Genomic DNA, 57671 nt, shown 5'->3' with positions numbered 1-57671 from the left:
AGACTAGGTATTTAAAAAGTGTTCACTACACTTCAAATTTCAATTGTGCTAAAATGAAATATAGTTCTTACGCTCACATTAAAATGGGTAAGGGTACATATAAAAAGAGCGAAGATGCTCTCATATATAATCTTCAGCAGCTACTGAAAAGCGCTTTTTATAGTGAGATGTGCTAAGGCTAGTTTGCGAATACGATATAGACCGTTGCCTTACTTGCATCACAGGGCGGTCTTTTTATTTTCTTACCTCAAGTAAATCATGAAGAGCGGAGGGAGCCAGATGAAATATGTAGTTATTTTGCTTGTCTTGCTAGCGCTGGGTGTTGGGTATTATATCGTTCAGAAAAAGAAAACAAGCAGCTCAAGCAATCCTTTGCGCACGACTAGCAGTAATGTGATCTCAATGGATAGTCATCGCAAAGCCAAACAGAGTCCAGGGGAGCAACCTTGCTCTTCTTGTAAGAAGAAGAATGGGAAGTTGATCTTCTATGCTCAAGACAATGGAACCGTGGTCGGCTTGTGTAAAGACTGCCAGTCTAAGGCAAAAAAAAGAGATATGTTACCGTTATAAAATAGAAAAATAAGTTGTATTAGCCCGTCCTTTATGATATTATTAACTCTGTTGTGTGGAATACGGTGGTCCGCTGCGGATAATGAGGGAGAGCTCAGATCTCTCCGGAAGAGGCAAGAACACCTGTACGGAAGGAGGAAGTCCTTAATGAATATCCTACAAGCTATTACGCAAGAGCAACTTCGTAAAGATATCCCTAGTTTTCGTCCGGGTGACACTTTGAAGGTGCATGTAAAAGTTATCGAGGGAACTCGTGAGCGTATCCAGTTGTTCGAAGGCGTTGTAATCAAACGTCGTGGCGGTGGAATCAGTGAGACTTTTACGGTTCGTAAAATTTCTTACGGTGTTGGTGTGGAAAGAACATTCCCAATCAACTCGCCTAAACTCGAAAAAATCGAAGTGGCTCGTCGTGGTAAAGTGCGTCGTGCTAAGCTTTATTACCTTCGTGAACTACGTGGTAAAGCAGCGAGAATTAAAGAAATTCGTCGCTAGAATAGTGACAGAGGAGAGGGGCTTGAGTTCAAGCCCCTTTCGCTTTATTTTTTTTTGAAAATATAAGAAAAGCATAAGTTTTACGTTATACATTATTCTTATATTTCTCGCATAAACGCATACCGTCCTTAAAAGGACGCTGAGGGCGTTTTAGCTTGGTATACAATGCGTGTGACATATACGCTTGGGGATAAGCTTCTCCGAAAAGGCCTCCTGAAGGAGTATCTGTGGAGGGGTTTTTGGCAGGAGTTTTTTTGTGTTGTATAGTAAGAGTAGTATTAAGAGAGGACGGTGAACTATGCAGCAGGAACAAAGCGAAACTTTGGAATCAAGCGAGCAGAACCCACGTAAACAGAAAAATGAAGTGCTGGAATGGGTCAAGGCCATTGCGATTGCTTTAGTTCTGGTTATACTGATTCGCTGGCTTTTATTCAAGCCTTTTATTGTAGATGGACCTTCCATGCAGCCTAATTTCCATACGGGAGAACGTGTTATCGTTAATGAAATTTTATACGATATAAGATCTCCGCAGCGGGGTGAGGTTATTGTATTCCACGTGCCATCTGAAGGCAGAGATTTTATTAAACGTGTAATTGGTGTGGCTGGAGATACTGTGAAAGTAGAAGGAGATGTAGTTACAGTTAACGGTGAGGTTGTTAACGAGACTTACATCCAAGGCGCTATTGATACTGCGCATAGTAACAACGCTCTGTATAATAATAAAGATTTCCCAAATGAAAAATTCACGGATGGTACTGTACCAGAAGGACATATTTTCGTTATGGGGGATAATCGCTCGGATAGTACAGACAGCCGGATGATTGGCTATGTGCCGCTGGGTGATATTGTGGGTCGTGCAGATTTAATCTTCTGGCCGATAAAAGATATTACACTGATTAACCATTAAGTTGACAGAAGTCAAAGGAGGTGACGGCAATGGCCATTCATTGGTTTCCTGGTCATATGACGAAGGCTAGGCGGCAAATCGAGGATAAGCTGAAGCTGATTGATGTTGTTATAGAGTTGCTCGATTCCCGTCTGCCGCTTTCCAGCCGCAATCCGATGATTGACGATATTTTGCGGGACAAGCCGAGATTAATTATTTTGAACAAAGCGGATCTGGCGGATCCGGAAATTACTCGGAAGTGGCTGGCGTACTTTAAGGAACAAGGGCATGTTGCCCATCCTGTGGACGCATCTACTGGAACAGGCGTTAAGGAGATTCCGGAGCAGGTCAAGCTGCTGTTGAAGGAAAAAATTGATCGGCAGATCGCAAGGGGAATGAACCCACGGGCTATGCGCGCATTGATCGTCGGTATTCCTAACGTCGGTAAATCAACGCTGATTAATCGAATGGCTGGTAAGAGTATCGCTGCTACGGGTGATCGCCCGGGGGTTACTAAGGGCCAGCAGTGGATTAAAACAGGAGGTAATCTGGAGCTTCTGGATACTCCTGGTATCTTATGGCCGAAGTTTGAGGATCAAGACGTGGGTTACCGCTTGGCCGTGACGGGTGCGATCAAAGAAGAAATCCTGAACATTGAGGACATTGCTTTTTATGCAGTGAAGTATTTGGTCAAGGATTATGGTTCCAGATTTCAAGAACGCTTTGGTATTGAGAAGCTTCCTGAGGATCTTGAGAACCCTGATGAGATCGTTGCAGTTATGGAAGCCGTGGGCCGCAAACGCGGTTGTCTGATTAGCGGTGGACGTGTTGATCTGGAAAAAGCTTCACGTGCTTTGCTGCATGAGCTGCGGGCAGGTAAGCTTGGTCGTTTTACGCTGGAAACACCTTAAAGGCGTTTAAATGAATGGGTATGGAAGAGCCATCCGGAAATTTTCGGGGGCTCTTTTTTTTTGCCGATTTGGATCAAATTGGAGTGGTTATTTGTACATGACCATGTGAGCTTTACTATGGTAAGCTGACTTATGTAGTTTATAGAATAATTTATAATTGGCGGTGACAGATCGTGAGTACGATAGATATGTTGAGTTATGAAAAAGAGGGCTGGGAACAGTCTTATCGCCGTATAGCCGGCGTAGATGAAGTAGGCAGAGGTTGTTTGTTTGGGGATGTTGTTGCAGCAGCGGTGATTTTGCCGGAAGGGCTTATTATTGATGGCGTCAACGACTCTAAGAAGCTTACAGCGAAAAAAAGAGATGCCTTATTCGAGATTATTATGGAGCAGGCGATAGCTATTGGTGTAGGTTATGTGGATTCCCGCATGATTGATGAAATTAATATTAAACAGGCTTCTCGTCTGGCGATGAAAAAAGCGGTAGAAGGTCTTAGTCATACCCCGGACTATATGTTAATCGATGCTGAAAAAGTTGATCTTCCGTTGCAGCAGCAGGCGATCATAAAAGGGGATGCTAACAGCCAGTCTATTGCGGCAGCTTCGATTATAGCTAAAGTAACAAGAGATAGACTGTGTGAAGGGGTGTGGGAGGAATTATACCCTGATTATGGGATTGCGATACATAAAGGTTATGCGACCAAGCTTCACAGGGAACAAATTACGGCGTTAGGTCCGACACCTATGCATCGGCGCAGCTTTATTGGGAAGATTCTTGCTGAACAGCAAACCCTTTTTTAGAAATATCAGAATATAAAAGACGCCAAAGGCGTTTAAGCTTGGATAAATTCACCGCTCAAAAAAGTCGGATTAATACCGATATAGTAAGAAGAGAGAAAATGGAGGGAGGAGAAACGGTATGAATATCGGAACATTGATCCGTGGATTGCTCGGGGATAATAAACCGGGAGCAGCCAAGTCTTTGGAATTGAAGGAAGGGCAGGTTGTACGTGGTGTTGTATTGTCTGTATCGGATTCGGGAAAAGAAGCCGTTGTGCAGATTCAAGGCACACCTGTTCGTGCGGAGTTGGAAACACCACTACTGCCAGGAGAGACCCTGAACTTACAGGTTGGAGCACCCGGAGAAGGCGGATTGCCCGTATTGAAGCCGGTCTCCCTCGGCGAAACGGTGTTAGCCACCCCGCAAAACATGGGCGAGGCATTGGAATCGCTTGGGCTTACTGACTCCAAAGCGGGTCGGGAAATTGTGTTGGCGATGCAGTCGGGTGGTATTCCGCTTACCAAAGAGACAGCGGCGATTCTGGATGCTGTAATGAGTGCGAAACCTGCGGGCGTGCCGACCTCAGAATGGCTTGATGCAGCTGTCATTTCTGTAAAGCGGGGCTTGCCGGTTACCCCTGAAAGTGTGAAAGGATTGCAGCAGGCGGTTTTTGGTCCGCAGCTTCATCAGCTTTTGTCAGCGCTCGAAGAACAGATTACGATTTGGGCAGGTCAAGTCGCCGGTGAAGAAACAACAACAGCCGAAGCTAAACCTGGAATGGGTACCCCGACCGGAAAGCTGAATGCTCCTGTAACGACAGGTACGGGCGCTGTGATTAACGGGGAAGTGGTATCAGCAGGTGATGCTGATGCGGAAATGGACCAGGTTTCGATTAAAGGAACTGGACAACCTGTAAGTAAACCTGCTGAAGGTAGTGCTGGTGTTACTACTACAAGCGGAAGTGCTGCTGCAACAGGAGGGGCAACGGGAGCCGGAGTTATTTCTGATGAACCAATAATTCCTTTGAATTCAGTGAAATCAGAAATATCAGGAAGTGCAGCTGCAAGTACAGCTGAAACTCCTGAGAATGAAACCGGTATTGTAACTGCCAAGCCAGTGGTCCCCGAAGAGGCTGGTGAGGTAGTTCAGCTCTCGAAGAGTGGAAATACTGGTGAACCTTTGACTGGGAAAATAACTTCTACGCTTGCTTCAGGAACTCAGAGTAGTGCTGCTAACACGCAAGGGGACGGAATTGTAAGCAATCAAAATAGTTCTAATCAGAGCGAAACTCATGGCAATGAAATGAGTCTAAATAAAGATAGAGCGCAGGGTAGTATCAGTGGCGCGAATACAAGCGCCACTGGATCAGCTAGTGCAGATAGCCAAGCTGCTGCGGGAAGCCAAGCTGGTGCAGCAAGCCAAGCTGCTGCGCCTAGCGGGGCTGCCCTGCTCGCGAAGCTGCAGGGCGTGCTCACCGAGTTGCGCGGCAGCATGCCGCAGCTCGCGAACGTCCCGCCCGCTGAGGCGGCGGGACAAGAACCTGCCCCCGCGCCGGCAGCGCCGCGCGGGGAGACCACGGCTGCTGCGGCTTCGCCGGTGCAGCCAGACACCGCCCCACCCGCGGATGCGGAGTCGTGGGTGGGGCGGGTGTTGAAGCTGCTCGGTGCGGAGCACGAGCAGCAGGCCGTGCGCGGCGGCGCTTTGCCGGCCGCGGAGACGGCGCGAGCGGCAGCGGGGACAGCTGCAGCCGCGCTAGGCAGTGTCGGCGGGGAGCAAGCTGCCGACACGTTGAAGGGCGTGCTGCTGCAGCTTATGAGCAGCAGCGAGGTGCCGCCCGCGGTAAAAGATGCCGCGAGCGGGCTAGTGCAGCAGCTGACAGGCCAACAGCTGCTGCTGAATACAGATCGGACTGCTCCCTTCGCGCAGGTTACATTGTTCTTGCCGCTGCAAGGTCCAGATGGGCAGGAAACTGCATCGGTTCATATCCAGTCCAGGCGGGGCCGCAAAGGGGAGTTGGATGCAGCTAACTGTCGATTATGGTTCGATTTGGACATGAAGCAGCTAGGGCAGACATTGGTAGATGTGCAGGTTGTCGATCGAATCGTTAGTCTTAAGCTTCATAATGATCATCCGTGGGTGCTTGAGCTGCTGGAGACGCGGCGTGAAGAAATAAAAACTGCAGTAGAATCCATCGGTTATCAATTATCAGGTTTAAGAACCGAACCCTTGCCAGAATTGAATTTGCCTAAAGAGCTTGCTGGCTCCAATACTAATAAGTTTGTTGATTATGTTCCTGAGGCTTACAAAGGAGTGGATTACCGTATATGAATGAGCCTGTACAGCCAATTTCACAAGGGCTCAAAAAAGCGGTCGCTCTCAAATATAGTCCCGGACAAAACGAGGCTCCTGTCGTAGTAGCCAAGGGACAAGGCGCGATAGCAGACCTTATTCTGCAAAAGGCTAAGGAGAGCGGGGTTGCTGTTCAGGAAGATGCAGCCCTCGTGGAGGTTCTTTCAAAGCTTGATCTGGACCAACAGATTCCGTCTGAGCTCTATCAGCTGGTGGCGGAAATCCTCAGCTTTGTGTATCAGAGCGATCGTTCCGCTGGTGAACGGGGACAAGAATGAAAGAGCCCTATGTAAGAAAGCACTATAACCGCAAAGAGAAAGGAACTGCTGCAGAGAACGGAGCTGTGCAGTACCTATCTTCTAGCGGGTATATGATATTGGAACGGAATTGGCGTTGTCGTACTGGAGAGCTTGATATCATTGCGGAGCGTGAAGACTGTATTGTTGTTGTCGAAGTTCGTAGCCGCAGTGGAGAGCTGCTTCAGGGAACTCCAGAAGAATCGGTGAATGCTCGCAAAATAAACCAGGTTCGGAGTACAACACAGGTTTATTTGCATATGAAGGGTTATGAGGAACGGCGGGTTTCTTTTGATGTAATTAGCGTCTTGTTAAATGACGATCTTAGCCTAGCTTCACTTAGTCATATTCGCGAGGCGTTTTAAGAGTAACTCTATTTTCTCATGCGATTCTTTATGAATTTGCTGCTGTTCTGATAAAAAAGTCTTTACATACCTTCCGCACTGTGGGTCATTTCTCAAAAGAAATGGGTAAACATTAGGAGTAACTTTTTAATGTCATCATGAGGAGGGCTGTCTAGTGAAGAATAAACCTTCTGAAATGCAGGTTAGTTTTACATGCCAATATTGCCAGCAGAAGATTGAAGTGAAATTTAAAGCAGAGCCAATATCTGTCGTCTGTTGCGATAATTGCAATAAGACCTTCACGGTAATGCGGCCCACTATAGCGGAGGAAATATTAATAGATTGGGAAAATGAAGCGTTATTTCAAAAAATCCGGGCTGAAAAGTCGCAAAACAGCAATAGCAGTCTCTTAGCGCTTGTAATTAGAGTTATTGAACTGCTTACATGGCGTGACAAAGGCAATGGACAGGTGGAAGCGATCAAGGAGATGCGTGGCTGGCTCATTGACAATGAGGAGGCGCCTCCTTTAGCTGAACTGATTCAGAGTGATGTTAATAAACGTTCGAGTAAGCGGCGCGACTGGGAAAAGTAACATTAACAATAAAGAGGTATTCCGTCATCGCCTCATGACATAGAATGATACGTATAATTTCGTGAGAAATTAGGCGGAAAAGTCCTCGGGGCTCCGAATTTCCTAGGGTTTATGGGTAGTCGGAGCTTTTTTCATACATACTGTCATTAGAATAGGAACAAAAGGAGGGTGCACATGGCTAAGGTTTTTTTCACATCAGATCATCATTTTGGGCATAAGTTGATCATTGATTTTGAATCCAGACCCTTCAACGATGTAGAGCAAATGAATGAAGTTATGATTGAAAGTTGGAATTCGGTAGTGAATCCGGACGACAAAGTATTTCATTTGGGAGACTTTTCTTTTCTGAATAAGGAGGCAACTCGTGCGATTGTGGCCAGACTGCATGGATACAAAATCCTGATCCTTGGCAATCATGATCGCGGCCGCAGCCGAAGTTGGTGGCTTGAGGCAGGTTTTGATGAGGTTAGTGAATATCCTTTGATTTATAAGGATTTCTTTTTCCTCTCACATGAGCCTATGTACATGAATAAACATATGCCTTACGTAAATGTGCACGGCCATATTCATGGGCAAAAATATGAGGGAAACAATCATTTTAACATTTGTGTAGAGCATTGGAACTATAAACCGTTGACTTTTGAGCAGATTAGGGACTCGGTCGTAGTTAAAGAAGGGGATTGATGTAGGTCTTTAGAGATGTGCTTTCGCTTTTATGTAAAACTTGAATTTCTTATTCTAAAGATAAATTGCTCACAGATTGCGTTAGGACACAACTTCTATAATGTACTTAACAGCTAATATATATATTTGGAAAATAAGGAAGCACCTTTTTTCTTGAAGCTATGACACCCCAAATTAGGGTGTAATTCAGGAGATGAGGTGTTTTTATTATGTATGGGAAAATGTTTAGCGCGTGTCTGTATGGGATTGAAGGGGTAATGATCGGTGTGGAAATCGATCTTGCAAATGGACTGCCGCAGACGAATATCATTGGCTTACCAGATTCAGCGATTCGCGAGGCTGTTGAACGAGTTAGGGCTGCCGTTAAAAATTGCGGTTACCGCTATCCACAGCAGCGTATTACGATCAATCTTGCTCCAGCTGACCTGCGTAAAGAAGGTTCCGCTTTTGATCTAGCGATTGCTTTAGGGATACTGATAACTAGTGGCCAGTTGATTATGCCTTCAGCTCAAGAGATGCTTTTGATTGGAGAGCTTGCGCTCGACGGCAGTCTGCGTCCGGTTTCGGGTGTGCTGCCGATGGTTGAAGCAGCGCGTAAAAGCGGGTTTAAAGCCGTTCTGCTCCCGCAAGGCAATGCGGCAGAAGCCGCTTTAATCAGTGGCATGAATGTTTATACCATCGACCATTTGCAAGCGTTAGCGAATGCTGCTGAATCTGTGGCTAGCTTTGGTCCGATTATAGATAAGCTAGTTCCTCTAGTAGAATCTGAAGGATCACCACTTCCTTTTCCTGTATCCGTGAGTATGGGGACGGGGGCAAAAGAACAACCTCCGGTGCTTGTTCTTTCTGTAGAGCATCTCAAATATAACCCTAAATATTCTGATTCTGAGGCTGCTTCTTCCGAAGCGAATGAAATAATGGATGATTACAGTGATGTGCTTGGACAGCAACATGTGAAAAGAGCACTAACTATCGCGGCTGCAGGGATGCATAATATTATGCTCATCGGCCCACCTGGCACAGGCAAAACGATGCTGATCAAACGCCTTCCCAGTATCCTTCCACAATTGTCGGACAGTGAGGCACTTGAGGTAACCAAAATTTTTAGTGCGGCTGGAAATTTGAAGGATGCACACAACGGTTTGCTGCGAAGTCGTCCATTTCGTTCTCCACACCACACGATATCTTCTGCCGGATTAATTGGAGGGGGCGGTATTCCCAAGCCAGGTGAGGTAAGTCTTGCGCATCGAGGTATTCTGTTTCTGGATGAATTGCCTGAATTCTCCCGGAATGTGCTTGAAGTGCTGCGACAGCCACTCGAAGATGGGGTGGTTACTATAAGTCGTGCCCGGGCTTCCTTTACTTTTCCTGCCAAATTCATGCTCGCTGCATCGATGAATCCGTGCAGCTGCGGCTTTTTTGGAAGCGGTATCTCCCAGCAAAATTGTACCTGTAGTCCATCAAGGATTGCCCAATATCGAGCCAAAATATCCGGTCCATTATTGGATCGGATCGACTTACAGGTTGATGTTCCCCGCCCGAAGGAATGGAATCGGCAGGGGCATGTTTTATCGTCAGCAGATATGCGTGCGGAGGTGTTGGCTGCTCAGGCCATCCAAGCTAAACGTTACAAACGACTGGCGATTTCATGGAACAGTGAACTTTCCGGTGCTTCCCTTCGGAAATATGCAAGCCTAAACCGAGAGAGTGCTCAAATGCTGTATGATATTTTGGAGAATTTAGGTCTAAGCATGCGAGCGCATGATCGGATTATTAAGCTATCCCGTACCATAGCTGATCTGGAGGGTGCACAGGATATTTCTTCTGCACATCTCGCGGAAGCTGTGCAATACCGTAATCTGGATCGACAGGTATTAGCGGAGGAATAAAGATAAAAGAGCAGCGATTCCCGTTAATGAGAATCGCTGCTCTATACTATGGACCGGTAGTGACGAGCACCGCCGAACCATTATTATGCTCTGATGCTTATGGAACGGACCTAGAGGACGTTGTTTGCAAGTTTTTAGCCCTTGGAGCGTAGATTCGGACGCTGGAGACGCTATTCCTTCGGAAGAAGGTTATATTGGGTGGTTTTCCTTCCAATAGCTGCTATGAGGTCCGATAACATCCCAAATATGGGATTAAGTTGCGTTTAAGATCAACTGTGTCCGTTAGCGACTTCGAATGTGAAATGCCACGTATTCAAACGAAGGTTAGATCGTTTAGCAAATTTCACATACATTTTTCTCTATAATTTCTTACAGTACATTCAGTTCTACTTCGATATTGCCACGAGTGGCACGGGAGTAAGGACATGCGCCATGGGCAGCTTCTACCAAAGATGCTGCGGTTTCTCTGTCAACGCCTTTAACCAGCACGTCAAGCTTAACCGCAATGCCGAATCCGCCATCTTCAACTTTACCAAAGCTTACAGTAGCCGTAACTTCACTGCCTTCAATCTTCACTTTTCCAAGACGAGCAACCATGTTCAGAGCACTGTCAAAACAAGCGGAGTAACCAGCTGCGAATAATTGTTCAGGATTAGTGCCTTCACCTCCGGCACCCCCCATTTCACGTGGTGTACTGATCGTAAGGTTGAGTTTAGGGCTTTCTGATTCTATATAACCGTTTCTTCCCCCAACGGCTTTAACTGTGGTTTCATACATCTTTTGTTGAATTGTCATCATAATAAATCTCTCCTATTCACTAATTAGTTTGTGTACATTCTAATTTATCACAATTAATATAAAAGTCAAATTAATTTTTTGCTATTATTATGATATATGAGGGAATTATGATAAAATAAAGAGATAAGGCGGGTGAATAAATATGAAAATGAGTGAAGAAGATATGCAGAAAATGACTACAACCCCAGAGCTGCTGATCGAGAATCAGCTCTGTTTTACCATTTATGCTTGCTCGCGTGAGATTACAAAGCTGTACCAACCGTATTTGGATAAGATCGGTTTAACTTACTCCCAATACTTAGTAATGCTTGTGTTATGGGAACGGCAGCAATGTACAGTGAAAGAGATTGGTGAGGCGTTATTTTTGGATTCAGGAACGCTGACTCCGTTATTGAAACGCTTGCAAGCTGCAGGCCTAATTATACGTGAACGCTCGATGCAGGATGAGCGAAAAGTATTAATCTCACTAACGAAACAAGGCTGGGCACTCCAAAGTGATGCCGTGTGTATTCCCGGCAAAATGATGGAAGAAACGACACTGACAAATAATGAATCCATAGAGCTACTTGATCAGTTTAAAGACTTACTGAATCGTGTTCACGAAGCTAATATCCAAGATAGTAAAAAGTAAGCGTAGTAAGGAGTCAATGCGATCGTTCGCATTCCGGCATGAAATCAAGCGAAAAAATGTGTACAAATCATGAATATATTTAAGGTAAGCGTTTTAAAAACATGTTACACTATTCTGGGTTCCTTTGTATGGCATATAGGTAAATATAAGCTTAGTCTTATAGATTTACACAATGTCTCTTGCAGAAATAATGCCATTCTTTTTACGAGTGGTAGATCAGTTTCTGCTGGTTCCGGAATAGTGCTGCATGTATAACATCAGCCTATCCCTAACCCCGCGGCAATCAAAACGGAAAGCGAGATGACAACAGGCTGCCTGTTTAGTCACCACGCTACTTTAGGAGGCTACCGCTATGAATATCCACGAGTATCAGGGAAAAGAAGTGCTTAAGAAGTACGGTGTAGCCGTACCGAATGGAAAAGTAGCTTATACAGTGGAGGAAGCGGTAGAAGCCGCAGAGTCACTGAGCACACCAGTTGTTGTAGTTAAAGCTCAGATTCACGCAGGTGGACGCGGTAAAGCTGGAGGAGTAAAGGTTGCTAAGAATATCGATGAGGTGCGTAGTTACGCAACTGAGATTCTGGGCAAGACTCTAGTAACTCACCAGACTGGACCGGAGGGTAAGGTAGTAAAAAGACTGCTCATTGAAGAGGGTTGTCAAATTGTTAAGGAGTATTACATTGGTATCGTAGTTGACAGAGGTACTGGCCGAGTGGTCATGATGGCTTCTGAAGAAGGCGGTACTGAGATTGAAGAAGTAGCTGCAACACATCCGGAGAAAATTTTTAAAGAGATCATTGATCCGGCAGTGGGTTTGCAGACTTTCCAGGCGCGTAAGCTGGCTTATAGTATCTCTATTCCTAATGAGCTGGTAGGCAAAACTGTGAAATTCATGCAAGCGCTATATTTAGCTTTCATGGATAAAGATTGCTCTATTGCCGAAATTAACCCATTGGTAGTGACTGCGGATGGGAATGTGATGGCACTGGATGCCAAACTGAATTTTGATTCCAACGCCTTGTTCCGTCATAAAGATATTCTAGAGCTGCGGGATTTGGATGAAGAGGATTTAAAGGAAATCGAAGCCTCGAAGTATGACCTTAGTTACATTGCACTTGATGGCAATATTGGGTGCATGGTAAACGGCGCAGGTCTCGCGATGGCCACTATGGATATTATTAAGTATTATGGAGGCGAACCCGCCAACTTCCTGGATGTAGGGGGCGGTGCAACGACCGAGAAAGTAACAGAAGCCTTTAAAATCATTTTATCGGATGAAAAGGTGAACGGAATTTTTGTTAACATTTTCGGTGGTATTATGCGCTGTGATGTTATCGCTAACGGTGTTGTAGAAGCGGCTAGTCAACTGGGTTTGACTAAACCGCTGGTTGTGCGTCTTGAGGGAACAAATGTTGGATTGGGCAAGCAGATTTTGGCTGGATCGGGACTTAATATTGTTGCTGCTGATTCTATGGCGGACGGTGCCCGTAAGATTGTGTCTCTTGTGCAATAATGGCCTGATTTAGGAAGCCAGTTATCGTATTTGACAATATAAGTAGGGATGTGACTTAAGGCATGAGCATTCTTGTAGATAAAAATACGAAAGTTATCACGCAGGGAATTACAGGATCAACGGGTTTGTTCCATACTAAAGGTGCGCTGGATTATGGAACACAGATGGTTGGAGGAGTAACACCGGGTAAAGGTGGAACATCTGTCAACATCACGCTTGAAAATGGCAGTGAGGTTAGCCTTCCGGTATTCGATACTGTTGTAGCTGCTAAGGCGGCTACAGGCGCAACCGCTAGTGTAATCTATGTACCGCCAGCATTTGCAGCAGACTCCATAATGGAAGCCGTGGACGCAGAACTCGACCTGGTGATTTGTATTACCGAAGGGATTCCAGTGCTTGATATGGTAAAAGTGTCCCGTTATATGGAGGGGCGCTCTACTGTATTGATCGGACCCAACTGTCCGGGAGTTATCACTCCTGGTGAGTGCAAAATAGGAATTATGCCGGGTTATATTCATATGCCAGGGTATGTAGGTGTTGTCTCGCGCAGCGGAACTCTAACCTATGAGGCTGTTCATCAGCTGACCACGCGTGGAATCGGGCAATCTTCAGCTGTAGGTATTGGCGGAGACCCTGTTAAAGGCTCAGAGTTTATTGATATTCTGAAGCTTTTTAATGAGGATCCGGGTACAAAGGCAGTCATTATGATTGGTGAAATTGGCGGAACCGCAGAGGAAGAAGCAGCAGAGTGGATTCGTGAGCATATGACTAAGCCTGTTGTAGGGTTTATTGGCGGTGCTACTGCCCCTCCTGGCAAACGTATGGGGCATGCGGGTGCTATTATTTCCGGAGGCAAGGGCACAGCGAGTGAGAAAATTGCCGTACTTGAATCGTGCGGAATCAAGGTTGCTCCTACACCTGCCGAAATGGGCTCAACGCTAGTAAGTGTGCTCGAAGAACGCGGTATTCTTAGCGCTTTTACAACGCATTAATTATTTTATTTAATTGAAGGAATTCACTCTACGCGAGTGGGCTTCTTTCGTGTATAATTATTTCAGAGGTAAGCAACCTTTTGTTCCTATCCAAGGGATAAAAGGTTGCTTTTTTGTTTTTTAACATAGAAAAATATTGAATTAAAAGAAAATATTGCATTCCTCTAATTCATGTTACAAAATAGGGAAGGCTAACCCTTCCATTAAAGGAGAGTAAGCTTATATGGAAGAAAAAGATCTGCTGTTTGGTTTTAATGAAGTGGAGGGGATTGGCTGGAAGAGTATCGACAAGATTCGCAGAGCCGGCTTAATGTCAGAACGAGCATTTTCCTGTAGTGCAAAAGATTGGGAAACGATCGGATTGAACGGAAAGCTGTCGAATTATCTTGCTTCCATATATACATTAGAATGGATCGCCAAAAGGCGCTTATTAATGGAAGAATGTGCAGTGAAGATGGTCACTGTGTTTGATGCGGCTTATCCTGTTTTGTTGAAGGAGACGGCACAGCCACCGTGGATCCTTTATTATCGAGGTCGTTTGGAACTGTTATCAACTCCTAGTGTGGCGATGGTTGGCACCCGTGTGCCAACAGCATATGGACGAAAGGTAGGGGAGATTCTCGCGGAGGAGCTTAGTGCAGCAGGTCTAACGGTGGTTAGCGGACTTGCGAGGGGGATCGATAGCATTTGTCATGAAGCGGCGCTAAGAAGCGGTGGAGGGACCATAGCGGTAGTGGCAACAGGGTTGGACAAAGTCTATCCAACTGAGAATATTGAACTGGAGCGGCGTATTTCTCAGGAAGGGCTTGTCATTACAGAGTATCCTCTTGGAACTAAAAGTCATCCTGGATTATTTCCACAGCGTAATCGGATCATAGCAGGTTTATCACGGGGGACAGTGGTCGTGGAGGCTGACAGTCGCAGTGGATCACTTATTACAGCCGATGCTGCCTTGGAAGCTGGGAGGGATGTCTTCGCAGTTCCCGGACCTATTACATCACCTAAGAGCAGAGGGGCGTTAGAGCTTATCAAGCAGGGGGCAAAGCTGGTAACCAGTGGATTAGATATTATAGAAGAATATACTTCTTATTTGCCGACAAACGTAATAAAAACAGGGAATAATAGCACTACCGAACAGACAGCAGACGACTTTATGATTGAAAAGAAATTGACAAATGAGGAGTCTCACCTATACCATATACTGCATCAAGGCCCTTTTATATTGGACGATCTGCTTGTAAGAACAGGATGGGATTTTGGACATTTGCATTCAGTTCTGTTATCTTTAATCATAAAAAAAGCGGTAACACAATTACCAGGAGCTATTTATAAGGTAATTTAATATAGAGGTGCGAGTGTTAACGAGGAGGAAGAGTCTATGGCAGATGCATTAGTTATTGTCGAGTCGCCTGCAAAAGCGAAGACAATTGGCAAATATCTAGGTAGTAAATATATTGTAAAGGCATCAATGGGACACATTAGAGATCTACCGAAGAGTCAAATTGGTGTTGAGGTGGAGAATGATTTCAGTCCCAAATATATTACTATCCGCGGTAAGGGATCTATATTGAAGGAATTGAAAGACGCTAGTAAAAAAGTTAAAAAAGTTTATCTCGCAGCTGACCCCGACCGCGAAGGGGAAGCAATTGCTTGGCATTTGGCGCATGCGCTGGATTTAGATAATACACAAGAATGCAGAGTTGTTTTTAATGAGATCACCAAACAAGCGGTAAAAGATGCTTTTAAGACACCGCGTAAGATTAATATGGATCTCGTGAATGCACAGCAGGCTAGACGTATTTTGGATCGACTGGTAGGGTACAAGATTAGCCCTCTATTATGGAAGAAAGTCAAAAAAGGTTTATCTGCTGGACGTGTACAATCCGTTGCCGTGAAGATCATTATGGATCGTGAGAATGAAATCTCCGCTTTTGTACCCACCGAATATTGGAGCATAACAGCGAAGCTTGGAATCCGGGATTCCGTCTTTGAAGCTAAGTTTCATAAGCTGAATGGTGTGAAAAAAGAACTGAACCAGGAAAGTGATGTTCAGGAAGTTCTTGAAGCCATTAAGAACGCATCTTTTAAGGTGAGTGATGTGAAGGAGAAGGAAAGACAACGTCATCCTTCGGCTCCTTTTACCACCAGCTCCCTACAACAGGAAGCAGCCCGTAAGCTTGGATTCCGTGCCGCTAAGACAATGTCTGTTGCACAGCAGCTATACGAAGGTGTGGAACTCGGTAAAGAAGGTACCGTAGGTTTGATCACTTATATGCGTACTGACTCCACGCGTCTCTCTGTCACCGCTCAGGATGAAGCTAAAGAGCTTATAACAGCTAAGTATGGTGAGAAGTTCTTGCCAGAATCCCCACGGCAGTATTCTAAAAAGGCAGCTGGAGCACAGGAAGCGCATGAAGCGATTCGTCCTACCTCGGCATTACGCGAACCAGAAATGGTCAAAGAGTTCTTGAGCCGTGATCAATTCCGTCTCTACAAGCTAGTGTGGGAGCGATTCGTATCAAGTCAGATGTCTTCTGCCCTGCTGGATACGCTTTCGGTCGATATTGCTGCAGGTACTGCTACATTCAGAGCTGTTGGTTCGAAGGTTTCATTCCCCGGGTTCATGAAGGTTTACGTAGAAGGCAACGATGACGGAACTACAGATGAAGACAAGTATTTGCCGCCGCTTCAAGCGGGAGATGCTTTAAATAAGCAGGAGATCGAGCCTAAACAGCACTTTACACAACCACCTCCACGATATACGGAAGCAAGACTTGTAAAGACGCTTGAGGAGCTGGGTATAGGCCGTCCAAGTACATATGCCCCAACGCTGGAAACCATCCAGAAGCGTGGTTATGTGGCTATTGAAGAGAAAAAATTCATGCCAACCGAACTTGGCGAGCTTGTTATAGAGCAGATGGAGCAATTTTTTCCGGAAATCCTAAACGTTGAATTCACCGCGAACATGGAAGGGGATCTTGACCATGTGGAAGAGGGCTCAGAAGACTGGGTAAAGGTTCTTGCAGAGTTTTACGAATCGTTTGAGAAGCGTTTGGTATTCGCGGAAGAAGAGATGAAAGAAATTGAGATTGAAGATGAAGTCTCTGATGAGATCTGTGAGAAATGCGGTAAACCTCTCGTGTATAAGCTGGGTCGCTTTGGGAAATTCCTAGCATGCTCTGGCTTTCCGGATTGCCGAAACACGAAACCGATTATCAAGGATATTGGCGTAACTTGCCCTAAATGTCATGAAGGTAAGGTTGTGGAGCGACGCAGCAAAAAAGGGCGTGTTTTCTATGGCTGCGATCAGTACCCTGGTTGTGATTTCGTTTCATGGGATAGACCTTCTATAAAACCATGTCCATCATGTGGATCTTGGATGATTGAGAAACGTAATAAGCAAGGAACCAAGCTACAATGTACATCTTGTGATCATACAGAGGCGGTTCTAGACAACGAAGAAGAATTAGCAGATTAATAGTCTCTATGGGAGGAAAAAAGACAGTGTCAGATACAGCAAAAGTAACAGTAATTGGAGCGGGTCTCGCAGGAAGCGAAGCCGCTTGGCAAATAGCATCACTAGGAGTTCCGGTAAGATTATATGAGATGAGACCTGTAGTAAAGACGCCAGCCCATCACACGAATCAATTTGCTGAACTGGTATGCAGTAACTCCTTGCGTGCGAATGGATTAGGAAATGCTGTAGGTGTATTGAAGGAAGAAATGCGACGTTTGAACTCTCTTGTATTAGGTGCTGCTGACCGACACGCGGTACCCGCAGGAGGAGCACTTGCCGTAGATCGGGACGGATTCTCAGGTGAGATCACCCATACTTTGCATAATCATCCGCTCGTGGAAGTCATAAATGAAGAACTTACGCATATACCGGAGGAAGGGATTGTTGTTATTGCAACGGGCCCACTAACTTCACCGGCATTATCTGCTGAAATAAAAGGGCTGCTGGGTGAAGAGTATTTCTACTTCTATGATGCAGCAGCACCGATTGTTGAGAAAGACACCATTGATATGAACAAGGTGTATTTGGCTTCCCGTTATGATAAAGGTGAAGCGGCTTATCTGAACTGTCCGATGACAGAAGAGGAGTTCGACGTGTTTTATGATGCGTTGATTTCTGCTGAGACAGCAGCACTCAAGGATTTTGAGAAAGAAATATACTTTGAGGGCTGTATGCCTATCGAAATCATGATGAAACGCGGCAAGCAAACAGCGTTATTTGGCCCAATGAAGCCAGTAGGACTTATCAATCCGCATACAGGTAAACTTCCTTACGCGGTTGTGCAACTCCGTCAGGATAACGCTGCCGGCACACTTTACAATCTTGTTGGTTTTCAGACCCATTTGAAATGGGGCGAGCAAAAGCGTGTATTCTCGCTGATCCCAGGTCTTGAGAATGCTGAATATGTTCGTTATGGTGTGATGCACAGAAATACATTTATTAATTCTCCTAAACTTCTGCACCCTACCTATCAGATGAAAGGCAAGGAAAGACTCTTTTTTGCTGGACAGATGACAGGTGTAGAAGGTTATGTTGAATCAGCTGCTTCCGGGCTCATAGCTGGTATTAATGCTGCACGGGCAGCACTCGGTCAGGAAGGACTGATCTTCCCGCAGGATACTGTTCTAGGCAGCATGCCAGCTTATATTACTTCTGCCGATCCAGAGCATTTTCAGCCTATGAATGCCAATTTCGGTCTGTTGCCGAAGGTAGAGAAGAAGATCCGCAATAAGAAGGAAAAGAATGAAATGTTAGCTCATCGCGCTCTGGACAGTCTTGCCGAGTATGCCAACCGTACAGGACTCGCTTATTCGGAGCCGGAGGTTGTCGATAGCGAACAAAGCCCATCTTAAGGAGGTAACTTACAATCATGGTACCCAGCTTTCATGCGACTACAATTTGTGCTGTAAGACATAACGGACAGGCAGCTATAGCAGGTGATGGACAGGTTACATTCGGAGAGAGTGTTATTATGAAGACGACGGCCAGAAAAGTCCGTCGCCTGTACAGAGGACAAGTAATAGCAGGCTTTGCGGGGTCCGTTGCGGATGCTATAACCCTATTCGAAAAATTCGAGGGCAAGCTGGAGGAGCATCATGGGAACCTGCAGCGGGCTGCAGTTGAATTAGCGAAGGACTGGCGTCAAGATCGTATTCTTCGGAAGCTTGAAGCTTTGATGATTGTTATGGATAAGGAAGGAATGCTCCTGATCTCCGGAAATGGTGAAATTATCGAACCGGATGATGACGTTCTTGCGATTGGTTCCGGGGGTAACTTTGCGCTGGCTTCAGGTCGAGCACTCAAACGTCATGCACCCAATCTTTCCGCTGCGGATATTGCTAGAGAATCGCTTCAGGTAGCATCTGAAATTTGTGTGTACACTAATTCCAACATTATTGTTGAACAATTATAGACTCAGTGCCATAGAGACAAGGAGGAATTCACGATGGTGAATCAATCGCTTACACCCCGTCAAATTGTAGCCGAATTGGATAAATATATCGTAGGTCAGAAGCAAGCCAAGAAATCGGTAGCTGTTGCGCTCCGTAATCGGTATCGGCGCAGTCTGCTAGCAGAGGAACTGCGTGATGAAGTCGTTCCTAAGAACATCTTGATGATCGGACCTACAGGTGTGGGTAAGACAGAGATCGCCCGGCGTCTAGCAAAGCTTGTTAATGCACCGTTCATCAAAGTGGAGGCCACTAAATTCACTGAGGTCGGTTATGTAGGTCGAGATGTGGAATCTATGGTTCGTGATTTGGTAGAGACTTCTATTCGTATGGTCAAGCTTGAGCGTACGGAGAAGGTTAAGGATCGTGCGGAAGAACTGGCTAATGAGCGGATCGTTTCTATATTGGTCCCTTCCTCTTCCAAAAATAAATCACAAAAGAATCCTTTCGAGATGATTTTTGGAGGGAATTCTGCCCAAGAGGACTCTAAAGAAGACACTGAGCAGGATGGAAGCCTAAGTGAACGCCGCCGTGGGGTTAGATTTAAGCTGTTAGCTGGTCAGCTGGAAGATGACATCATTGAAATTGATGTTGAGGATACAGCGCCAACTATGCTGGATATGTTTGCAGGTCAAGGAAACGACCAGATGGGTATGAATATGCAAGAGATGTTCGGCAGTTTACTGCCTAAGCGGACGAAGAAACGTAAGCTTCCTATTCGGGAAGCGCGCAAGGTACTCATTCAGGATGAGGCGGCCAAGCTGATAGATATGGATGATGTGATCCAGGAATCCGTGACTCGGGCTGAACAATCAGGCATTATTTTTATTGATGAAATCGATAAAGTAGCAAGTCAGGGAAAAGGGTCTGGACCGGATGTGTCGCGTGAAGGCGTGCAACGGGATATTTTGCCGATTGTAGAGGGCTCGACCATTATGACGAAATACGGTCCTGTGAAGACTGACTATGTACTCTTTATGGCTGCCGGAGCTTTCCATATTGCTAAGCCTTCAGATTTGATTCCAGAACTTCAAGGTCGTTTTCCGATTCGCGTAGAGCTGAGTAGTCTAACGTTAGAGGATTTCGTTTCTATTTTGACGGAACCAGAGAATGCTTTAACTAAACAATATGTGAATCTGCTTAAAACAGAAAATTTAGAAGTGGAATTCCAGAAGGATGCTATACATGAGATCGCCAAAATAGCGGCTTCAGTGAATCAAAATATGGAGAATATAGGTGCACGGCGTCTTCATACTATTTTGGAGAAGCTGTTAGAGGATCTTTCTTTTGAAGCACCTGAGCTGACTTTAGAAAAAATGGTTATTACCCCGGAGTATGTGCGCGAGAAATTGGCAAGTATAGCTCAGGATCGTGATTTAAGTCAGTATATTCTTTAAAGCGACAAAAAAACAAAAAATCTATGTATTTTGAATTTGGGCATAACGGATTAGATAAATTACAAATTGGTGTCGTGAAAACGTAAAATTATGTCAAAACATGCAATTAAAAAGAAAAAAATGAGTTGAAAATGTAAATAAATAGTAATAAAGTGCTAAAAGCCCTGTCTTTTCTAAAAAGATAGGGCTTATTTCTTATTGTAATAATATACAAATTAAATGAAAATCAATGTATGTGAAAATGCTAAGTGTTATTCATTGCGACAGCGTTCGACGGAATACCGTAAATTTAGAGTATTTTTTTCTTTATTTGTCGAAAGCAAGCAGGTTTTTTGATGGAAGTTGTGGAATTCTTTTCATTATGATAGCTTTGAAAGGAGGAATTGTCTTGGGATTGCTGAATAGTGTCAGTTTTCAACGATTGCAGGGAGGCATTGATGCTGCCTATAAACGACAAAATGCTCTAGCAAATAATGTGGCTAATCAAGATACGCCCAATTTCAAACGTTCTGATGTTTCATTCGAAAGTATCCTGCAACAACAGGAAAGTGGAATCCAATCTACACTTAGAGCGAAAGTTTCGAATACCCGGCATTATCAATTTGGCAGCAACACAATTGTTCCCGCTGCTGTTGAAAATACTGATGAAACTACCTCTATGAACAATAACGACAACAATGTGGATGTAGATCGCGAAATGGCGTTAAGCGCAGAGAACCAGCTTAGGTATAGTTCTTATGTTGAACAGATTAACAGTCAGATTTCGATGATGCGAGCCGTAATTCAAGGAGGATAAGAGAGTATGAACTTTGGTAGTAGTTTTGGGATCAGCGCATCTGCATTAACGGCTCAACGGTTGCGGATGGATGTAATTTCTTCCAACGTAGCCAATGCTGAAACTACAAGAGCATCCGTGGTGGATGGCAAGGCTGTTCCTTACCGACGTAAGTTGGTTGTTTTGGAAACGAACGAAAGTAATAAATTCTCGAATATACTAAATTCGAAAATGAATAATAGCAATGAAGGGGTTAAGGTGCAGTCGATCATAGAAGACACTTCACCATTGAAGCCGGTATACAATCCGAGCCATCCCGATGCGGATGCTGAAGGATATGTCTATATGCCAAACGTAGACATTACCAAAGAAATGGTTGATATGTTATCTGCATCTCGCTCTTATGATGCCAATGTTACGATGCTTAATGCATCCAAAGCTATGGTAAGCAAGGCACTCGAAATTGGTAGATAAATGAATGTTAATTAACTTAAGGGGGGGAAACAGTTGATACAGAATATATCTAATGGGGTTCAGGCTGTACAGCAGCTTGCAATGAAACCGACATCTTCCGAAGTTTCATCCACTCCTGCTAATTCGATGGAGAGCTTTGGCTCTTATCTTGAGGATGCGCTCAATAAAGTGGCTGATCAGGAACAACAAGCTAAGGATATGAGTAATAAATTTGTATTGGGAGAAGTGAACATTGACGAAGTGATGATTTCTTCCCAACAGGCTCTACTGAGTTTACAGTTGACTACACAAGTCCGGAACAAAGTGATTGAAGCCTATCAAGAAATTATGAGAACTCAAATATAATAAATCCTAGCTTAGTTTCGGATGGGGTGACACTGTGAATGAAAGATTTGCCCAATATCGGGAGAAGGTTCTCTTGTATTGGAACAGATTTAGTGGTAAACAGAAGATTTTATTCTTTTCAACATTGTTTATCATTCTAATAATAATCGTAGTTATGACCATGCAGCTTTCAAAAACAGAATATGAAGTAGCATTTCAAGATTTGGACAGTACGGATTCGGCTGGAGTAATGAAAGCCTTAGATTCAGCAGGTGTTTCATACCGATTAAGTCAAGATGGAAAGAGTATTTCTGTACCAAGTACAGAAGCAGCTCGGGTCAAGGTGGATATCGGTTCTCAGGGGATTGTTCAAGGTGGCTCTATCGGATATAAAGTCTTTGACGAAAATTCGTCAATGATAGGTACAACAGATAGCGAGTTTAACGTGAAGTACAATAATGCATTAAACGGTGAAGTTGAACAGTTAATGAGACGTATGCAAGGGATTAAAGATGCAAAAGTGCTGATTAATTTGCCTAAAGAGACAGTTTTTGCCTCACAGGCTGATCAGGAGCAGGCGTCTGCATCCGTTGTGCTTTCATTTGATCCAGGATTTAGACCTACCCAAGACAATATTGACGGGTATTTCAATCTTGTGAAAACTGCTGTGCCTAATTTACCAATTGACAACATTACTATTGCAAATAATGAAATTGAATTAATGCCAACAGCTAAAGGTGGACAGGCTGGTGTCACAAACCAAGTTGAAGAAAACTTCGCTCTTCAGAAGAAATTCGAAGAAGAAGTAAAGAAAAATGTGAAACAATTCCTTAGCACTCTTACCGGTCCTGATAAAGTGGATGTTCTTGTGTTCTCAAAGTTGAACTTTGACAAGGAAAACCGGAAGGAAGATCTTGTTACCCCTGTGGATACAGAGAACATGAAGGGGATTGAGATCAGTTCACAAATAATTAGTAATTCGTATTCGGGTCAAGGTAACACGACTGGCGGAGTGGCTGGCACTGGTTCTCAAGATGTTACGGGCTATCCTTCTAATGCGGGTGCGGATACTTCTACCTCGGAGGAATCTTCGGAAACGAGGAACTTCGAAGTTAACCGAATTACTAAAGATGTTATTGCTAGTCCGTATACTGTTAAAGACTTAACCATAAATGTTGCAGTTGAACCACCTTCAGGAGAAAAAAGTTTAGATGATGCAACATCAGCTGCAATTCAAAATATTTTGGTGAATATTGTTCGCGCTTCTCTTGCAGATTCAGGTACTACATATACAGACGCTGATTTGACCAAAAAGGTTTCGGTCTACTCGCAACAATTTGGTGGCACCGATGCCAACACCGTTAAAGGTGGTCTCGCTTCTTGGATGATATGGGCTATCGGAGCAGCAGCATTGCTGGTTGGAGCAGGTGGAGGATATCTAATCTACCGGAGTCGTAAACAGACTGTGGAAGAGGAAGATGAAGACATTCCATTGCAGGTTCCTACTGAATTTCCTTCTATTAACTTGGAGAGCGTGACGAATGAAAGTCAAGTTCGTAAGCAATTGGAAAGTTTGGCCAAGAAGAAGCCAGACGAATTCGTAAATCTGCTGCGTACATGGCTTGCAGACGAACAGAGGTGAACTAATGGCAAAGGCTAGCCAGCAGGGACTTAGTGGCCGTCAAAAAGCTGCGATCCTGCTTATCACACTAGGGCCCGAGGTATCGGCGCAAATTTTCAAACATTTAAGAGACGAGGAGATTGAACAGCTGACTCTTGAAATTGCTAATGTTCGCAAAGTGGACAGCGGTGAAAAAGAGTCGATCATGTCTGAATTCCATCAGATATGCCTCGCCCAGGAATATATATCACAAGGCGGTATTAACTACGCTAAAGAAATTCTGGAGAAAGCGCTTGGATCAACAAAAGCAATGGAGGTCATTAATCGTCTGACTGCAACATTGCAAGTAAGACCTTTCGATTTTGCACGAAAAGCGGATCCTAATCAGATTCTCAACTTTATTCAGAATGAAAATGTACAGACTATTGCACTTGTATTGTCTTATCTGCAATTTGAACAAGCTGCTGCAATCCTTTCCTCGCTTCCTCAAGAGAAGCAGGCAGAGGTGGCTAGAAGAATTGCTGTGATGGACAGTACCTCTCCAGAGGTAATTACGCAAATTGAACGTGTGCTGGAGCAGAAGCTTTCCGCTACAGTAACCCAGGATTATACAAATGCCGGTGGTATCGAATCAATTGTACAAATCTTGAATGGGGTTGACCGGGGGACAGAACGTACGATTCTGGATTCTCTCGAAATTCAAGATCCAGAGCTTGCCGAAGAGATCAAAAAACGGATGTTCGTATTCGAAGATATTGTTAATGTGGATAATCGTTCAATACAGCGCATTGTTCGTGATATCGATAATGCGGATTTACAGCTTGCACTCAAGGTTGCCAGCGAAGAAGTACGGGATGTTATTTTCAGAAATATGTCCAAGCGTATGGCAGAAACGTTCCGAGAAGAAATGGAATACATGGGTCCTGTGCGGCTGCGTGATGTTGAAGAAGCACAGACTCGTATTGTAGGCACGATCCGCAGACTCGAAGAGTCTGGTGAAATTATCATCGCTCGTGGCGGAGGAGATGACATCATTGTCTAAGCTGATCAAACACTCCCAGTATGTTCCGGTTGATGTCTTTAAGAGACTGGAACAGGCCCGGCAATATGCGGGCCTAACTGAGGAGCCCGTTCCCGAGGAGACTTTAAGCGAGACTGACTATCATGATCCCGCACGTGAAGAGGCAGAAGAGACGCGTAAGCAAATGCTTAAGGACGCTCAGGATTTTGCTGAAGAGCAGGTTCGGAATGCATCTCTTGAAGCGGAACAGATTGTAGAGTCCTCGAAAGCGGAGGCTGAAGAGTGGTGGAAACAACGGCGTGAGCAGGATGAACATCTGATCGAAGCTATCAAAGCTGAAGCTCATCAGCAAGGTTATGAGGAAGGTGTTTCTCAGGCTGAGGAAGAGATGAAGCATAAGATCGCAGAGATGATGGAAGAAGCGCGTGCTGTTTTGACTGAGGCGTATAAAGCAAGAGAAGTGATTATTCAGGAAGCAGAGCCTTTTTTAGTAGAGTTAAGCTGTGATATTGCAGAGAAAATTGTGGACAAGCAGTTAACGGTAGAACCACAATTCGCAATGGACTTAATTCGCAAAAATCTGGCTCGTAAGCGAGAACAGGGTTTGATCTCACTTTGTGTATCCCCAGCGCAGTTCGCTTTTGTGAATGCTGCTCGGGAAGAATTATCACTAGCTGTTGATTCACAGGCTGAACTGCAAATCTTGCCCGACTCAACGGTAAAAGACCAAGGATGTGTTATCCGCTCTTCCTTTGGCAGCATTGATGCTCGAATCGACACTCAGCTCGCAGAGATCAAGAAAGAGCTGGTAAGAATTGCGCTGGACACCGATGAGCAGAGAAATGGGGAAGACGATGCTTAATAGCAACCGTTATAAGGAGCAACTTCGTAATCTCGATCCGGTGAGGATCAATGGGAAAGTGACGCAGGTAATCGGTCTAATGGTTGAATCGGAAGGTCCTGACGCAAGTATAGGTGATGTATGCTACATCTACCCTTCTAAAGGAAACAAACCGCTGCAAGCTGAGGTCGTTGGTTTCCGTGATAACAAGGTACTATTGATGCCACTTGGTGAACTGCAGGCGATTGGACCTGGTTGTGATGTAGTGGGCACTGGTAAGCCGCTTAGCGTGCAAGTAGGTTCTGAATTGTTAGGAAAAGTACTGGATGGTCTGGGGCAGCCGCTTGATGGCTCTCTCATTCCAGCACGAATGCCACATAGCTCTACCTTTAATATTCCTTCCAATCCACTTAATAGACCGCGGGTGCAGGAACCCATCAGTATTGGTGTGAGAGCGATTGACGGTTTGCTAACGATTGGCAAGGGACAGCGGGTCGGTATTTTTGCTGGCTCGGGGGTCGGCAAGAGTACTTTGATGGGGATGATTGCCCGGAATACATCGGCTGACGTAAATGTTATTGCTCTGATTGGTGAGCGTGGCAGAGAAGTATTGGATTTCATTGAACGGGATTTGGGACCAGAGGGCTTGCAGCGATCCGTAGTAATTGTTGCTACCTCAGACCAACCTGCATTGATTCGCATAAAAGGTGCGCTTATCGCTACAACGATTGCCGAGTATTTCCGCGATCGTGGCCTTAATGTAATGCTGATGATGGATTCGGTCACCCGTTATGCCATGGCCCAACGTGAAGTTGGACTTGCAGTTGGAGAGCCGCCAGCCATGCGGGGATATACACCTTCGGTGTTTGCCAGCTTACCCAAACTGCTGGAACGTGCCGGTACAGGTCCTACAGGCTCTATAACAGCCTTTTACACGGTACTGGTTGATGGTGATGACATGAACGAGCCAATCGCAGATGCAGTCCGAGGGATACTTGACGGACATATCGTACTCAATCGAAATATTGCTAACAAAGGACATTTTCCAGCAATAGATGTTCTTTCCAGCATAAGTCGAGTAATGAAGGATATTGCTCCAGAAGAACAGATTGCAGCAGCGGAGAATGTGAAGCGCCTTATGGCCGTTTACAAGGATTCAGAGGATTTGATTAATATTGGAGCTTATCAGAGAGGCTCTAATGCTCAAATCGACGAGTCGATGGAGTTTATCGACAGTATATGGGATTTCACCAAACAAAAGGTGAATGAAAAAGTTACGCTGGCTGAAGTTCAACAGTCTTTAATTTCACAGTTCTCAAGGAGTTGATTCGGTATTATGAGGTTTCATTATACTTTTCAAAAAGTCGTTGACTTGAAGGGCAATGAGAAGACACAGGCAGAATGGATGCTCTCAAGCGCGCTTGGAGAATTGCAGGCACAGGAAAGAAGCCTGGATGAACTCATCTTTCAGCGGAGTGCTATCATGCTATCCTTACAAAATGCCGCAGAGCAAAAGACACCTATGATTAAGATTCGTGAAATGCAGGAGTATGTGGAATATCTGGATAAATGCATTGCCCGTAAGCATACGGACATTAGCCGTGCACATCAAGAAGTCCAGAAGAAACAAGATCAGTTAAGCACTAAGGTTTTAGATGAAAAAGTATGGTTGAAGGCAAAAGACAAGGCTGAGACACTGTTTCAGCAAAGTATGATTTTACGGGAACAAAACGAACTGGATGAGATGGCAACCGTCCGCTTCGCGATGAAATCCCTCTAACCCGGGAGGTTTCCGCTAGTGGCTAATATTGATAATGATATGGAACTTGAAAATGAAGGGTCAGCGGGGAAATTTGAGCGGTTCTTATTCTTAATGATACCGATTATCTTCACGCTAGTACTGCTTGGAGTACTGTTGACGCTTTTTAATATGGACATTCGTAATAATGTGCTTGAAGTTGCGAATAAAATTCCTATCCTGGAAAAATGGGTTCCTGATCCGCCTGCAGATCCTTCTAAACCGAAGGAAGAAAGCAAAAAGCAGGAAGTGAGCTCAGCGACAACGATTAAGGAGCTTAAAGCTCAGCTCGCCCAGCAGGAAGAAAACCTGAAGAAGGTTACAGATGAAAAAACAGCCCAGGATACCAAGGTTCAGGCGCTAGAGTCACAGATTGAGGGTATGAAGAAGGAAGCTGAAACCGCAGAGGCAAGCACAGAAGAAACTGAAGATCCTTATCAGAAACAGGTTTCTGATTTGGCTAAGCTGTATGCGGGCATGAAAGCTTCGAAGGCTGCACCGATCATGGAGAATTTAACTACAGAAGAAATGGTACAGATCTTCAGTGTCATGAATAAAGCGAGTAAAACTGCGATTTTGGAAAAAATGGATCCGCAAAAGGCTGCAGATGTAACGATTAAGTTAAAAGAAACCACATCTTCGAGTGACATGGCGATCGCAGCCCTTCAATCTAGATTGAAGAAAGATGCCGGCACAACAGCAACAGCAACAACCAGTAAGAATTTGGATAAGGAAAAGTTGAATCAGACCTTCAGCTCAATGACTCCTGCTAATGCAGCATCGTTACTAGGAGAAATGTACAAGATTAGCCCTGATAAGGTCGTGACGATTATGAATACCGTAAGTGATAGTGTTCGTTCATCTATTTTGGGAGAAATGACTAAAAATGATAGCGCGCAAACTGCGAAAATTGTTAATCGTCTGATGGGTGCTAAATAGATAGGGAAAGGAGGTGAAAAATAAATGAGTTTAGTCGTTCAATCGCTTGTGAGTGCAAACGCAACTGCAGTAAATGGGAGTTCATCGACTACAACGGGCACAACAACGACGAGTGCACCATTTGCTCAAACCCTGGTACAAACCATGGGAGGCAATGCCAACACCCCGTCGACTCCAGCTGAACCCCTATTGGGAAATCTAGCTTCTTTGCTGCAAGGCCTGTTAAAGGAAGTGCAGCCGACTGGAGAAGAGCAAGCAGGGCAAGACGCTCAGAAGGGTGAGCTCCTTGAAAAACTTGCTGCTGATGTTGAGAAACTGGATGAAAGTATCAGTAGTGATCCAGCTCTGTTGGTAGCCTTGCAAGCTTGGATTCTTCAGGTATCTGCACTTCTATCTGGAAGCCATGCTGCAGAGAATGGTACTACTACAACGGAAGCAGAAGTGGCTGGAAGCTTGTCACTATTGGCACAGAATGCTGATACATTAAGATTTGCAGTTCAAGATGACTTGCAAAGTTTAGTTTCTATGATTCAAGAAGCTGCAGTAAGTGGCAATGAGGAAGTTGCAACTAAGGGAATCAGTTTATTGAATAATTTCACAGCGCTTTTAGAAGAGTCCTCCTCTAACACTAATAAGGGGAAGGGAAAGACCAGCAATGTGAGTATTAATTCTGATTCTTCCTTACAACAGCCCGTTATTACTGAAAGCAAAAATAACCAAACGGATAAAACAATTCAGAATGTGAGCAGTCGTTCCGGAGAAGCTGTTGTAGTGAAAAATGATACGGTTGTAAGCTCGCCTGTGACATCAGGAACTGTGCAAGAAGCTGAAGCAGAGACTGCGAACACACCGTTAATCAAGACAGGCGTAACCGGGGAAACGAAGACAACAGAATCTGCTCAAGATTCCCCGCTAGGAATTACAGCTAACGAAGGGGATCATGAGGTTGTTACTGCGGGGCAGTTATCTCTGCGCGGAGGAATTACAGCACCGCTGAAGGCTGAAGTGCCAGCAGCGCCTGTTCCGGTTCAGCAATTTGCTCAAGAAATGACAGGTTTCATTACAGGCAAATTAGAGATTGTGCAAAAAGGTGGGATCGCTGAAGCGACTATATCCCTTTTTCCAGAAAATCTCGGACAAGTTGATGTTAAGATCACCATGCAAAATGGTCATTTAGTTGCCCAGTTCATGACTGAACATACCGGCGCTAAAGATATGCTGGAACAACAAATGAACCAGCTTCGCGCTGCATTGCAATCTCAAGGTCTTCAAGTGGAGAAGCTGGAAGTTACGCAAAATAATACCCCACTCAATTCGCAATGGGGGCAGGAAGGACGCCAACCTAATTCCGGAAGTGGACAGCAGGGTAGACGTTCCAAAGAAAGCAGAGAGGAAGCCAGTGATGCTGTTCTAGCCGCAGAGCTGAATGGTGAATGGAAGGACTGGGTTTCAAATGCGGGACAAGAAGATCAGTCCCAAGGTGGATTTTTTTCTGCTAAGGCTTAACTTTAATAACAAAGGAAAGAGAGGTGAGTGGTTATGGCGACAACAGTTCCGGTCTCTACTAAAGATCAGTGGAATTATACAACTCCCGACTCTAGTGCACGGACAACGGGTAATTCTACTTTAGGTAAGGATCAGTTTTTGAAGATTTTGATTACTCAGCTGCAAAATCAAGATCCGATGCAACCGATGGAAGATAAAGAATTTATTGCGCAAATGGCCCAGTTTACATCCGTGGAGCAATTGATGAATATCTCTACTCAGCTTAATGCTATGAATCAGTCCCTTGGATCTGTATCCGGGTTGATTGGTAAAGATATTACTTGGACAGACACCGCCACAAAGCTGCCTAAGACAGGTAATGTTGAATCTATCGTTGTTAGCAATGGTATTCAATATGCGGTTGTGGGAAAAGACAGAATTGCTTTAACCGATATTACACAAATTCAGAATGCCGCAGCAACACCAGAAAGCGGTTCTGGTACAGATAGTAATACTCCGGAGAATAGCGGAGGAAGCGGGGCGAGCATATGAGTGACAGGCTTACTATAGGCCAACTGTATCCTGCGTCCCTGCATTCTACAACGTTACAACGATCTTCGCTGCCTAAGCAGTCTGTGGCGGGGGAAGCTTCTTTTGAGAGTTTACTGCAACAGAAACTATTAAAATTCAGCAATCATGCTGCTAAGCGCCTAGAACAAAGAGGGATAGAGCTTGGAAGCGGTCAGTTGGATCAAATTTCATCTGCTGTGGACAAAGCTGCTGCTAAGGGAAGTAAAGAATCCTTGATATTAATGAAGGATTTGGCGTTTATCGTTAGCGTTCCTAATCGCACAGTAGTTACTGCTATGGATGGTAACTCGATCAAAGATAATGTATTTACACAAATCGATAGTGCAATAGTGATTTCATAATAGGCTGGTCCTAACGGAAAGCCGAGGCGGCCGCTGACCGACTGACGCGGTCCCAATTCACTTGGAAAGTTATTAGGACTCTATAATCTGGGAGGACATTAAACATGTTAAGATCAATGTATTCAGGGGTTTCAGGAATGAGAGGCTTTCAAACTAAGCTTGATGTAATCGGTAATAATATTGCTAACGTAAACACTATCGGGTTTAAATCCGGACGTGTTATGTTCAAGGATATTATGAGCCAAACCGTTTCTGGTGTTACTGCACCGGGTGAGGATGGTCAAGGTGGGGTAAATGCGAAACAAGTTGGACTAGGTGTTAGTATTGCTTCTATAGATACCCTACATTTGGCTGGTAGTGCTCAAACCACCAACAACCCAACAGATTTACGTATCGATGGAGATGGTTTTTTCCTGGTTAAGCTTACTGAGGATCAAGATACTGCATTTTTGACCCGCGCCGGAGATTTCCACATTGACGCTGCGCGTAATCTGGTTACCGCTGACGGACTTCATGTTTTAGATTCCGACGGTGGGATCATTCAATTAGGTGACGATGTAACGGCGTTTTCTATCTCTAATGATGGAACAATTGTTCAGACCATGGAAGATGGAACGACTGGAGCTGGGGTGAAGATTGGTGTAGCCAAGGTTACTAACCCATCTGGTCTGGAGAAAATCGGAGGCAATCTGTATCGTATGACACTTAATGCGAATGCAGAAGGCGAACTAGTTCCGACTACAGCGAACAATACAGAAGATGGCACCGGGGCAATCATCTCTGGACAGCTGGAAATGTCCAATGTGGATCTTACCAATGAATTTACAGAAATGATCGTATCACAGCGTGGATTCCAGGCGAATTCCCGTATCATCACAACTTCTGATGAAGTGCTGCAGGAAGTAGTAAACCTGAAGCGTTAATTTAATCAATAAATTCTATATTTTCTTAAATGGTTCATGCGGAGTCGTGGGGGAGTTACTCCTCCCCCTATTTTGTTAGGAGGCCTGTTATGATATCGGTAACAAGATTAAATGGAACACCGATGTGGATCAATGCCCTACTGGTCGAAATGGTAGAAGAAAGCCCGGATACATATATTACGCTCGTAACCGGAAAAAGACTGATCGTTCTCGAAAAAGCCGATGAGGTTATTACGAAGATCCGGGATTATAACAGGGACATAGGCACATATGCTGCCACCATTAAAATCCAGTCAATGGAGGAGCTAACATGAAAAAGATGATGCCGTGGCTCATCACGATATTACTAGCGATTACTCTGATCGTGGTCGCCGCATTTTTACTAATGGACAGGATCTTTCCGAAAGATACGAACGAGGTAAGTGCTGCTGTTCAAAATGTGGAAACAAAACATTTAACTGCAGATGAAATCGTCGAATTGACGGCAGAGATCATTGATATCAAAACAAATCTTGCTGATCCCGATTTTATCCTTCAAGTAGATTTCGCCTTCCAACTGAGTTCTGCGAAATCAAAGGAAGAATTCGAAAAAATAAAAGAGATCAAAATCAAACCAATAATTATCAAGACGCTTGCAGATACCAAACCTGAGGACCTTAATGGAGCGAATGGAAAAGATCAGCTTAGCAGTAAGCTTATTAATCTGATCAATAAGACATTGACTGAGGGCCAAATTACTCAGATCGAAATCACCAAATTCCTTTTGGCTTCTGTGTAGCTTTATTCCTGATAATTCTTTGATGGGGGGGTGATTGAATTGGTTGATGTACTATCACAAAACGAAATTGATGCTCTACTTGCTGCACTTTCTTCAGGTGAGATGGACGCCGATGAACTTAAAAAGGAAGAAACTCAGAAGAAAATCCGCTCTTATGACTTTAAACGGGCTGTCCGCTTTTCCAAAGATCATATCCGCAGTCTTACACGGATACATGACAATTTCGCCCGTTATCTTACAACGTATTTTTCAGCCCAATTGCGCACCTTCGTTCAGATTAATGTCGTTCAAGTAGAGCAGCTCCCTTATGATGAATTTATTCGCTCCATACCGAAAATGACGATATTGAACATTTTTGAAGCAGAACCTTTAGAGGGCCGCATGGTAATGGAAGTTCATCCTAACATTGCTTTTGCTATGCTGGACAGGTTGCTTGGAGGCTTTGGAACTGCACCTTCTAAGATTAATGCTCTAACTGAGATCGAAACAACGATTATGGAGCGTATCTTTAGTAGATGTTTTGAGAGTCTGCAGGAGGCTTGGAAAACGGTGCTGGATATTCATCCGCGGATGGAAGCTCTTGAGACGAACCCGCAGTTCATGCAGATTGTATCGCCCAATGAGACCATTGCATTAATCTCTCTAAGTACCAAAATTGGAGACACAACAGGCATGATCAATCTTTGTATACCGCATGTCGTTCTAGAGCCTATCATGTCCAGACTTTCTGTTCACCAATGGTTTGTGACAGAGAAGAAGACGCGGGATGAAGATGAGCTACTGGCCATTAGAGCTAGAGTTCATAAAGCGAAGCTGCCGATTGTTGCTGAACTTGGAGAATCGAGCTTATCCATATCTGAATTCTTAGGGCTTAGTGTCGGTGACGTGATTTCTCTCAACAGAAACGTAGATTCTGGACTGTCGATTAAGGTAGGGGAGAAGCTTAAGTTCATCGGAAGTCCCGGAATGGTTAAAGATCGGGTAGCCGTGCAAATAGACGAAATTGTCAATGAAGGAGTTGAAGAATTTGACGAGTAAAGATTATTTATCCCAAGAAGAAATCGACGCCCTTCTGAGACAATCTGCGGAGGGCTCATTAGCTCCTACGGAGAAAACGGTAGATGACTATCTAACACCGTTTGAACAGGATGCTTTGGGCGAAATTGGTAATATAACGTTTGGCAGTGCAGCAACAGCACTTTCCACTTTACTAGGGAAAAAAGTAGATATTACAACCCCTCAAGTTTCGATCATTACACGCGGGGAGTTTGAAATCGCTTTTCCTAAACCGCATGTAGCTGTTCACGTTCAATATGTGGATGGGTTTCAAGGCATTAACTCACTTGTTATTAAGATTAGGGATGCGCAGGTCATTGCCGATCTGATGCTTGGCGGTGCTGGCGAACCTAAGGATGAAGAGTTGAATGAAATTCATATTAGCGCTGTGCAAGAAGCTATGAATCAAATGATGGGTTCTTCTGCTACATCGATGTCTACGATTTTTAATCGTTTTGTTAATATCTCGCCTCCGGGTATCGACATTTTGAATATGTCCAGCGGAGAAGGAGTAGGCAGTCTGCCAGACGATGAGACCCTAATTCGTATTTCGTTCCGGCTTAAAATTGGTGATTTGATAGATTCTACTATTATGCAGCTTTTGCCTGTTCAGTTCGCAAAAGATATGGTATCCATGCTTCTTGGTGATGTTAGTCCTGCAGAGGAGGAGGCAGCGGTCACAATGGCTGAAACACCTGCCGTGACTAATTCTGCTGAGACACCACCTCCAGCACCTCCGGTGCAACAGGCGCCCTCACAGCCCGCAGGAGGAACGCAACCACCATATCCACCGCAGGGTATGCCACCGTATCCAGGGATGCCAGAAGGCGGGTATTATTATCCTCCAGCGGGTATGCCAGCATACGGAATGCCTGGGATGCCACCATACGGTATGCCACCGCAAGGGATGCCATATGGACAGACACCACCGCTTAATTCTGAGGCAAATCGCAATGTAAATGTACAGCCTGTGCAATTTGCAAATCTGAATGGTGGGGCCTTTGGTCATATTGATGAAAATAATTTAAATTTATTGATGGACATACCGCTTAGAGTAACCGTAGAATTAGGAAGGACCCAGAAGCAGATCAAAGATATTTTAGAAATGTCACAAGGCTCAATTATTGAGCTGGACAAGCTCGCAGGTGAGCCTGTAGATATTTTGGTTAACAACAAGCTTATTGCCAAAGGTGAAGTCGTTGTTATCGACGAAAACTTTGGCGTACGCGTTACGGATATCGTCAGCCAGTGGGACCGAATTCAGAAATTACAATAAGCATACTTAGGGAGGATTTTGTAAAAATGGCTAACCGAATTCTAATCGTGGACGATGCAGCATTTATGAGAATGATGATCCGTGACATTTTGTCGAAAAACGGATTTGAAGTAGTGGGCGAAGCTCAGGACGGTTCTCAAGCGATAGAAAAATTCAAGGAACTGCGTCCGGACCTCATCACGATGGATATTACTATGCCTGAGATGGACGGAATCGCCGCCCTGAAAGAAATCAAAAAAGTAGATCCGGCTGCAAAGGTTATTATGTGTTCAGCCATGGGCCAGCAGGCTATGGTTATCGATGCAATCCAAGCAGGAGCTAAAGACTTTATCGTGAAGCCTTTCCAAGCTGACCGGGTTATCGAAGCTATTAACAAAACGTTGGGCGCGTAGGATAAAGTCATGTTATATTCCGAAACGCTCGGAAGCAGTAACACCCTGCTGAATTTGTTTAAAGTTATTATTGTCCTGGCGATAATCATTGTACTTATAGTGGTACTAATTCGTTTTCTTGGACGACGTAATCAGACCTTTATGAGCAACCGTTCCATAAGAACGCTTGGTGCAATTGGGCTTGGACCTAATAAGTCGATGCAGGTTATCGAACTGGGAAGCAGTCTTTACTTAATCGGGATTGGTGAGAATATATCCATTTTGGATAAAGTCACCGATCCGGATGAGGTAGCATTGATCATTGCGGCATTTGAGGATCAGTCCTCTAACCAGAATAATTTCCTCGCACCGCTTATTGCCAAGGTAAAGGTAAAGCTGCGTGGGGAGGTTCCATCTCAGGAAATTGAACTTAGTGAAACATCATCTTTTTACGAGACTTTGCAATCCAAGCTTCGTTCTGCACCAGAGCGTAAAGAGAAAATGGAAGAGCTGCTTCGGGATGATGTTACTAAGGATGAGTCGAGGAATATATGAAAAAGAAGCTAATTCTTGCTATTCTGCTGTTCGGTATTATCAGTGTGGTTATGATGACGCCGATACATGCTGATCCTATACCTAATGTTAATATTCAGGTCGGTAATGAAGGTTCAAGCAGTGGTACCAGTTCCATATCAATTCTTCTTCTTGTTACGGTTCTGAGTATTGCTCCGGCGTTTCTGGTTCTTATGACTAGCTTTACTAGAATTGTAATCGTATTAGGTTTTGTGAGAACCTCGCTGGGTACTCAGGCAATGCCTCCGAACCAGGTGCTGGTAGGACTTGCTCTGTTTCTGACTCTGTTCATTATGTCACCAACGCTGGCCACAGTGAATGAAAATGCGTTGCAGCCGTATATGAAGGGGACAATCACCCAAACTGAGGCTTTTGATAAAGCTGCTGATCCGATGAAAGAATTTATGTTTAAACAGACGAACACCAAAGATCTTCTGTTATTTATGAAATACACCGGTTATACCGGATCTACTAAACCGGCTACATACAGTGATATTCCACTGACGGTGATGGTGCCAGCTTTTGCAATTGGCGAATTGAAAAAGGCTTTTACAATGGGCTTCTTAATTTTCATACCATTCCTGATTATTGATATTGTTGTGGCGAGCACACTGATGGCCATGGGGATGATGATGCTTCCCCCGGTTATGATTTCATTACCTTTTAAAATAATGCTCTTTGTACTGGTAGACGGCTGGTACTTAGTCATTAAATCACTACTTCTTAGTTTTAACACCTGACCTAAAGAGGAGGCATGAGGGATGAGTACGGAGTTTATAATCGGGCTAGCAAGCCAAGCCGTATATTTAGTGCTGGAAGTCAGCGCACCCATGCTGATTCTTGGTCTGGTGGTAGGGCTAATAATCAGTATTTTTCAGGCTACGACACAGATTCAGGAACAGACGCTAGCGTTTGTTCCCAAAATCGTCGCAGTGCTACTGGCTTTATTGCTATTTGGTCCGTGGATCATCACGAAGCTGATTGACTTTACAAGCCAAATTTTGGGTAATCTCTATATGTATATTGGTTAATCAATGAACATGGAGACCATACTGCAAAGTTTACCCGTCTTTTTGCTTATTTTTTGTCGAATAACCGCTTTTTTTGTTGTCGTTCCTGTATTTTCTTCACAAGGGGTCCCGACAACCTTTAAGATTGGCATTTCTTTTTTTGTAGCATTGGTTGTCTTTAGTGCTAACGGAACAGGGCTTACGATCCCGCAGGATTTCAGTTATATTTTGCTGATTGCCAGAGAGGTATTAATAGGATTATTGCTAGGTTTCGTTGGATATTTGATGTTTATGGCGATTCAGACAGCAGGTTCATTTATTGATATTCAGATTGGCTTCGGTATTGCTAATGTTATCGATCCTATGACTGGAACGTCTGCACCAATTCTTGGTAATTTCAAATATATGATAGCCCTGCTAATGTTTCTGAGCATGAATGGTCATCACCATCTGCTAGATGCTATTGTGTACAGTTATAAATGGGTTCCTATGAATAATGATTTATTTCTAGGCATGATTGACGGTAGTTTGTCAGAGTTTCTGGTTCGAACATTTGCTCAGTCCTTTGTACTCGCTTTTCAAATGTCGGCTCCTTTAGTAACTGCGCTGTTTCTGACTGATGTTGGCCTTGCTTTCTTGGCGAGAACGGCTCCGCAATATAATGTATTTGTTATTGGGGTTCCGCTCAAAATCATTATAGGTCTTGCACTGCTTTTAGTGCTGATGCCTGGTCTGGCTGTGCTGTTTCAGAATCTCTTCGATATCATGTTCGAATCCATGGAGAATTTATTGAATCTCATGGGGAAGAGTCCGTAGGTGACCGTAAGGGGAGCGTATTATGCCTAAGACGAAGCGGTATAGACTGGATCTTCAACAATTCGCCGGTGAAAAGACGGAAAAAGCAACCCCGAAGAAACGGCAAGATGCTCGTAAAAAGGGTCAAGTAGCCAAAAGTGCTGAGCTATCCGGTGCAGTTGTATTGTTATCAGCAGTAGTTAGCTTGATGATGTTTGGTGGTTTTATGAAAGAGCGCTTCATGAAGCTATATATGGATGTATTTCAGAATCAAATGACACTGGAGGTTACTCCTGAGAATATAACGCTGCTATTTAATCAATATGGACTACAAATACTGATTTTGCTAGCTCCATTACTTGGAATAGTTTTTGTTATGGCGCTGGTAAGCAATCTGGCGCAGGTGGGCTTTATGACCACTGGAGAGGGGATCACCCCTAAATTCAGCAAGCTTAATCCGATAAAAGGGTTCAAAAATATTTTCTCCATGCGTTCGTTTGTCGAGTTCCTGAAATCCATATTTAAGCTTCTAATTATCGCTTATCTGGTATATAGCACTTTATGGGGAGAAAAGAAGAACTTTGCATCCCTGTCGCATATCAGTGCGGAGGGGATTTTTAAATTTGCGGCCAAGCTGACGATGAGTCTTGGCTTGAAAATCGGGGCTGCCCTATTGGCTATGGCTTTTCTGGACTACATGTATCAGAAGTACGAGCATGAAAAAAGCCTGAAAATGTCCAAGCAGGATATCAAGGATGAATACAAAAAAATGGAGGGTGACCCTCTAATCAAAGGTAAGATCAGGGAACGCCAACGTAGAATGGCCATGCAGCGTATGATGCAGGAAGTTCCAAATGCGGATGTAATCATTACGAATCCTACGCACTTTGCTGTTGCGCTTAAATATGACGGTACCAAGATGGAAGCGCCGCAGATTATAGCAAAAGGGCAGGATTATGTAGCACTTCGCATCCGGGAGCTGGCTAAAGAGCACGGCGTCGTGACTATGGAAAACAAACCGCTGGCACGGGCATTATTCCAAAGGGCAGAGATTGGAGATGTCGTTCCAAATGATCTGTTCCAGGCTGTGGCTGAAGTGCTGGCATATGTATATAAGCTTAAAGGTAAGAGGAGATAAGGCGGGGGGGTTAGGACATTGAAAGCTAAAGATTTAACAGTTTTGCTAGGCATCATCGGGATCGTGCTTATGATGATTCTGCCTATCCCGTCCTGGCTATTGGACGTTTTGCTTGTTATTAACATCTCAATCGCATTAATTATCATTCTGGTTGCTATGAATACGAAAAATGCACTCGAATTTTCAATTTTCCCTTCATTGCTCCTAGTAACCACACTGTTTCGTCTGTCACTTAACATCTCGACTACAAAACTGATCCTGACTTATGGAGATGCCGGTTCAGTGGTATCTACTTTCGGTAGCTGGATCGCTGGCGGACAAATTGCTGTTGGATTTATCGTGTTTCTGATCCTGGTAGTAGTTCAGTTTATTGTTATCACCAAAGGTTCAGAGCGCGTAGCTGAGGTAGGCGCTAGATTTACCTTGGATGCGATGCCCGGTAAGCAAATGAGTATTGATGCCGATCTTAACGCAGGCATGATTAACGAAACCCAGGCACGTGAGCGTCGTCGTAACGTAGAACGCGAAGCGGATTTTTTCGGAGCCATGGACGGTGCGAGTAAATTCGTTAAAGGAGACGCGATTGCGAGTATTATCATCTTGCTGATCAATCTCATCGGTGGATTTATCATCGGTATGATGGTTCACGGGATGGACTTTGCTACTGCGTTATCCACTTATTCTGTATTGACCATTGGGGACGGTCTCGTCAGTCAAATTCCAGCTTTGCTGATTTCGACAGCAGCCGGCTTGATTGTTACTAGAGCTTCTTCGGAAGGTAATCTTGCAGAAGAGCTGACAGGACAGTTGTTGTCCTATCCGAAATTGTTGTATATTGTCGCAGTTACGGTAGCTTTTCTTGGACTCTTTACACCCATACATATGATTACAACGCTCCCATTGGCCGGATTGCTGGCTTTTGCAGCCTACCGTATGGGACAAAATTTAAATAAGAAACAGATTGCCGAAGAGCAACTTGTTGAAGAGAAGCAGATTGAAGAGGTACGAAGTCCGGAAAGTGTCATTAATTTGCTGTCAGTTGATCCCATTGAATTCGAGTTTGGTTATGGTCTTATTCCTTTGGCGGATACAGGTCAGGGAGGCGATCTGTTAGATCGTATCATCATGATTCGACGGCAATGTGCCCTAGAAATGGGTCTTGTAGTACCTGTTATTCGCATTCGCGACAATATTCAACTAAAACCGAATGAATATGTCATAAAAATTAAAGGAAATACAGTCGGCGGTGGTGAATTATTACTTAATCATTACCTTGCAATGAGTCCAGGATATGATGATGAATCTATAAACGGTATTGAGACCATCGAACCATCCTTTGGGCTTCCAGCATTATGGATTGATGAATCGGTTAAAGAGCGGGCTGAATTGTCCGGCTATACTGTAGTAGACCCTCCATCTGTTGTCGCAACACATCTGACGGAGTTAATCAAACGTCATGGACATGAGCTGATAGGAAGACAGGAAACTAAGATGCTGGTGGACAACCTTAGGGATAATTATCCAGTGCTCGTCGACGATCTTATTCCTTCTGTATTGGCGATTGGGGATGTGCAGAAGGTGCTTGCTAAGCTGCTTCGTGAAAAGATATCGATCAGAGATTTGGTTACGATTTTTGAAACATTGGCGGATTATGGGACATACACCAAGGATCCGGATATTCTCACTGAATATGTTCGTCAGTCCTTGTCCAGACAGATTACTCAGCAATTCTCACAAGCAGGAGAGACACTGAAAGTCATCACAGTTGGACCTAATCTTGAAAAGAAAATTTCCGAGAGTGTGCAGCAATCTGAACAGGGAAGTTATTTGGCCCTAGATCCAACTTCGACACAAACGATCTATCAGCGGTTAAGTGAACAGATCAATCGATTGCTGCAGACAGGGCAACAGCCAATAGTGCTCACATCACCAACCATTCGTATGTATTTGCGGCAGGTGATTGAACGAACGATGCAGGACATTCCTGTACTGTCTTATAGCGAGCTAGAGCCTAACATTGAAATACAAAGCGTCGGAGTGGTGAATTTATGAGAGTGAAGCGTTACGTGGTCGATTCGATGCCTGACGCCATGCTTTCCATTCGCAACGAGCTTGGGAGCGAGGCCGTCATTTTAAGTACAAAGGAAATCAAAATCGGCGGATTTTTAGGGTTATTTAAGAAGAAAAAAATAGAAGTTGTAGCAGCAGTAGAAAAGGCAGAGAAGAATAATGTTCCAAAAAAGCCGGCTGCGCCAGCGATGAACATTCCACGGAGTGCAGTACCACAGGCTTATCAAAAAGCGTCATCTGCTTCCACTATACCTTCTATACCTTCCGTACCTTCTGTTTCATTAGAAAAGCCAGAAGAGTCACGGACGTTTGCTGAGATTGCCGCAGCCTTATCGGAAGCTATCAATGTACAAGAATCGATAGCCAAGCATCCGGAGCCAGTACCTGAGCAAAAACTTCCTGAATTAAATCTGGAAGATGCACCTTCTGTATCAGCGTTGTATGAATCATTAGGATTAGAACAATCGCCAGAGGTTGCCACTGCTCTCGAAAATGATGTTCTTCGTGAGATTAGAGATATGAAGCTCTGGATGGAGCGAATTGCCAGACAATCCTCAGGTGGAAGAGAACTGCCAGACAGTCTGCAGGAGCTACGGGATCTTTTATTAGAGCAAGAAATGGATGCTGTGCTTGTTGAGGAATGGATCAGTAACATCTCGGAACGTTGGGTAGATGAAGGGCGTACTTGGGGACCTGAGAAATTTATGGGATCTCTTAAAGAACAGATTGATGGTTTCCTGACGGGACGAATTGCTGATGGAATTGCCCGGGATACTCAAATTGTATATATTGCCGGACCCACTGGAGTTGGAAAGACCACAACCATAGCTAAGCTTGCGGCAGAACAGCTATTTAAGCACGGACGCAAGGTAGGTTTTATCACCTCCGATACGTATAGAATCTCAGCTGTTGAACAGTTGCGAACCTATGCTGCTATCCTCAATGTTCCACTGGAGGTTGTCCAATCGCCAGGAGATTTGCAAAGAGCACTCTTTCGCTTGGAGAGTTGTGATCTAGTATTAATGGATACAGCTGGCCGAAATTATCGCAATGATATGCTAGTAGCAGAACTGCAAAGCTTGCTTGCGAAGGAATTGAGAAGTGAAACCTATCTTGTGCTTAGCCTGACCTCCAAAAGCCGTGATATGAAACTTATTGCAGAGCATTTCGGCAGATATAGACTGGATAAGGTTATTTTCACAAAGCTGGATGAGACGGGGAGTTACGGCCCGCTCTTTAATGTCCTGAATGACTTCCCACTTACCTTGTCTTATATGACCGATGGTCAAAATGTACCTGATGATCTGCTTATGGCTACCAAAGGACAGCTTAGTGAGTTGCTTCTTGGAACAGGTGAAACATGATGGATCAGGCACAATCCTTAAGACAGCTTGTATCCAGTCAGGATTCTAAAGTAGCTGTAAGAGGGGGATCATCCGCCAGGATCATTACGGTGTGTAGTGGTAAAGGGGGCGTTGGTAAGTCGAATTTTACACTTAACTTCGCTCTAACTTTAAAGGCTATGGGCAAACGGGTTTTGCTGTTCGATGCAGATATCGGCATGGCTAATATAGATGTGTTGATGGGCGTATCGGCGAGATATAATCTTTATCATTTGTTAAAAAGAGAAGCGGATATCGAGCAGATTATTCAATACGGTCCGAATTCGCTCCCTTTTATAGCAGGTGGCTCTGGAATGGATGAGCTATTTACTCTTTCAGAGTCTGATCTTGATTATTTCACAAATCAGATAGCACTTATCGCGGACAGCATGGATTATATTTTGTTCGATACAGGTGCTGGATTATCTAAGGAAACGATGAAGTTTATAACTTCTGCCGACGATTGCTTAGTCGTTACTACACCAGAACCAACAGCTATCACAGATGCATACGCATTAATGAAGGTTGTGAATCGTTCCTATCCTGAGACTTCCTTTAAATTGATTGTGAACCAGGCAGGTGATGAAAGGGAAGCCATAGCGACAAGCGACAAGATCCGAATGGCCGCCAGTCGTTTTTTGCAATTAGATATTTCTTATCTTGGTCATATAAGCTCAGATGCCCATGTAGTGCAGGCTGTCAAAAGGCAAACGCCTTTCACATTGGCTTTTCCAAACAGTATTGCTGCAAAGGATATACATCGGCTTGCCCTAAGTTATTTGACCATTGATTCTAAAAAGACCACAAAAGTCCAAGGGATTAAAGGCTTTATCCATAAATGGTTAAAGCGAAGTAAATAGTTGTTCTGAATTTGGGACAGAGGTGGAAATGATATGAAGCCATATAAAGTATTGGTTGTTGATGATTCGGCATTTATGCGCAAGATCATTTCCGATTTAATTGAAAATGACGCTGACTTTCAGGTGACGGCAACAGCAAAAAACGGTCGTGAGGCTATCGAAAAAATCAATGAGCTTCGTCCAGATCTGGTTACTATGGATGTAGAAATGCCAGAAATGAACGGCCTGGAAGCGCTGAAAATAATAATGGCCTCAGACCCTCTGCCAGTGATTATGCTGTCAGGGATCAATGAAGAGGGCATGAAGGAAACCATTCTTGCACTGGAATGGGGCGCTTTTGACTTTATTCGTAAACCTTCGATTACCAACTCTCAGGATATCATGGGAGTAGGAGAATCCTTAAGGGAACAAATGAAAGAGGCTATGATGGCCCGGGAGCAGCGCGAAGCACGTGCTTCTGCATTTAAGTTGCCAGACATACCGCCAGTAGAAGTCGCACCGCCAACTGTACCGAGAGTGATGCCCGGCAAACACAAGGTAGAACCTAAAGCTTCACTCAAAAATGAAGTGACCAAAAAACCGCGGGTGAAGCAGCCGTTAGATCATACTGTTCCTAAAAGAGCAGCAAAACCATTAATCTCTACTCCACCACCTTTATCAGAAAAGAGTAATGCAAGGTCAAGAGTAGAGAATAACGCTACCCCACCAAAACCGTTGCTTAAACCTAAAGTGGAAGTGTCTTCTGACGCTCCTGCAAATCCTCAGGTCCGGAAGTATGGGAGTAATGATCTGCAAAAGTTGGTTGCCGTGGGGTGCTCTACAGGTGGACCACGTGCTCTAAAGGTATTTCTGGAGAAGATTCCTGCGGATTTTCCAGCGCCTATTGTTATTGTGCAGCATATGCCGCCTAACTTTACCAAATCACTAGCCCAGCGACTGAATACCTTCAGCCCGCTAGAAGTGATTGAAGCTGAGCAGGGGATGATATTGCAAAAAGGAACTGCTTATATAGCACCTGGAGGCTATCATTTACAAGTTGTCCCATCCTCTAGAGGGCAATATGCGGTTGTACTCACAAAGGAGGAGGCACGTAATGGCCATCGACCTTCTGTGGATGTTTTATTTGAATCATTGCTGCCGCTCACATCGTTAGAACGTCATTTGTTACTAATGACAGGGATGGGTAGTGATGGGGCAAGAATGATGAAATCCTTATACGACTCTGGGGTAACCTCAACCTTTGCTGAAAGCGAAGAAACTTGTGTCGTATATGGAATGCCGCGATCTGCGGTGGAATTACAGTGCGTCCAGCACGTACTGCCTTTGCAAGAAATTGCTCCAAGGCTGGTGCAAGCTGTTAAATAACAGAAAAGCGAACTCAAAGGGGAGGTGCTCACTGATGGACATGAACCAATATTTATCCATGTTTATTGATGAGTCGAACGATCATCTGCAGTCATTGAACGAGAGCATGATGGGGCTGGAAGCGAATCCTGAGGACATTAGTATTGTACAGGTAATATTCCGCTCTGCGCATACCTTAAAAGGTATGGCAGCAACTATGGGCTTTGAAGATTTGGCTTCACTCACACACCAAATGGAAAATGTTCTTGATTTGGTACGCAACAACAAACTGCGCATGCAGGATTTCATTTTTGATACGTTGTTCAAAAGTTTGGATGCCTTGGAGTCTATGGTTGAGGATATTACGGGAGGAGGCGAGGGTAAAGCGGATGTTTCGTCTATCGTCTCCTCCTTACAGGCTATAGTCCGGGGAGAGATTCCTGTTGCGGGTGGTGAGGCAGCTTCTGTCTCAGGACCTGCTGCACAAGCGGTTGAAACCCCGATTCATTTAGATGAGTTTCAATTTTCTGTTCTAGAACAGTCGATTCAAGAAGGACATCAAGTATTATATGTGGACGTAACCATTCGCAAGGATTGTCAGCTTAAGGCAGTACGTGCATATATGGTGTTTGATCTTTTGGAGCGTTCAGGTGAAGTGGTTAAATCCTTCCCATCCGTTCAGGATATTGAACAAGAGAAATTTGATCAAAGCTTCTCTCTCTATTACATAACTCAAAAAAGTGCTGATCAAATTCAGGCTATGATACTAAATCTGTCTGAGATTGATAAGGTATCGGCAGTAGCATTGGATCAAGACTCTCTGCAACAGCTGGGTCAAGAAACAGCAGCAGCAGCCTCTGAAGTGGCTGCCACGACTACTGAGGCTCCAGCAGCTACACCTGCGTCTTCTGCCGCTAAACCCCTGCCAACCAAAGAAGAAGGGAACAAACCGGCAGCTCACAAAACAGGTGGGGCACCATCACGTACCATTCGTGTAGATATTGAACGTTTGGACGTGTTGATGAATTTATTCAGTGAACTTCTTATCGACCGTGTACGATTGGAACAGCTGGCTTCTGAGGTTCAAAATGGTGATCTTACAGAAACGGTTGAGCATATGGGCCGGGTAAGCGGAGATCTCCAGAATATTGTAATGAAGCTGCGGATGGTTCCAGTAGATACAGTATTTAACCGATTCCCACGTATGATTCGTGATCTAGCCAAGTCACTAGACAAAAAAGTAGATCTTATCATCACAGGAGCAGAAACTGAGCTAGACCGAACGGTCATTGACGAAATCGGGGATCCGCTGGTGCATTTATTGCGTAATGCAGTTGACCATGGTATCGAATCCATTGCGGATCGTGTTGCTGCTGGTAAGCCTGAGACCGGAACGGTCTATTTGCGGGCTTTCCACAGTGGTAATCACGTCTTCATTGAGATCGAAGAAGATGGAACAGGGATTTATCCGGAGAAGGTTCTGAAATCTGCTGTGAAGAAGGGTGTTATAACACAAGAGCAGGCAGCCAGTATGTCGGACGATGAAGCTTTTCAGTTGTTATTTGCCCCAGGCTTCAGTACAGCAGAGGTCATTTCTGATGTTTCAGGCCGCGGGGTAGGGCTGGATGTAGTGAAATCTAAGATTTCTTCTTTAGGCGGCAATGTAACGATTTATTCTGCTCCAGGTAAAGGAACAAATTTCTCAGTGCAGCTGCCTTTAACTCTATCAATCATTGCTGCAATGCTTATCCGATTAGGTTCCGAGAAGTATGCCATTCCTTTGACCTCTATAGTGGAAACCGGAATCGTGAAGCAATCTCAGATCCGTACAATCCATGGCAATAAAATGGTAGAATTCCGTGATTCGCATATTCCTCTGGTTTCGCTAAGTCGTCTCTTTTCAGTACCAGATTATGATGAGAGTACCGAAGAAGAAACAGAAATCGTAGTGGTGCGCAAGGGAGAAAGATTAGTTGCCTTAGCAGTACAGGATTTTATTGGCCAGAACGAGGTTGTGATTAAGAATCTGGGTAAATATTTGCCTGATGTACAAGGAATATCTGGCGCAACCATTCTTGGTGATGGTCAAGTAGCACTTATTATTGATCCGAACGCTTTTATTAAATAACTAGGATAGAACAGGGAGGTTCATTCCATGGCTGAAGATATTAAAGTGATAGTGTTTAAATTAGGCGTAGAGGAATATGGAATTGAAGTTGAAAAGGTACAAACTATTGAGCGCATGATGCCCATTACTCGTGTACCTAAGACCTATTCATTTATCAAAGGTGTAATTAATTTACGTGGGGTTGTTATTCCTGTAATTGATCTACGGGGCCGTTTCGGCATCGAAGAGGCTGAACACACCGATCAGACAAGAATCATCATCGTGTCTGTTAATGAAATGGAAGTAGGCTTCATTGTAGACTCTGCAAATGATGTTATAGATTTGAACAGAGATTCTATTGATACACCTCCTGATGTTGTTGGCGGCATCAAGGCAAAGTATTTGGATGGGGTGGCCAAGATTGGAGACGAGCGCTTACTGATTATGCTTAACTTGTCAGAAGTGCTTAACAAAAGCGAAATCGTTCAATTAGAAAGCCTAGAGGGCTAACCTGTGGAACTATTTAAGCACTATAAGGATTTCAAAATGGATGTGCTTAAGGAAGTTGGGAACATTGGAGCTGGAAATGCAGCCACCGCATTATCACAGCTCTTGAATAAGCCGATAGATATGGCTGTTCCTAAGGTACAGCTCCTTAACTTTGAAGAAATAACAGATAAAGTTGGCGGAGCCGAAGAACTTGTATATGCGGTGTTTCTACGTGTGGAGGGTGAAGCTCCAGGTAACCTGTTTTTCATTCTGTCACCAGAAGCGGCTATGAACTTGCTTAGTCGTATTGCGGGCATTGAGCTATCGAGTAATGAAGAGCTTGGAGAAATGGAGCTCTCTGCACTAAGCGAAATTGGCAATATTTTGGCAGGATCGTATCTTTCTTCTCTAGCAGATTTCACCGCACTTTCTATGTATCCAACGGTGCCGGCCCTTGCTATGGACATGGCTGGCGCTATCCTTAGCTACGGTCTGCTGCAATTCGGGCAGATGGGGGACGATGCATTGTTGATCGACACTACCTTCTTCGAAGGGAAAAACGAAATTGAAGGGCAATTTTTCCTTATTCCCGATCCGGAATCATTCCCGAAAATCTTCAAATCGCTAGGAGTTCCTTTTGAAAATGATTGAAGAACAAAGCATTATTAAAGTAGGGATGGCGGATCTTAACGTGGGTAGCCAAGACAGTTTAATTCGTACCACAGGTCTTGGCTCCTGCGTGGGATTAACATTGTTTGACCCTGGAAAAAAGCTTGCAGGGATGGCGCATGTAATGCTCCCATCATCTGAGATTGCTAGGGAAGGGCAGTTAAACATCGCTAAGTTTGCAGATACTGCAGTGCCGGAGCTCTTATCCCGTCTGCTAGAGCTTGGGGCGGTTCGGAGCCGGATCGTAGCCAAGATGGCCGGAGGTTCACAAATGTTTGCCTTTGCCGGGGGGAGCGACACCATGAGGATCGGGCCTCGTAATGTTGAATCTTGTAAACTAGCACTTGAAAATTTAAAAATTCCATTAATCGCAGAAGACACAGGCGGCAATTATGGCCGTACGATAGAAATAGCCTGCAACACTGGTATATTGTTTATTCGCAGTGTGCAAAAAGGCTCTAAGGAACTATAATTATGAATATGATTGGAAACATTTTGATAAACTTGGTGTCGGGTTTGGTAGGTTTCATATTTACCTTTTTTGTAACCTACAGTAACAATGTATTGGGTACTAGTTTATTAAGAAGCCTAATTGCATTTATCATCTGGTTTCTGCTTGCTTTCCTCGTAAGATGGGTATTGGGTTTTATTATGATTCAAACATCGCCTCCGGATGAAGTGGATACTGGTGGTGAAGAACTTGGGGCGAAGCTGGATATCAGCACGCCTAATGAGGATGAAGAATTAATCAATCTACTAAAACCGAAGCCAGGACAAGGAAACGAAAATAGCGAGGGATTTAAGCCTCTTACACCTCCTAAGCTAGTTTCGATGAAGGATCCTGAAGAATTGGCCAAGGCCGTTCGTCACCTGAAAGAAGAATAAGTGAGGGCTGAGGCGGAATCGGTGATCTTATTGGAAGGTACATTTCGCCGCGAATGCTCGCTGACTAAACTTTGGGAAGGGTGAAAGCTATTGAACGAGCGTAAAGCTTCTCAATTGGAAACTGACGAGCTATGGGAACAGTGGAAAGAACACAGAGACCCTGATGCCAAAAAGAAGCTGATAGAGAGTTATCTCCATATTGTTGATTATGTATCCAGTCGTTTGGCTGTGGGATTACCCAAAAATGTATCCAAAGATGATTTAGCCAGTAATGGGGTTATGGGACTAATTGATGCGATTGAGAAATTCGACTACAAACGAGGATTGCAGTTTCAGACCTATGCGTCCTGGCGTGTGCGTGGTGCGATATTAGATTCATTACGCCAAAGTGATTGGGTACCTAGATCCGTTAGGGAAAAAGCTAAAAAAATTGAGGACGCTTATCAGCAGCTGGAGCAGAAGCACTTAAGGTCAGTTAGTGACGAGGAAATGAGCCAATACCTTAATATTAGTGAACTGGAATTTCAAAATATGTTGCAGGATGTGGCTGTGATGTCACTTTGTTCACTGGAAGACCCGATTCGTGAAGAGGAATCAGAGACCCGAATGTCCATACTGGTGGACGATAAAGCTAAGAATCCGGATAGCAAGGTAAATGAATTCTACTTGCGCGAAGCGCTCACCAAAGGTATTGAGAAATTAACGGTGAAAGAAAGGACCGTTGTGTCCCTTTTATATTATGAAGATTTATCTTTAAGTGAGATTGCTGAGGTCATGTCGTTATCTCCTTCAAGAATTTCGCAGTTGCATTCCAAAGCTATTTTGCGGCTGAGGGGAACGCTCGAGAAGAACCGTGATCTCCTTATGCAGAACGATTAACCGTTAGCGGTGACAAGGGGGAGCAAAATTTGATCGGTCAATATGCTTTGAATCAGTACTTGAGTATAACTTTTTCGGAGGACAAAGGAATCGCGTATTTGCAGTTCTCCAAAAAGGATGAGAATTTTTCCTGCTCATCTACAGAACTGGAAGCCTTCCTGCACAGTCACAATATTCGCTACGGTATCAAGAGTGATGTTGTCGAACGTATTAGTAGTCATCCTGAGGAGTTTTTTTGGAGTAAAGTTCCGATTGCTGCAGGTTATCCTGCTGTGCATGGCACAGATGGACGAGTTATGCTTACAGTTGATCTGGAAGAGGACCGCAAACCGCTTGAGAAAGCGGATGGTAAGGTCGACTACAAGGACTTGGTCCGGCTTCGTAATGTGCTTAAAGGAAAGTTAATAGCTAAAATTATCCCTGCCCAGCCTGGAAAGTTAGGGATGACTGTAACTGGTGATGAGCTTGCTTTCAAGGCTGGAAAGGAAGCTCATTTTAAAATCGGGAAAAATGTACTCATTGATAACGATGGCACTTCGATGTACGCAGCGATTGATGGACTGGTCACGTTAACTGATAACGGGAAAATCAATGTGTTTCCTGTATATGAAGTGAATGGTGATGTCGATTACGGCACTGGAAATATTGATTTTGTAGGTACAGTCGTCATACGTGGGAATGTCCTTTCAGGCTTTACGGTAAAGTCTGCCGGTGATATTCGGGTTGTAGGCGGCGTTGAAGGTGCAGAGTTAATCTCTGGGGGCTCCATTGAAATTACTGGTGGAATTATCGGATATAACAAAGGCCAAGTTACCGCTGGAAAAAGTGTGAAGGTTTCTTTCATTCAAGATGGAAACGTAACCGCTGGGGAAGATGTAATTGTCTCTCAGAGTATTATGCACTCCAATATACGTGCTGGTAGAGATGTTATCTGTAACGGCTCTAAAGGTTTAATTGTGGGTGGAATCGTTCAGTCTGGAGAAAGAGTTGTAGCAAGAACTATAGGTAACACCATGTCCACTGCGACTGTGATTGAGGTAGGCGTGGTTCCAGAGCTTAGAAATGAGATTAACGAACTTCGTCAAGAGCTGCGGCAGCTGCTGGAGAACGAGGATAAAACCTCTAAAGCTTTGTATCTATTAAATCAATTGGCTACTAACGGTCAGCTCCCTGCGGATAAAGTGGCGCTTCGCGTCAAATTAAATGCTACTAAACAATCCCATCAACGTGAAGAAAAAAGAATTAAAGAACGGGTGCTAGAGATAGAAAGAATGTTAGAAGATACAGGTAGAGCGAGAGTTGAGGTTATCAAAACCATTTATGGCGGTTCAAAGATCATGATCGGCAGATATACCCGATTTGTTAAGGATGCTACGGAGCGGGTTGTGTTTATTTACAGTGATGGGGATATATCTTTAACGCCGTACAATTAATCGGGCGGGCAGCATTTGCGGCCGGCCATTACTTGTGAGAGAAGGGTTAAGATGAGCCTAAAACCGGTGGAACTGCAAATTGCTTTGCCTCGCACCACGGAGGCGGGCAAGCTTCAGAATGAATCTCAGCAACGTCCTGCTATCGACCAACATCAATTGGCTGGGCAAAATGTAAAACAAAGTCAGGAATTGGCCATGCGGAGCACTGAAGTGGATGAGTCTTCTGAATCAGCTTTACGGGATGGCGGTGGAAAAGGCAATCAGCATTCAGGTGGCAATTCTTCGTCAGATAAACATTCGAACCCGCCTGCAACCCGTGATGCTGAGCATCCTTACAAAGGCCAACGCATTGATCTAAGTCTTTAATAAGAATCTACATGAATCTACATCTGATATGTAAAAGGAGATAAGGCACTTGCAACCATGGGTTTATATTGTGCTAGTAGGTGTCGCCGCTATTCTTTATGCCCTTTTACTTCCCGCACGTGTAAAGGAAGGAAAAGCTAATCAGCAAAGCCTCAAAGATACAGAGGCTGCGCTTGAGCTATATATGGCAGACATAGAGCGCGAGAATGAGGAACTGGTACAATTAGTTAGTAGTATTAAACAACAATCGCAAACTAATCATAATGTACTGCAGGGACAGGTTAATGAATTACAGAGTCAAGTGGTAGAGTTGCAGAACAGCTCTTTAAAGCTAGAAGCACGAGTGGCCGAGGAAGAAAAGAGTTTGAAAGAACTTGCAGTGTCGGTTGAACAAGGTTCGAAGGTTAAAGTTGGTGTAAACGAAGATCCGTCTCTCCCAGCAGAGATGAGTTCAGTGTCGCCAGATGTGAAAGCGAAACCTATTAGTTCGATAAAATTACGTTACCCAAGATTGTTTGAACTGCATGAGCAGGGCAAATCGATAGATTCCATTGCCAAGACAGCTGGACTTCAGCGAGGGGAAGTGCAACTGATTCTGCAACTTGCCAAACAGGAGGAATCGGTATGATTAAGAACCGTTCATTCTTGTTCGGGCTAGGCACAGGACTAATTACTGGCGCTTTATTACTTCAATTAATGATCTCCGGTGGAGCGGCTCCACTTACCAAAGAACAAGTTCTACAGGGTGCGGAGAAACTGAATATGAAAGTCATCGATGAAGCTGCAGTACCTTCCTCAGGGGAAACTGAGAATGATAATAAAGAGGAAGTCACAGAGACCGGGGGGCCGACAGCAGAAAGCAAGGAGAACGTCAGCCCCTCTGCGCCGGCTGCTGCAGCCTCCCCCACGCCGGCAGTGTCACCTACAACGCCTGAGAGCTCTGATAAAGCCATTGCCCCGAACAAGCCATCTACGCCTACTGACGGGAAGGTTGAGCAACCAAAGGTCACTCCAAAGGCCAGTGCCGCTCCAACCGCTGTAGCTCCTGTAACGCCTAAAGTCACAGCAAATGCTAGTGTTTCTGTTCGAATTCCATCTGGCAGCACATTGACCGCAACAACAGATATTTTAGCGAAGGCTGGTGTCATTAAAGATAAGTCTACTTTTCTAGAGGCTGCAAACAAACGTAAGATTAATACCAAAATTCAATCCGGTTCTTATAGCTTTAATAAGGGAGAAAGTATTGACTCGATAATAGAGAAATTAATAACTTTAAAGTGATCGTTGCATACACTGAGATAATATGGTATAGTAATTGACGGTGTTAAAACACACGCCGGTTGATTTCGACAAGGGGTGCTTTCTTCTGAAGAAAGTCTTGCTGAAAGATGACGCATGGCGGAGGAGACACACAATAAACCAAACTTAGGAGGTGTGTGAAGATGGCAGTAATCTCCATGAAACAGCTTCTAGAAGCTGGGGTACACTTCGGTCACCAGACTCGTCGTTGGAACCCAAAGATGGATCGTTATATCTTCACTGAAAGAAACGGAATTTACATTATTGACTTGCAAAAAACAGTCAAAAAGGTAGAGGAAGCTTACAACTTTGTAAAAAGCGTCGCTGGTGACAACGGCACAATCCTATTCGTAGGAACAAAGAAACAAGCTCAAGATTCCGTAAAAGAAGAAGCAGAACGTTCCGGTATGTTCTTCATTAACCAACGTTGGTTGGGCGGAACTCTTACCAACTTCCAAACTATCCAAAAGCGTATTGATCGCTTGAAGAAATTGGAATCTTGGGAAGAAGACGGTACTTTTGAAGTACTACCTAAGAAAGAAGTTATCCTTCTTCGCAAAGAGAAAGATCGTCTTGAAAAATTCTTGGGCGGTATCAAGAACATGAAAGGTCTTCCAAGCGCGCTGTTCATCATTGACCCGCGTAAAGAGCGTATTGCAGTTGCAGAAGCTCGCAAATTGGGTATTCCAATCGTAGCTATCGTTGATACTAACTGTGATCCAGACGAAATCGACTACGTAATTCCAGGTAACGACGACGCTATCCGCGCTGTTAAATTGTTGACTGGTAAAATGGCAGACGCTGTTGTTGAAGCTCACCAAGGCGAAGACACAACTACTGCTTAAGTAGCGACTAACACATACAAGAACTTAAATGAAAAGGGTGGTTGGCAGGTGGATAACCTCTCACTGCCCTTTTTTTAGGATAAAGGCCTTGAATAATGTAAGAAAACGACAATTACCTGGAGGGAATAAACAATGGCAGTTGATGCAAAAGCAGTAAAAGAACTTCGTGAAAGAACAGGCGCTGGTATGCTTGATTGTAAAAAAGCGCTTGAAGAAGCTAATAACGATATCACTAAAGCAGCAGAATTGCTTCGTGAAAAAGGTCTGTCTGCAGCAGCGAACAAAGCAGGACGTATTGCTACTGAAGGCGTTGTAGAATCTTACATCCACGCTGGCGGCCGTATTGGTGTACTTGTAGAAATCAACTGCGAAACTGACTTTGTTGGTAAAACAGATTCCTTCAAGGAATTTGCTCGCGATATCGCTATGCAAATCGCTGCAGCAAACCCACGTTATGTTCGTCGTGAAGAAGTTCCACAAGAAGATGTTGAGAAAGAAAAAGAAATCCTGAAAGCTCAAGCTTTGAACGAAGGTAAGCCTGAGAAAATCATTGAAAAAATGGTTGAAGGACGTATTGGTAAATATTACGAAGAATATTGCTTGCTTGAGCAAACTTTCGTTAAAGACCCTGACAAAACAATCTCCCAATTGTTGAATGAAAAAATCAGCACCATCGGAGAAAACATCTCGATCCGTCGTTTTGCTCGTTTTGAACTTGGCGAAGGTTTGGAAAAGAAAGTGGATAACTTTGTTGAAGAAGTTATGGCACAAGTTAATCAATAATAGTTTCATCATAAATGTGAAGAATTGAATAAAGGCAAGCATCAGAAGAGCGGAACACGTACACGTAGTGTTCCGTCTTTTGCAGAAAGTGAGGGTATACATTTGGAACAGCCGGTATTTAAGAGAGTAGTCCTTAAGGTAAGTGGAGAGTCTTTGGCAGGACAAAACGGATATGGTATTGATGCCGACATGATTATTTCCATCGCTGAACAGATCAAGGAAGTTGTAGAACTTGGCGTTCAGGTTGCGATTGTTTGTGGCGGGGGGAACATTTGGCGCGGGATCGCGGGCAGCGCAAGCGGCATAGATCGCGCTACTGCAGATTATATGGGCATGCTGGCAACAGTAATGAACTCACTTGCACTGCAGGATGCATTGGAGCAAATCGATGTGCCAACAAGAGTACAGACTTCGATCTCGATGCAGCAAATTGCTGAACCATACATTCGTCGTCGTGCGATTCGCCACTTGGAGAAGGGTCGTGTTGTTATTTTTGCAGCAGGCACAGGTAACCCATTCTTCTCAACAGATACTACTGCAGCGCTTAGAGCGGCAGAGATCGAAGCAGAAGTTATTCTGATGGCGAAAAATAAGGTTGATGGAGTATATTCTGCTGATCCGTTCAAAGATAGTACCGCTGAGAAATTCGAACAGCTTACTTATATGGATGTTCTGAACAAAAACCTCGGTGTTATGGATTCAACAGCTTCATCTTTATGCATGGATAACAATATACCGCTCATTGTATTTGCCATTACAGAACAAGGCAATATCAAACGTGTCGTTCTCGGTGAGAAGATCGGAACGATTGTTAAAGGGAGTGTAGATTAATGCCACAATCGGTCAAAAAAAATGCTGAAGAGCGTATGGAAAAAGCGATTTCATCGCTGAAACGTGACTTGGCGACATTACGTGCAGGACGTGCAACAACATCGCTTCTCGATCGTATTCAAGTTGAATATTACGGGGCACCTACTCCAATTAATCAGCTGGCCAACATTAGTACTCCGGATTCCCGGACACTGTTGATTCAGCCGTGGGACAAAACATCGATGTCTGATATTGAACGGGCGATCATGAAATCCGATATCGGATTGACACCTGCCAATGACGGCACCATTATTCGTCTTTCTATCCCTCCGCTGACTGAAGAGCGTCGGACGGACTTGGTTAAGCTGACTAAAAAGTTTGGTGAAGAAGCGAAAGTTGCGATCCGCAACATTCGCCGTGATGCCAACGATGATATTAAAAAGATGGAGAAAAACGGTATCTCTGAAGATGAGTCCCGTGGACATCAGGAAGACATTCAAAAAACAACGGATAAGTTCATAGCCGAAGTTGACAAAGTGCTTGTTTCCAAAGAAAAAGAGATTATGGAAGTTTAATGATATTCAAGAGACTTAAGGCCCCTCCGTTAATGGTGGGGTTTGTCTCTTTCTGATAAGAGCTTGGAGGAAACGGAAATGATCAAACGGATTCAAGCGTGGCTGAGCCGTAAAGACAGGCAACAGTCAGTCGAGATTTCACCGGATAACATTCCCCGGCATGTGGCTGTGATAATGGATGGTAATGGACGCTGGGCTAAACGGCGCGGCTTACCGCGCGTTATGGGTCATCAGAACGGCATGAAGGCTGTCAAACGTGCTACGATCGCTGCAGACGAATTAGGTATTAAATACTTAACGATGTATGCGTTCTCGACAGAAAACTGGATACGCCCGAAAGAAGAAGTCGATTACTTGATGCGTTTGCCTGGGGAGTTTCTGGCGATTGAGCTTGATGAGCTAATCGAGAAGAATGTTCAAGTACGCATGATGGGTGACGCTGACGCTTTACCTTCATATACCCGTAAGGCTATGGAAGAGGCGGTAGCTCGAACAAAAGAGAATACTGGATTGATCTTAAATTTTGCTCTTAACTATGGCGGACGCAATGAAATAGAAGGCTGTATGCGCAGTTTAGGGAAAGATATCCAAGCTGGTATATTGTCGCCAGAAGAAATTACATCAGAGTTGATTAACAACAGACTATTAACTGCTGGTTTACCCGATCCTGATTTGCTGATACGTACAAGCGGAGAAATTCGGCTTAGCAATTTTATGTTATGGCAGGTTGCCTATAGTGAACTGTGGTTTACTGATGTGTACTGGCCTGAGTTCGACAAAGAGCATTTGCATCAGGCCGTTGCTGAATATCAACGACGAACACGCCGTTATGGTGGACTGAAGTAGCTTGTTAGGAGATGGAACCTTTGAAGCAGCGATTGATTACCGGAATTGTTGCCGGAGTATTATTTTTAGGGTTATGTGTACTGGGAAACTGGCCGTATCAGGTTCTGCTTATTGCTATGGCTCTTATAGGTTTTTATGAATTTGTCAAAATGATAGGTATTCCTACGCTTTCCGGTACTACTGTTCTGGGTTACGCAGCTATTCTAAGCTTCATGATCCCATGGAATTTGCTTGGTGTTAATGAGCCGTTGTCCTGGGAGCAAGGGATTTGGATTCTGCTGTTATTGTTCCTTCTGGTCACCGTTTTTACTAAAAATAAATTAGATATTCGAGTAACAGCCTTGCTGTTTACTGGTATTGTATACATTGGAATGGGCTTCTCTTATATGGCCGTGGCTCGTGCATCGGATGACGGACATGGTTTGTTCTGGACTTTTTTGCTCCTGTTCTGCATTTGGGGCAGTGATGCGGGGGCATATTTTGTAGGCAGAAGCTTTGGCAAGAACAAGCTCTGGCCGGCCATCAGTCCTAACAAAACGGTGGAAGGTGCTGTTGGCGGGGTACTGATCTCGATGCTTATTTCTATCGTGTTTGCGCTGCTTGCTCCTGAACACTTGACGATAGGACGAGCATTGCTTATTGGGCTTTCTTGTGCGATATTAGGACAGCTTGGAGATCTTGTGCAGTCAGCTTATAAACGTGCGTATGGCATTAAAGACTCAGGTACACTTTTGCCAGGGCATGGCGGTATTCTTGATCGATGTGACAGCTGGATTATCGTATTTCCATTCGTACATATTGTAATGCTTATGCCTTACTATTAAACGAAGGGAGAGAGAGTATAACTATGAAAAAAATAAGTGTTCTAGGTTCGACGGGTTCGATCGGCACTCAGACTCTAGATGTCATCGCAATGCACCCAGACTCTTTTGAAGTAGATGGCTTGGCGGCCGGAACAAATACAGCATTATTACTGGAGCAAGTTCGTCGTTTTAACCCGCGTAGAGTCTCTGTGGCAACGAAAGAGCTGGCAGATGAGATTAGATCCAGCCTACCTTCTGGTATAGAGCTTTACAGCGGGAATGAAGGGCTTGTTGAAGTGGCGGCTGGCGGCGATGCCGAAATGGTCGTAACGGCTGTTATGGGAAGCGTAGGGCTTCAATCAACACTAGCGGCAATTGAAGCTGGCAAACATATTGGACTCGCCAATAAGGAGACATTAGTAACGGCCGGACATTTGGTCACTGATCTTGCTAATCGTAAGGGAGTTAAGCTGTTGCCGATTGATAGTGAGCATTCAGCTATTTAT

64 protein-coding genes (1 of these 64 cut by a window edge) are annotated in these 57671 nt (G+C 44.3%); 63 read left to right on the top strand and 1 reads right to left on the bottom strand.

Features of this window, described 5'->3' with window-relative positions; genetic code table 11:
- The first annotated feature begins 279 nt into the window (after positions 1-279).
- From NST25_RS19030 to NST25_RS18980, 11 genes are all read left to right on the top strand, one after another.
- Positions 280-570 (top strand): hypothetical protein, encoded by a 291-nt coding sequence (locus NST25_RS19030; protein ID WP_340392213.1) that lies wholly within the window; start codon positions 280-282, stop codon positions 568-570.
- A gap of 147 nt (positions 571-717) precedes the next feature.
- Positions 718-1062: a 50S ribosomal protein L19 gene (gene rplS, locus NST25_RS19025; protein WP_036688590.1), complete on the top strand. Its 345-nt coding sequence runs from the start codon at positions 718-720 to the stop codon at positions 1060-1062.
- Positions 1063-1360: 298 nt separating this feature from the next.
- A complete protein-coding gene (gene lepB, locus NST25_RS19020; RefSeq protein WP_340392211.1) occupies positions 1361-1969 on the top strand; it encodes a signal peptidase I in 609 nt (202 codons plus the stop codon).
- Between the two features lie 29 nt (positions 1970-1998).
- On the top strand, positions 1999-2859 hold the full coding sequence (gene ylqF / locus NST25_RS19015) for a ribosome biogenesis GTPase YlqF (protein ID WP_036688587.1): 861 nt from the start codon (positions 1999-2001) through the stop codon (positions 2857-2859).
- A gap of 188 nt (positions 2860-3047) precedes the next feature.
- Positions 3048-3659: a ribonuclease HII gene (locus NST25_RS19010; protein ID WP_340394435.1), complete on the top strand. Its 612-nt coding sequence runs from the start codon at positions 3048-3050 to the stop codon at positions 3657-3659.
- Positions 3660-3777: 118 nt separating this feature from the next.
- Entirely contained in the window at positions 3778-5967 is a 2190-nt protein-coding gene (locus NST25_RS19005; RefSeq protein ID WP_340392209.1) for a DNA ligase, read from the top strand.
- A complete protein-coding gene (locus NST25_RS19000) occupies positions 5964-6266 on the top strand; it encodes an EscU/YscU/HrcU family type III secretion system export apparatus switch protein (RefSeq protein WP_038571992.1) in 303 nt (100 codons plus the stop codon). The genes NST25_RS19005 and NST25_RS19000 overlap by 4 nt, the downstream gene beginning before the upstream one ends.
- On the top strand, positions 6263-6649 hold the full coding sequence (locus tag NST25_RS18995) for a YraN family protein (RefSeq protein ID WP_076127091.1): 387 nt from the start codon (positions 6263-6265) through the stop codon (positions 6647-6649). Before NST25_RS19000 ends, NST25_RS18995 begins: the two co-directional genes overlap by 4 nt.
- Positions 6650-6803: 154 nt before the next feature.
- Positions 6804-7220, top strand: a complete 417-nt coding sequence (locus NST25_RS18990) for a hypothetical protein (RefSeq protein ID WP_051491578.1) — start codon at positions 6804-6806, stop codon at positions 7218-7220.
- A 174-nt stretch (positions 7221-7394) separates the two neighbouring features.
- On the top strand, positions 7395-7904 hold the full coding sequence (locus NST25_RS18985) for a metallophosphoesterase (RefSeq protein WP_036688580.1): 510 nt from the start codon (positions 7395-7397) through the stop codon (positions 7902-7904).
- A 209-nt stretch (positions 7905-8113) separates the two neighbouring features.
- Positions 8114-9793 carry a YifB family Mg chelatase-like AAA ATPase gene (locus NST25_RS18980; RefSeq protein WP_036688578.1) on the top strand — a complete coding sequence of 560 codons (1680 nt, stop codon included), beginning with the start codon at positions 8114-8116 and terminating at the stop codon, positions 9791-9793.
- Positions 9794-10162: 369 nt separating this feature from the next.
- Here the strand turns inward: NST25_RS18980 and NST25_RS18975 are convergent, their stop codons facing one another.
- Complete coding sequence (locus NST25_RS18975; RefSeq protein ID WP_036688575.1) at positions 10163-10591, bottom strand: organic hydroperoxide resistance protein; 429 nt, start codon at positions 10589-10591, stop codon at positions 10163-10165.
- A 142-nt stretch (positions 10592-10733) separates the two neighbouring features.
- On the opposite strand from NST25_RS18975, the gene NST25_RS18970 reads away from it, so the two are divergent.
- From NST25_RS18970 to NST25_RS18715, 52 genes are all read left to right on the top strand, one after another.
- Positions 10734-11222: a MarR family transcriptional regulator gene (locus NST25_RS18970; RefSeq protein WP_235219564.1), complete on the top strand. Its 489-nt coding sequence runs from the start codon at positions 10734-10736 to the stop codon at positions 11220-11222.
- A gap of 352 nt (positions 11223-11574) precedes the next feature.
- Complete coding sequence (gene sucC / locus NST25_RS18965) at positions 11575-12735, top strand: ADP-forming succinate--CoA ligase subunit beta (protein WP_339187568.1); 1161 nt, start codon at positions 11575-11577, stop codon at positions 12733-12735.
- A 62-nt stretch (positions 12736-12797) separates the two neighbouring features.
- On the top strand, positions 12798-13727 hold the full coding sequence (gene sucD / locus NST25_RS18960) for a succinate--CoA ligase subunit alpha (protein ID WP_036688571.1): 930 nt from the start codon (positions 12798-12800) through the stop codon (positions 13725-13727).
- Between the two features lie 223 nt (positions 13728-13950).
- Entirely contained in the window at positions 13951-15069 is a 1119-nt protein-coding gene (dprA, locus tag NST25_RS18955; protein ID WP_076127799.1) for a DNA-processing protein DprA, read from the top strand.
- Positions 15070-15105: 36 nt separating this feature from the next.
- Complete coding sequence (gene topA, locus NST25_RS18950) at positions 15106-17205, top strand: type I DNA topoisomerase (protein ID WP_036688567.1); 2100 nt, start codon at positions 15106-15108, stop codon at positions 17203-17205.
- Positions 17206-17213: 8 nt separating this feature from the next.
- Positions 17214-18596 (top strand): FADH(2)-oxidizing methylenetetrahydrofolate--tRNA-(uracil(54)-C(5))-methyltransferase TrmFO, encoded by a 1383-nt coding sequence (gene trmFO, locus NST25_RS18945; protein ID WP_076100371.1) that lies wholly within the window; start codon positions 17214-17216, stop codon positions 18594-18596.
- A 17-nt stretch (positions 18597-18613) separates the two neighbouring features.
- Positions 18614-19156: an ATP-dependent protease subunit HslV gene (hslV, locus tag NST25_RS18940; RefSeq protein WP_036688562.1), complete on the top strand. Its 543-nt coding sequence runs from the start codon at positions 18614-18616 to the stop codon at positions 19154-19156.
- Positions 19157-19189: 33 nt separating this feature from the next.
- The gene (hslU, locus tag NST25_RS18935) at positions 19190-20590 is read left to right on the top strand and encodes an ATP-dependent protease ATPase subunit HslU (protein WP_248548840.1); all 1401 of its coding nucleotides are present in this window, start codon (positions 19190-19192) and stop codon (positions 20588-20590) included.
- A gap of 388 nt (positions 20591-20978) precedes the next feature.
- Positions 20979-21386: a flagellar basal body rod protein FlgB gene (gene flgB / locus NST25_RS18930; protein WP_340392206.1), complete on the top strand. Its 408-nt coding sequence runs from the start codon at positions 20979-20981 to the stop codon at positions 21384-21386.
- A 6-nt stretch (positions 21387-21392) separates the two neighbouring features.
- Entirely contained in the window at positions 21393-21839 is a 447-nt protein-coding gene (gene flgC / locus NST25_RS18925; protein ID WP_036688555.1) for a flagellar basal body rod protein FlgC, read from the top strand.
- A gap of 33 nt (positions 21840-21872) precedes the next feature.
- Positions 21873-22184: a flagellar hook-basal body complex protein FliE gene (gene fliE / locus NST25_RS18920; RefSeq protein ID WP_036688553.1), complete on the top strand. Its 312-nt coding sequence runs from the start codon at positions 21873-21875 to the stop codon at positions 22182-22184.
- A 34-nt stretch (positions 22185-22218) separates the two neighbouring features.
- On the top strand, positions 22219-23805 hold the full coding sequence (gene fliF, locus NST25_RS18915) for a flagellar basal-body MS-ring/collar protein FliF (protein ID WP_076127802.1): 1587 nt from the start codon (positions 22219-22221) through the stop codon (positions 23803-23805).
- 4 nt (positions 23806-23809) lie between these two features.
- Positions 23810-24826, top strand: coding sequence for a flagellar motor switch protein FliG (fliG, locus tag NST25_RS18910; protein WP_036688550.1), 1017 nt, complete (start codon positions 23810-23812; stop codon positions 24824-24826).
- Complete coding sequence (locus NST25_RS18905; RefSeq protein WP_036688548.1) at positions 24819-25667, top strand: FliH/SctL family protein; 849 nt, start codon at positions 24819-24821, stop codon at positions 25665-25667. Before fliG ends, NST25_RS18905 begins: the two co-directional genes overlap by 8 nt.
- Positions 25648-26973: a flagellar protein export ATPase FliI gene (gene fliI, locus NST25_RS18900; protein WP_235219563.1), complete on the top strand. Its 1326-nt coding sequence runs from the start codon at positions 25648-25650 to the stop codon at positions 26971-26973. Before NST25_RS18905 ends, fliI begins: the two co-directional genes overlap by 20 nt.
- 9 nt (positions 26974-26982) lie before the next feature.
- Positions 26983-27426, top strand: coding sequence for a flagellar export protein FliJ (gene fliJ / locus NST25_RS18895; RefSeq protein WP_036688544.1), 444 nt, complete (start codon positions 26983-26985; stop codon positions 27424-27426).
- A gap of 39 nt (positions 27427-27465) precedes the next feature.
- On the top strand, positions 27466-28383 hold the full coding sequence (locus NST25_RS18890) for a kinesin (RefSeq protein WP_076127908.1): 918 nt from the start codon (positions 27466-27468) through the stop codon (positions 28381-28383).
- A gap of 24 nt (positions 28384-28407) precedes the next feature.
- Positions 28408-29889 (top strand): flagellar hook-length control protein FliK, encoded by a 1482-nt coding sequence (locus NST25_RS18885; RefSeq protein ID WP_076307722.1) that lies wholly within the window; start codon positions 28408-28410, stop codon positions 29887-29889.
- A 33-nt stretch (positions 29890-29922) separates the two neighbouring features.
- Positions 29923-30420 (top strand): flagellar hook capping FlgD N-terminal domain-containing protein, encoded by a 498-nt coding sequence (locus NST25_RS18880; RefSeq protein WP_036688543.1) that lies wholly within the window; start codon positions 29923-29925, stop codon positions 30418-30420.
- A complete protein-coding gene (locus NST25_RS18875; protein ID WP_036688541.1) occupies positions 30417-30800 on the top strand; it encodes a TIGR02530 family flagellar biosynthesis protein in 384 nt (127 codons plus the stop codon). Before NST25_RS18880 ends, NST25_RS18875 begins: the two co-directional genes overlap by 4 nt.
- A gap of 104 nt (positions 30801-30904) precedes the next feature.
- Positions 30905-31723, top strand: coding sequence for a flagellar basal body rod protein FlgG (gene flgG / locus NST25_RS18870; RefSeq protein ID WP_036688538.1), 819 nt, complete (start codon positions 30905-30907; stop codon positions 31721-31723).
- Between the two features lie 89 nt (positions 31724-31812).
- Positions 31813-32037 carry a flagellar FlbD family protein gene (locus NST25_RS18865; protein WP_036688535.1) on the top strand — a complete coding sequence of 75 codons (225 nt, stop codon included), beginning with the start codon at positions 31813-31815 and terminating at the stop codon, positions 32035-32037.
- Positions 32034-32501 (top strand): flagellar basal body-associated FliL family protein, encoded by a 468-nt coding sequence (locus NST25_RS18860; protein ID WP_076100380.1) that lies wholly within the window; start codon positions 32034-32036, stop codon positions 32499-32501. Before NST25_RS18865 ends, NST25_RS18860 begins: the two co-directional genes overlap by 4 nt.
- Before the next feature lie 39 nt (positions 32502-32540).
- Positions 32541-33539 carry a flagellar motor switch protein FliM gene (gene fliM, locus NST25_RS18855; RefSeq protein ID WP_036688529.1) on the top strand — a complete coding sequence of 333 codons (999 nt, stop codon included), beginning with the start codon at positions 32541-32543 and terminating at the stop codon, positions 33537-33539.
- On the top strand, positions 33529-34833 hold the full coding sequence (fliY, locus tag NST25_RS18850) for a flagellar motor switch phosphatase FliY (RefSeq protein ID WP_076182668.1): 1305 nt from the start codon (positions 33529-33531) through the stop codon (positions 34831-34833). The genes fliM and fliY overlap by 11 nt, the downstream gene beginning before the upstream one ends.
- Positions 34834-34859: 26 nt before the next feature.
- Positions 34860-35225: a response regulator gene (locus tag NST25_RS18845; RefSeq protein ID WP_076127811.1), complete on the top strand. Its 366-nt coding sequence runs from the start codon at positions 34860-34862 to the stop codon at positions 35223-35225.
- 9 nt (positions 35226-35234) lie between these two features.
- On the top strand, positions 35235-35759 hold the full coding sequence (locus NST25_RS18840) for a flagellar biosynthetic protein FliO (protein ID WP_036688521.1): 525 nt from the start codon (positions 35235-35237) through the stop codon (positions 35757-35759).
- Positions 35756-36517, top strand: coding sequence for a flagellar type III secretion system pore protein FliP (fliP, locus tag NST25_RS18835; protein WP_036688518.1), 762 nt, complete (start codon positions 35756-35758; stop codon positions 36515-36517). Before NST25_RS18840 ends, fliP begins: the two co-directional genes overlap by 4 nt.
- A 21-nt stretch (positions 36518-36538) precedes the next feature.
- Positions 36539-36808: a flagellar biosynthesis protein FliQ gene (gene fliQ, locus NST25_RS18830; RefSeq protein ID WP_036688516.1), complete on the top strand. Its 270-nt coding sequence runs from the start codon at positions 36539-36541 to the stop codon at positions 36806-36808.
- A gap of 9 nt (positions 36809-36817) precedes the next feature.
- On the top strand, positions 36818-37603 hold the full coding sequence (fliR, locus tag NST25_RS18825) for a flagellar biosynthetic protein FliR (protein WP_036688514.1): 786 nt from the start codon (positions 36818-36820) through the stop codon (positions 37601-37603).
- A gap of 22 nt (positions 37604-37625) precedes the next feature.
- Positions 37626-38720 carry a flagellar biosynthesis protein FlhB gene (flhB, locus tag NST25_RS18820; RefSeq protein ID WP_036688512.1) on the top strand — a complete coding sequence of 365 codons (1095 nt, stop codon included), beginning with the start codon at positions 37626-37628 and terminating at the stop codon, positions 38718-38720.
- Positions 38721-38738: 18 nt separating this feature from the next.
- On the top strand, positions 38739-40772 hold the full coding sequence (flhA, locus tag NST25_RS18815; RefSeq protein ID WP_076182665.1) for a flagellar biosynthesis protein FlhA: 2034 nt from the start codon (positions 38739-38741) through the stop codon (positions 40770-40772).
- Positions 40769-42154 carry a flagellar biosynthesis protein FlhF gene (gene flhF, locus NST25_RS18810; protein ID WP_076182662.1) on the top strand — a complete coding sequence of 462 codons (1386 nt, stop codon included), beginning with the start codon at positions 40769-40771 and terminating at the stop codon, positions 42152-42154. The genes flhA and flhF overlap by 4 nt, the downstream gene beginning before the upstream one ends.
- Positions 42151-43032 carry a MinD/ParA family protein gene (locus NST25_RS18805; RefSeq protein ID WP_076276206.1) on the top strand — a complete coding sequence of 294 codons (882 nt, stop codon included), beginning with the start codon at positions 42151-42153 and terminating at the stop codon, positions 43030-43032. The genes flhF and NST25_RS18805 overlap by 4 nt, the downstream gene beginning before the upstream one ends.
- Positions 43033-43065: 33 nt before the next feature.
- Positions 43066-44397, top strand: coding sequence for a chemotaxis response regulator protein-glutamate methylesterase (locus tag NST25_RS18800; RefSeq protein ID WP_339187560.1), 1332 nt, complete (start codon positions 43066-43068; stop codon positions 44395-44397).
- A gap of 34 nt (positions 44398-44431) precedes the next feature.
- Entirely contained in the window at positions 44432-46504 is a 2073-nt protein-coding gene (locus tag NST25_RS18795; RefSeq protein ID WP_339187556.1) for a chemotaxis protein CheA, read from the top strand.
- Between the two features lie 27 nt (positions 46505-46531).
- Positions 46532-46993, top strand: coding sequence for a chemotaxis protein CheW (locus tag NST25_RS18790; RefSeq protein ID WP_036688501.1), 462 nt, complete (start codon positions 46532-46534; stop codon positions 46991-46993).
- 3 nt (positions 46994-46996) lie between these two features.
- Positions 46997-47623, top strand: a complete 627-nt coding sequence (locus NST25_RS18785) for a chemotaxis protein CheC (RefSeq protein WP_076182646.1) — start codon at positions 46997-46999, stop codon at positions 47621-47623.
- Complete coding sequence (locus tag NST25_RS18780; RefSeq protein WP_339187553.1) at positions 47616-48113, top strand: chemotaxis protein CheD; 498 nt, start codon at positions 47616-47618, stop codon at positions 48111-48113. The genes NST25_RS18785 and NST25_RS18780 overlap by 8 nt, the downstream gene beginning before the upstream one ends.
- An 8-nt stretch (positions 48114-48121) precedes the next feature.
- A complete protein-coding gene (locus NST25_RS18775) occupies positions 48122-48526 on the top strand; it encodes a hypothetical protein (RefSeq protein WP_076127910.1) in 405 nt (134 codons plus the stop codon).
- A 90-nt stretch (positions 48527-48616) separates the two neighbouring features.
- Entirely contained in the window at positions 48617-49405 is a 789-nt protein-coding gene (locus NST25_RS18770) for a FliA/WhiG family RNA polymerase sigma factor (RefSeq protein WP_076127824.1), read from the top strand.
- Positions 49406-49434: 29 nt separating this feature from the next.
- Positions 49435-50838 (top strand): FapA family protein, encoded by a 1404-nt coding sequence (locus NST25_RS18765; RefSeq protein ID WP_036688497.1) that lies wholly within the window; start codon positions 49435-49437, stop codon positions 50836-50838.
- A gap of 51 nt (positions 50839-50889) precedes the next feature.
- Positions 50890-51204 (top strand): hypothetical protein, encoded by a 315-nt coding sequence (locus tag NST25_RS18760; RefSeq protein WP_076127826.1) that lies wholly within the window; start codon positions 50890-50892, stop codon positions 51202-51204.
- A gap of 49 nt (positions 51205-51253) precedes the next feature.
- A complete protein-coding gene (locus tag NST25_RS18755) occupies positions 51254-51832 on the top strand; it encodes a hypothetical protein (RefSeq protein ID WP_076127828.1) in 579 nt (192 codons plus the stop codon).
- The gene (locus NST25_RS18750; RefSeq protein ID WP_076307724.1) at positions 51829-52485 is read left to right on the top strand and encodes an endolytic transglycosylase MltG; all 657 of its coding nucleotides are present in this window, start codon (positions 51829-51831) and stop codon (positions 52483-52485) included. Before NST25_RS18755 ends, NST25_RS18750 begins: the two co-directional genes overlap by 4 nt.
- 161 nt (positions 52486-52646) lie before the next feature.
- Entirely contained in the window at positions 52647-53348 is a 702-nt protein-coding gene (rpsB, locus tag NST25_RS18745) for a 30S ribosomal protein S2 (RefSeq protein WP_036688493.1), read from the top strand.
- A gap of 132 nt (positions 53349-53480) precedes the next feature.
- Positions 53481-54131 carry a translation elongation factor Ts gene (gene tsf, locus NST25_RS18740; RefSeq protein WP_036688492.1) on the top strand — a complete coding sequence of 217 codons (651 nt, stop codon included), beginning with the start codon at positions 53481-53483 and terminating at the stop codon, positions 54129-54131.
- Positions 54132-54233: 102 nt separating this feature from the next.
- Positions 54234-54962: a UMP kinase gene (gene pyrH / locus NST25_RS18735; protein WP_036688491.1), complete on the top strand. Its 729-nt coding sequence runs from the start codon at positions 54234-54236 to the stop codon at positions 54960-54962.
- A complete protein-coding gene (gene frr, locus NST25_RS18730; RefSeq protein WP_076127832.1) occupies positions 54962-55516 on the top strand; it encodes a ribosome recycling factor in 555 nt (184 codons plus the stop codon). Before pyrH ends, frr begins: the two co-directional genes overlap by 1 nt.
- A 78-nt stretch (positions 55517-55594) precedes the next feature.
- Positions 55595-56362, top strand: a complete 768-nt coding sequence (locus tag NST25_RS18725; protein WP_076127834.1) for an isoprenyl transferase — start codon at positions 55595-55597, stop codon at positions 56360-56362.
- Positions 56363-56382: 20 nt separating this feature from the next.
- Positions 56383-57186 carry a phosphatidate cytidylyltransferase gene (locus tag NST25_RS18720; protein WP_076127836.1) on the top strand — a complete coding sequence of 268 codons (804 nt, stop codon included), beginning with the start codon at positions 56383-56385 and terminating at the stop codon, positions 57184-57186.
- Between the two features lie 23 nt (positions 57187-57209).
- Positions 57210-57671: the 5' end (the start) of a 1-deoxy-D-xylulose-5-phosphate reductoisomerase gene (locus tag NST25_RS18715; RefSeq protein ID WP_340033262.1), read on the top strand. Its footprint extends 678 nt past the window's final position; the window shows 462 of its 1140 coding nt (coding positions 1-462); it begins with the start codon at positions 57210-57212; its stop codon lies off the right edge, out of view.

Source organism: Paenibacillus sp. FSL E2-0190 (assembly GCF_037992965.1).
Taxonomy (GTDB): Bacteria; Bacillota; Bacilli; order Paenibacillales; family Paenibacillaceae; genus Paenibacillus_AQ; species Paenibacillus_AQ odorifer.
This window is presented reverse-complemented; position numbering and strand designations above follow the sequence as displayed.

Excerpts from the sequence above, each read along its gene's own strand:
- NST25_RS18800 (WP_339187560.1), top strand. The coding sequence starts at position 43,066 with ATGAAGCCATATAAAGTATTGGTTGTTGATGATTCGGCATTTATGCGC.
- NST25_RS18980 (WP_036688578.1), top strand. The coding sequence starts at position 8,114 with ATGTATGGGAAAATGTTTAGCGCGTGTCTGTATGGGATTGAAGGGGTA.
- NST25_RS18875 (WP_036688541.1), top strand. The coding sequence starts at position 30,417 with ATGAGTGACAGGCTTACTATAGGCCAACTGTATCCTGCGTCCCTGCAT.
- sucC (WP_339187568.1), top strand. The coding sequence starts at position 11,575 with ATGAATATCCACGAGTATCAGGGAAAAGAAGTGCTTAAGAAGTACGGT.
- NST25_RS18845 (WP_076127811.1), top strand. The coding sequence starts at position 34,860 with ATGGCTAACCGAATTCTAATCGTGGACGATGCAGCATTTATGAGAATG.
- topA (WP_036688567.1), top strand. The coding sequence starts at position 15,106 with ATGGCAGATGCATTAGTTATTGTCGAGTCGCCTGCAAAAGCGAAGACA.
- fliQ (WP_036688516.1), top strand. The coding sequence starts at position 36,539 with ATGAGTACGGAGTTTATAATCGGGCTAGCAAGCCAAGCCGTATATTTA.
- NST25_RS19005 (WP_340392209.1), top strand. The coding sequence starts at position 3,778 with ATGAATATCGGAACATTGATCCGTGGATTGCTCGGGGATAATAAACCG.
- sucD (WP_036688571.1), top strand. The coding sequence starts at position 12,798 with ATGAGCATTCTTGTAGATAAAAATACGAAAGTTATCACGCAGGGAATT.
- NST25_RS19000 (WP_038571992.1), top strand. The coding sequence starts at position 5,964 with ATGAATGAGCCTGTACAGCCAATTTCACAAGGGCTCAAAAAAGCGGTC.
- frr (WP_076127832.1), top strand. The coding sequence starts at position 54,962 with ATGCCACAATCGGTCAAAAAAAATGCTGAAGAGCGTATGGAAAAAGCG.
- rplS (WP_036688590.1), top strand. The coding sequence starts at position 718 with ATGAATATCCTACAAGCTATTACGCAAGAGCAACTTCGTAAAGATATC.
- flhB (WP_036688512.1), top strand. The coding sequence starts at position 37,626 with ATGCCTAAGACGAAGCGGTATAGACTGGATCTTCAACAATTCGCCGGT.
- lepB (WP_340392211.1), top strand. The coding sequence starts at position 1,361 with ATGCAGCAGGAACAAAGCGAAACTTTGGAATCAAGCGAGCAGAACCCA.
- NST25_RS18725 (WP_076127834.1), top strand. The coding sequence starts at position 55,595 with ATGATCAAACGGATTCAAGCGTGGCTGAGCCGTAAAGACAGGCAACAG.
- NST25_RS18865 (WP_036688535.1), top strand. The coding sequence starts at position 31,813 with ATGATATCGGTAACAAGATTAAATGGAACACCGATGTGGATCAATGCC.
- NST25_RS18760 (WP_076127826.1), top strand. The coding sequence starts at position 50,890 with ATGAGCCTAAAACCGGTGGAACTGCAAATTGCTTTGCCTCGCACCACG.
- hslV (WP_036688562.1), top strand. The coding sequence starts at position 18,614 with ATGGTACCCAGCTTTCATGCGACTACAATTTGTGCTGTAAGACATAAC.
- NST25_RS18780 (WP_339187553.1), top strand. The coding sequence starts at position 47,616 with ATGATTGAAGAACAAAGCATTATTAAAGTAGGGATGGCGGATCTTAAC.
- flhF (WP_076182662.1), top strand. The coding sequence starts at position 40,769 with ATGAGAGTGAAGCGTTACGTGGTCGATTCGATGCCTGACGCCATGCTT.
- NST25_RS18885 (WP_076307722.1), top strand. The coding sequence starts at position 28,408 with ATGAGTTTAGTCGTTCAATCGCTTGTGAGTGCAAACGCAACTGCAGTA.
- tsf (WP_036688492.1), top strand. The coding sequence starts at position 53,481 with ATGGCAGTTGATGCAAAAGCAGTAAAAGAACTTCGTGAAAGAACAGGC.
- NST25_RS18995 (WP_076127091.1), top strand. The coding sequence starts at position 6,263 with ATGAAAGAGCCCTATGTAAGAAAGCACTATAACCGCAAAGAGAAAGGA.
- NST25_RS18840 (WP_036688521.1), top strand. The coding sequence starts at position 35,235 with ATGTTATATTCCGAAACGCTCGGAAGCAGTAACACCCTGCTGAATTTG.
- flgC (WP_036688555.1), top strand. The coding sequence starts at position 21,393 with ATGAACTTTGGTAGTAGTTTTGGGATCAGCGCATCTGCATTAACGGCT.
- NST25_RS18805 (WP_076276206.1), top strand. The coding sequence starts at position 42,151 with ATGATGGATCAGGCACAATCCTTAAGACAGCTTGTATCCAGTCAGGAT.
- fliG (WP_036688550.1), top strand. The coding sequence starts at position 23,810 with ATGGCAAAGGCTAGCCAGCAGGGACTTAGTGGCCGTCAAAAAGCTGCG.
- dprA (WP_076127799.1), top strand. The coding sequence starts at position 13,951 with ATGGAAGAAAAAGATCTGCTGTTTGGTTTTAATGAAGTGGAGGGGATT.
- ylqF (WP_036688587.1), top strand. The coding sequence starts at position 1,999 with ATGGCCATTCATTGGTTTCCTGGTCATATGACGAAGGCTAGGCGGCAA.
- rpsB (WP_036688493.1), top strand. The coding sequence starts at position 52,647 with ATGGCAGTAATCTCCATGAAACAGCTTCTAGAAGCTGGGGTACACTTC.
- NST25_RS18790 (WP_036688501.1), top strand. The coding sequence starts at position 46,532 with ATGGCTGAAGATATTAAAGTGATAGTGTTTAAATTAGGCGTAGAGGAA.
- NST25_RS18750 (WP_076307724.1), top strand. The coding sequence starts at position 51,829 with ATGATTAAGAACCGTTCATTCTTGTTCGGGCTAGGCACAGGACTAATT.
- NST25_RS18985 (WP_036688580.1), top strand. The coding sequence starts at position 7,395 with ATGGCTAAGGTTTTTTTCACATCAGATCATCATTTTGGGCATAAGTTG.
- hslU (WP_248548840.1), top strand. The coding sequence starts at position 19,190 with ATGGTGAATCAATCGCTTACACCCCGTCAAATTGTAGCCGAATTGGAT.
- fliP (WP_036688518.1), top strand. The coding sequence starts at position 35,756 with ATGAAAAAGAAGCTAATTCTTGCTATTCTGCTGTTCGGTATTATCAGT.
- flgG (WP_036688538.1), top strand. The coding sequence starts at position 30,905 with ATGTTAAGATCAATGTATTCAGGGGTTTCAGGAATGAGAGGCTTTCAA.
- fliJ (WP_036688544.1), top strand. The coding sequence starts at position 26,983 with ATGAGGTTTCATTATACTTTTCAAAAAGTCGTTGACTTGAAGGGCAAT.
- NST25_RS18970 (WP_235219564.1), top strand. The coding sequence starts at position 10,734 with ATGAAAATGAGTGAAGAAGATATGCAGAAAATGACTACAACCCCAGAG.
- trmFO (WP_076100371.1), top strand. The coding sequence starts at position 17,214 with ATGGGAGGAAAAAAGACAGTGTCAGATACAGCAAAAGTAACAGTAATT.
- fliI (WP_235219563.1), top strand. The coding sequence starts at position 25,648 with ATGGGGAAGACGATGCTTAATAGCAACCGTTATAAGGAGCAACTTCGT.
- NST25_RS18860 (WP_076100380.1), top strand. The coding sequence starts at position 32,034 with ATGAAAAAGATGATGCCGTGGCTCATCACGATATTACTAGCGATTACT.
- NST25_RS18890 (WP_076127908.1), top strand. The coding sequence starts at position 27,466 with ATGGAACTTGAAAATGAAGGGTCAGCGGGGAAATTTGAGCGGTTCTTA.
- NST25_RS18975 (WP_036688575.1), bottom strand. The coding sequence starts at position 10,591 with ATGATGACAATTCAACAAAAGATGTATGAAACCACAGTTAAAGCCGTT.
- NST25_RS19010 (WP_340394435.1), top strand. The coding sequence starts at position 3,048 with ATGTTGAGTTATGAAAAAGAGGGCTGGGAACAGTCTTATCGCCGTATA.
- fliR (WP_036688514.1), top strand. The coding sequence starts at position 36,818 with ATGGAGACCATACTGCAAAGTTTACCCGTCTTTTTGCTTATTTTTTGT.
- NST25_RS18880 (WP_036688543.1), top strand. The coding sequence starts at position 29,923 with ATGGCGACAACAGTTCCGGTCTCTACTAAAGATCAGTGGAATTATACA.
- NST25_RS18775 (WP_076127910.1), top strand. The coding sequence starts at position 48,122 with ATGATTGGAAACATTTTGATAAACTTGGTGTCGGGTTTGGTAGGTTTC.
- NST25_RS19030 (WP_340392213.1), top strand. The coding sequence starts at position 280 with ATGAAATATGTAGTTATTTTGCTTGTCTTGCTAGCGCTGGGTGTTGGG.
- NST25_RS18795 (WP_339187556.1), top strand. The coding sequence starts at position 44,432 with ATGGACATGAACCAATATTTATCCATGTTTATTGATGAGTCGAACGAT.